At 73.6% G+C, this 57,365-nt stretch carries 45 protein-coding genes and 1 pseudogene (2 of these 46 only partly in view); 24 read left to right on the plus strand and 22 right to left on the minus strand.

Features of this window, described 5'->3' with window-relative positions; genetic code table 11:
* On the minus strand, positions 1-2,719 hold the 5' portion of the coding sequence (locus AMK29_RS22335) for an AfsR/SARP family transcriptional regulator (RefSeq protein WP_241845626.1). Its footprint begins 749 nt before the window's first position; the window shows 2,719 of its 3,468 coding nt (coding positions 1-2,719); its start codon is at positions 2,717-2,719; its stop codon lies beyond the left edge, outside the window.
* Between the two features lie 254 nt (positions 2,720-2,973).
* On the opposite strand from AMK29_RS22335, the gene AMK29_RS22340 reads away from it, so the two are divergent.
* A complete protein-coding gene (locus AMK29_RS22340) occupies positions 2,974-5,058 on the plus strand; it encodes a SpoIIE family protein phosphatase (RefSeq protein ID WP_079197045.1) in 2,085 nt (694 codons plus the stop codon).
* Positions 5,059-5,069: 11 nt separating this feature from the next.
* Positions 5,070-6,095: a PHP domain-containing protein gene (locus AMK29_RS22345; RefSeq protein WP_073815659.1), complete on the plus strand. Its 1,026-nt coding sequence runs from the start codon at positions 5,070-5,072 to the stop codon at positions 6,093-6,095.
* Between the two features lie 75 nt (positions 6,096-6,170).
* Here AMK29_RS22345 and AMK29_RS22350 read toward each other — a convergent pair whose 3' ends face one another.
* Both AMK29_RS22350 and AMK29_RS22355 read right to left on the minus strand, forming a co-directional pair.
* Positions 6,171-7,568, minus strand: coding sequence for an NADP-dependent succinic semialdehyde dehydrogenase (locus tag AMK29_RS22350; protein WP_073815661.1), 1,398 nt, complete (start codon positions 7,566-7,568; stop codon positions 6,171-6,173).
* 110 nt (positions 7,569-7,678) lie between these two features.
* Positions 7,679-8,344, minus strand: coding sequence for a ThuA domain-containing protein (locus tag AMK29_RS22355; RefSeq protein WP_073815663.1), 666 nt, complete (start codon positions 8,342-8,344; stop codon positions 7,679-7,681).
* Positions 8,345-8,484: 140 nt separating this feature from the next.
* Between AMK29_RS22355 and AMK29_RS22360 the strand changes: the two genes are divergently transcribed.
* Entirely contained in the window at positions 8,485-9,312 is an 828-nt protein-coding gene (locus tag AMK29_RS22360) for a DUF3626 domain-containing protein (RefSeq protein ID WP_073815665.1), read from the plus strand.
* Between the two features lie 135 nt (positions 9,313-9,447).
* The gene (locus tag AMK29_RS22365; RefSeq protein WP_073815668.1) at positions 9,448-10,254 is read left to right on the plus strand and encodes a class II aldolase/adducin family protein; all 807 of its coding nucleotides are present in this window, start codon (positions 9,448-9,450) and stop codon (positions 10,252-10,254) included.
* On the opposite strand, the gene AMK29_RS22370 is transcribed toward AMK29_RS22365, so the two are convergent.
* Positions 10,218-10,874, minus strand: a complete 657-nt coding sequence (locus AMK29_RS22370; protein WP_073815670.1) for a TetR/AcrR family transcriptional regulator — start codon at positions 10,872-10,874, stop codon at positions 10,218-10,220. The genes AMK29_RS22365 and AMK29_RS22370 overlap by 37 nt on opposite strands.
* Positions 10,875-10,976: 102 nt before the next feature.
* On the opposite strand from AMK29_RS22370, the gene AMK29_RS22375 reads away from it, so the two are divergent.
* Genes AMK29_RS22375 through AMK29_RS22385 form a run of 3 tightly spaced genes read left to right on the plus strand, consistent with a single transcriptional unit; the run spans position 10,977 to position 15,493 of the window.
* On the plus strand, positions 10,977-13,793 hold the full coding sequence (locus AMK29_RS22375; RefSeq protein ID WP_073815672.1) for an ABC transporter ATP-binding protein/permease: 2,817 nt from the start codon (positions 10,977-10,979) through the stop codon (positions 13,791-13,793).
* A gap of 3 nt (positions 13,794-13,796) precedes the next feature.
* On the plus strand, positions 13,797-14,489 hold the full coding sequence (locus AMK29_RS22380; protein ID WP_073815675.1) for a hypothetical protein: 693 nt from the start codon (positions 13,797-13,799) through the stop codon (positions 14,487-14,489).
* On the plus strand, positions 14,486-15,493 hold the full coding sequence (locus AMK29_RS22385) for a serine/threonine-protein kinase (protein WP_073815678.1): 1,008 nt from the start codon (positions 14,486-14,488) through the stop codon (positions 15,491-15,493). The genes AMK29_RS22380 and AMK29_RS22385 overlap by 4 nt, the downstream gene beginning before the upstream one ends.
* Before the next feature lie 60 nt (positions 15,494-15,553).
* On the opposite strand, the gene AMK29_RS22390 is transcribed toward AMK29_RS22385, so the two are convergent.
* Positions 15,554-16,903, minus strand: coding sequence for a streptophobe family protein (locus AMK29_RS22390; protein WP_073815680.1), 1,350 nt, complete (start codon positions 16,901-16,903; stop codon positions 15,554-15,556).
* A gap of 121 nt (positions 16,904-17,024) precedes the next feature.
* Here AMK29_RS22390 and AMK29_RS22395 point away from each other — a divergent pair, with 121 nt between their 5' ends.
* A complete protein-coding gene (locus AMK29_RS22395; RefSeq protein ID WP_443334078.1) occupies positions 17,025-18,404 on the plus strand; it encodes a DUF6777 domain-containing protein in 1,380 nt (459 codons plus the stop codon).
* 102 nt (positions 18,405-18,506) lie between these two features.
* A complete protein-coding gene (locus AMK29_RS22400) occupies positions 18,507-19,010 on the plus strand; it encodes an FBP domain-containing protein (protein ID WP_073815684.1) in 504 nt (167 codons plus the stop codon).
* Between the two features lie 79 nt (positions 19,011-19,089).
* On the opposite strand, the gene AMK29_RS22405 is transcribed toward AMK29_RS22400, so the two are convergent.
* Complete coding sequence (locus AMK29_RS22405; RefSeq protein WP_073815687.1) at positions 19,090-20,280, minus strand: acyl-CoA dehydrogenase family protein; 1,191 nt, start codon at positions 20,278-20,280, stop codon at positions 19,090-19,092.
* 136 nt (positions 20,281-20,416) lie between these two features.
* Between AMK29_RS22405 and AMK29_RS22410 the strand changes: the two genes are divergently transcribed.
* From AMK29_RS22410 to AMK29_RS22420, 3 genes are all read left to right on the plus strand, one after another.
* A complete protein-coding gene (locus tag AMK29_RS22410) occupies positions 20,417-21,640 on the plus strand; it encodes a CaiB/BaiF CoA transferase family protein (protein ID WP_073815689.1) in 1,224 nt (407 codons plus the stop codon).
* Positions 21,641-21,707: 67 nt separating this feature from the next.
* Positions 21,708-22,403 carry a GntR family transcriptional regulator gene (locus tag AMK29_RS22415; RefSeq protein WP_073815691.1) on the plus strand — a complete coding sequence of 232 codons (696 nt, stop codon included), beginning with the start codon at positions 21,708-21,710 and terminating at the stop codon, positions 22,401-22,403.
* 81 nt (positions 22,404-22,484) lie between these two features.
* Positions 22,485-23,060: a 3'-5' exonuclease gene (locus AMK29_RS22420; RefSeq protein WP_073815693.1), complete on the plus strand. Its 576-nt coding sequence runs from the start codon at positions 22,485-22,487 to the stop codon at positions 23,058-23,060.
* A gap of 154 nt (positions 23,061-23,214) precedes the next feature.
* On the opposite strand, the gene AMK29_RS22425 is transcribed toward AMK29_RS22420, so the two are convergent.
* On the minus strand, positions 23,215-24,669 hold the full coding sequence (locus tag AMK29_RS22425; protein WP_073815695.1) for a DMT family transporter: 1,455 nt from the start codon (positions 24,667-24,669) through the stop codon (positions 23,215-23,217).
* A gap of 192 nt (positions 24,670-24,861) precedes the next feature.
* On the opposite strand from AMK29_RS22425, the gene AMK29_RS22430 reads away from it, so the two are divergent.
* Both AMK29_RS22430 and AMK29_RS22435 read left to right on the plus strand, forming a co-directional pair.
* Positions 24,862-25,455 carry a TetR/AcrR family transcriptional regulator gene (locus tag AMK29_RS22430; protein ID WP_073815697.1) on the plus strand — a complete coding sequence of 198 codons (594 nt, stop codon included), beginning with the start codon at positions 24,862-24,864 and terminating at the stop codon, positions 25,453-25,455.
* A 146-nt stretch (positions 25,456-25,601) separates the two neighbouring features.
* Positions 25,602-27,668 carry a galactose-binding domain-containing protein gene (locus AMK29_RS22435; protein WP_073815700.1) on the plus strand — a complete coding sequence of 689 codons (2,067 nt, stop codon included), beginning with the start codon at positions 25,602-25,604 and terminating at the stop codon, positions 27,666-27,668.
* 62 nt (positions 27,669-27,730) lie between these two features.
* Here the strand turns inward: AMK29_RS22435 and AMK29_RS22440 are convergent, their stop codons facing one another.
* Complete coding sequence (locus tag AMK29_RS22440; RefSeq protein WP_073815702.1) at positions 27,731-29,044, minus strand: YncE family protein; 1,314 nt, start codon at positions 29,042-29,044, stop codon at positions 27,731-27,733.
* A gap of 212 nt (positions 29,045-29,256) precedes the next feature.
* Between AMK29_RS22440 and AMK29_RS22445 the strand changes: the two are divergent.
* Positions 29,257-29,862 (plus strand): annotated as a pseudogene (locus AMK29_RS22445) (CBS domain-containing protein); the annotation flags it as partial.
* Positions 29,863-30,312: 450 nt separating this feature from the next.
* Here AMK29_RS22445 and AMK29_RS22450 read toward each other — a convergent pair.
* Both AMK29_RS22450 and AMK29_RS22455 read right to left on the minus strand, forming a co-directional pair.
* Positions 30,313-30,612 carry a DUF1876 domain-containing protein gene (locus tag AMK29_RS22450; protein WP_073815705.1) on the minus strand — a complete coding sequence of 100 codons (300 nt, stop codon included), beginning with the start codon at positions 30,610-30,612 and terminating at the stop codon, positions 30,313-30,315.
* 143 nt (positions 30,613-30,755) lie between these two features.
* A complete protein-coding gene (locus tag AMK29_RS22455) occupies positions 30,756-31,523 on the minus strand; it encodes an SDR family NAD(P)-dependent oxidoreductase (protein ID WP_073815707.1) in 768 nt (255 codons plus the stop codon).
* A 138-nt stretch (positions 31,524-31,661) separates the two neighbouring features.
* Between AMK29_RS22455 and AMK29_RS22460 the strand changes: the two genes are divergently transcribed.
* Together AMK29_RS22460 and AMK29_RS22465 are read left to right on the plus strand one after the other, a co-directional pair.
* Positions 31,662-33,449 carry an NlpC/P60 family protein gene (locus AMK29_RS22460; protein WP_073815709.1) on the plus strand — a complete coding sequence of 596 codons (1,788 nt, stop codon included), beginning with the start codon at positions 31,662-31,664 and terminating at the stop codon, positions 33,447-33,449.
* Positions 33,450-33,711: 262 nt separating this feature from the next.
* The gene (locus AMK29_RS22465) at positions 33,712-34,410 is read left to right on the plus strand and encodes a type 1 glutamine amidotransferase domain-containing protein (RefSeq protein ID WP_073815712.1); all 699 of its coding nucleotides are present in this window, start codon (positions 33,712-33,714) and stop codon (positions 34,408-34,410) included.
* A gap of 83 nt (positions 34,411-34,493) precedes the next feature.
* On the opposite strand, the gene AMK29_RS22470 is transcribed toward AMK29_RS22465, so the two are convergent.
* Positions 34,494-36,569 carry a heavy metal translocating P-type ATPase gene (locus AMK29_RS22470; protein WP_073815714.1) on the minus strand — a complete coding sequence of 692 codons (2,076 nt, stop codon included), beginning with the start codon at positions 36,567-36,569 and terminating at the stop codon, positions 34,494-34,496.
* Between the two features lie 96 nt (positions 36,570-36,665).
* Here AMK29_RS22470 and AMK29_RS22475 point away from each other — a divergent pair, with 96 nt between their 5' ends.
* Both AMK29_RS22475 and AMK29_RS22480 read left to right on the plus strand, forming a co-directional pair.
* Positions 36,666-37,037, plus strand: a complete 372-nt coding sequence (locus tag AMK29_RS22475; RefSeq protein ID WP_073815716.1) for an ArsR/SmtB family transcription factor — start codon at positions 36,666-36,668, stop codon at positions 37,035-37,037.
* A gap of 221 nt (positions 37,038-37,258) precedes the next feature.
* Entirely contained in the window at positions 37,259-38,638 is a 1,380-nt protein-coding gene (locus tag AMK29_RS22480; protein ID WP_073815718.1) for a cytochrome P450, read from the plus strand.
* 27 nt (positions 38,639-38,665) lie between these two features.
* On the opposite strand, the gene AMK29_RS22485 is transcribed toward AMK29_RS22480, so the two are convergent.
* Positions 38,666-39,937 (minus strand): preprotein translocase subunit SecY, encoded by a 1,272-nt coding sequence (locus AMK29_RS22485; RefSeq protein ID WP_073815723.1) that lies wholly within the window; start codon positions 39,935-39,937, stop codon positions 38,666-38,668.
* A gap of 244 nt (positions 39,938-40,181) precedes the next feature.
* Entirely contained in the window at positions 40,182-41,075 is an 894-nt protein-coding gene (locus tag AMK29_RS22490) for a DUF2382 domain-containing protein (protein WP_073815725.1), read from the minus strand.
* A gap of 198 nt (positions 41,076-41,273) precedes the next feature.
* Between AMK29_RS22490 and AMK29_RS22495 the strand changes: the two genes are divergently transcribed.
* The 4 genes from AMK29_RS22495 to AMK29_RS22510 all read left to right on the plus strand — a co-directional run bounded on the left by AMK29_RS22495 (position 41,274) and on the right by AMK29_RS22510 (position 43,807).
* Positions 41,274-41,924: a carbonic anhydrase gene (locus tag AMK29_RS22495; RefSeq protein ID WP_073815727.1), complete on the plus strand. Its 651-nt coding sequence runs from the start codon at positions 41,274-41,276 to the stop codon at positions 41,922-41,924.
* A gap of 221 nt (positions 41,925-42,145) precedes the next feature.
* On the plus strand, positions 42,146-42,367 hold the full coding sequence (locus AMK29_RS22500) for a DUF5133 domain-containing protein (protein WP_073815729.1): 222 nt from the start codon (positions 42,146-42,148) through the stop codon (positions 42,365-42,367).
* Between the two features lie 19 nt (positions 42,368-42,386).
* Positions 42,387-42,836, plus strand: a complete 450-nt coding sequence (locus tag AMK29_RS22505) for a DUF6098 family protein (RefSeq protein ID WP_073815732.1) — start codon at positions 42,387-42,389, stop codon at positions 42,834-42,836.
* Positions 42,837-42,997: 161 nt separating this feature from the next.
* Positions 42,998-43,807 carry a DeoR/GlpR family DNA-binding transcription regulator gene (locus AMK29_RS22510; protein ID WP_073815735.1) on the plus strand — a complete coding sequence of 270 codons (810 nt, stop codon included), beginning with the start codon at positions 42,998-43,000 and terminating at the stop codon, positions 43,805-43,807.
* Positions 43,808-44,101: 294 nt separating this feature from the next.
* On the opposite strand, the gene AMK29_RS22515 is transcribed toward AMK29_RS22510, so the two are convergent.
* The 9 genes from AMK29_RS22515 to AMK29_RS22555 all read right to left on the minus strand — a co-directional run bounded on the left by AMK29_RS22515 (position 44,102) and on the right by AMK29_RS22555 (position 56,908).
* Positions 44,102-45,772, minus strand: coding sequence for an alpha/beta fold hydrolase (locus tag AMK29_RS22515; RefSeq protein WP_073815737.1), 1,671 nt, complete (start codon positions 45,770-45,772; stop codon positions 44,102-44,104).
* A gap of 15 nt (positions 45,773-45,787) precedes the next feature.
* Entirely contained in the window at positions 45,788-47,425 is a 1,638-nt protein-coding gene (locus tag AMK29_RS22520; protein WP_241845628.1) for an alpha/beta hydrolase, read from the minus strand.
* Positions 47,426-47,722: 297 nt separating this feature from the next.
* Complete coding sequence (locus AMK29_RS22525) at positions 47,723-49,066, minus strand: patatin-like phospholipase family protein (RefSeq protein ID WP_073815740.1); 1,344 nt, start codon at positions 49,064-49,066, stop codon at positions 47,723-47,725.
* Positions 49,063-49,497, minus strand: coding sequence for a hypothetical protein (locus AMK29_RS22530; protein ID WP_079197047.1), 435 nt, complete (start codon positions 49,495-49,497; stop codon positions 49,063-49,065). The genes AMK29_RS22525 and AMK29_RS22530 overlap by 4 nt, the downstream gene beginning before the upstream one ends.
* Before the next feature lie 112 nt (positions 49,498-49,609).
* The gene (locus tag AMK29_RS22535; RefSeq protein ID WP_073815743.1) at positions 49,610-50,539 is read right to left on the minus strand and encodes an acetoacetate decarboxylase family protein; all 930 of its coding nucleotides are present in this window, start codon (positions 50,537-50,539) and stop codon (positions 49,610-49,612) included.
* Positions 50,536-51,606, minus strand: a complete 1,071-nt coding sequence (locus AMK29_RS22540; protein WP_198942306.1) for an esterase/lipase family protein — start codon at positions 51,604-51,606, stop codon at positions 50,536-50,538. Before AMK29_RS22540 ends, AMK29_RS22535 begins: the two co-directional genes overlap by 4 nt.
* Before the next feature lie 5 nt (positions 51,607-51,611).
* Positions 51,612-53,567 carry a metallophosphoesterase family protein gene (locus AMK29_RS22545; RefSeq protein ID WP_073815746.1) on the minus strand — a complete coding sequence of 652 codons (1,956 nt, stop codon included), beginning with the start codon at positions 53,565-53,567 and terminating at the stop codon, positions 51,612-51,614.
* The gene (locus AMK29_RS22550) at positions 53,564-55,990 is read right to left on the minus strand and encodes a GMC oxidoreductase (protein WP_079197048.1); all 2,427 of its coding nucleotides are present in this window, start codon (positions 55,988-55,990) and stop codon (positions 53,564-53,566) included. Before AMK29_RS22550 ends, AMK29_RS22545 begins: the two co-directional genes overlap by 4 nt.
* Before the next feature lie 141 nt (positions 55,991-56,131).
* Positions 56,132-56,908, minus strand: coding sequence for a hypothetical protein (locus AMK29_RS22555; RefSeq protein WP_073815748.1), 777 nt, complete (start codon positions 56,906-56,908; stop codon positions 56,132-56,134).
* Positions 56,909-57,233: 325 nt separating this feature from the next.
* Between AMK29_RS22555 and AMK29_RS22560 the strand changes: the two genes are divergently transcribed.
* A protein-coding gene (locus AMK29_RS22560) for a hypothetical protein (RefSeq protein WP_073815751.1) crosses the window boundary here: on the plus strand, positions 57,234-57,365 show its start. It continues 351 nt past the right edge of the window; the window shows 132 of its 483 coding nt (coding positions 1-132); the start codon lies at positions 57,234-57,236; its stop codon lies off the right edge, out of view.

Genomic DNA, 57,365 nt, shown 5'->3' on the forward strand with positions numbered 1-57,365 from the left:
CGGCGGCCTCGGTGAGCCGGCCCGTCCGCTCGTACGCCTCGCCCCGGGCCGCGAGGGATTCGGCGACGCCCCAGGAGTCCCCGGCGGACTCGAAGAGGCTGAGGGCCTCGGCGGCGTCGGCGGGACCGTGGCCGACGAGCTTGGACCGGATGAGGAGCGCGAAGCCCAGGTCCCAGCCGGGAGCGTGGTCGCGGCAGGCGTCGACGATCGACGTGAGGGCCGCGTCGAGGCTCGGGAGTTCCCCGGTCATGAGGCGGGCGAAGCACCACATCGTCCCCGGCTGCCGGCAGGTCTGCGGAAGGCCGGGACGGTACGCGGAGACCAGGGCGCCGATCCGGGCACGGGTCCCGGGGTCTTCGAGCGCGGCGGCGCCCTGGCCGCCCTGTGTCGCGAAGGCGTAGAGCCGGCCGCCTCGCCGGGCCTCCCACAGCCGTTCGCCGGACCACGGCGGCGGCACGTCCGTGCACCGGCCGTCGAACGGCTCGGCGGGCCGGACGGGCTCCTGGAACGGGTCGGGGCCGAGGCGGCCGGCCTCGGCCGCCCAGGTCCGGGCGTCGACCTGGTGGTTGCGCAGCTGCCAGAACCAGCTGAGGGAGTGGACGAGGCAGAGCACCTCCTGCTCGTCTCCGCGCGCCACGGCCGTCCGCAGGGCCCCGCGCAGGTTGTCGTGCTCGCGCTCCAGGCGGGCGAGAGCGGTGACCTGCCCGGGACCCCGCAGTTCGGGCTCGGTGCGGCGGGCCAGTTCCCGGTAGTACGTGAGGTGGCGCCGCTCGGTCGCCTCCCGCTCCCCGGCCTCGTCGAGCCGCTCCCCCGCGTACTCCGCGACCGTCTCGAGGAGCCGGTACCGCATCCCCTCGCCGCCCGGGCCGGGCAGCGACCCCGGGCCCGGTGCCGCCGCCACGACCAGCGACTTGTCGACGAGAGCGCCCAGGACATGGAGCACGTCGGGCGCGTCCAGGGCGTCTCCCGCGTCCTTCGGAGGGGCCAGGGCGTCTTTCGCGTCCTTCGGAGGGGCCAGGGCGTCTCCCGCGTCGTCCGGTGCGGCCCCCGTCTCTCCCTCGTCCCGCCCCGGGCCGTCGGCGCACACCTGCTCCGCCGCCGCCGGATCGCAGCCGCCCGTGAACACCGCCAGCCGCCGCAGCACCGCCCGCTCCGCGCCGTCCAGCAGCTCCCAGGACCAGTCGACCACCGCCCGCAGGGTCTGCTGGCGCGGCAGCACCGTCCGCGCGCCCGAGGTCAGCAGCCGGAACCGGTCGTCGAGACGGTCCGCGATCTGCCGCAGCGACAGCAACCGCAACCGCGCCGCGGCCAGCTCGATGGCCAGGGGCAGCCCGTCGAGTCGCCGGCACACCTCCTCCGCGGCCCCCGGGTCCTCCCCGACCACGAAGCCCGGACGCGCCGCCGCACCGCGCTCCCCGAGGAGGCGCAGCGCCATCGCCGTCGGCAGCGGGCCCAGCGGGCGCACCACCTCGCCCGGCACGCCCAGCGGCTCACGGCTCGTGGCGAGCACGGTCACTCCGGGACAGCGCGTGAGCAGGGCCTGCGCGAGGGCGGCCGCCTCGGCGATCACGTGCTCGCAGTTGTCGAGGACCAGCAGCATCCGCCGCCCCGCGCAGTGCTCGACGAGCTCGGCGAAGGGGTCGTCGGGGCCGGTGCCCGGGACGGCGGGGCGGTGCCAGAGGTGGGTCTCGCGCGCCCCGAGCGCGCTGAGGACGGCGGCGGCGACGGTGGCTCCCTCGCGTACGGCGGCGAGTTCCGCGAGACAGACCGGGCCCTCGTACGTCTCGGCCGCCTCCAGGGCCAGTCGTGTCTTGCCCACGCCCCCGGGGCCGGTGAGCGTGATCAGCCGCCGGTCGTCCCACCCGGCGGCCAGCGCGCCCAGTTCCCCGTCCCGGCCGATGAACGAGGTCAGCCGGGCGGGCAGGACGGGCGTGGGGTACGGGGCTCGGGCCTCCGGGGGCGGGGGCGTCGCCTCCGCCAGGAGTTCGGCGTGCAGGGAGCGCAGTTCGGGTCCCGGGTCCGTACCCAGGCGGTCCGCGAGGCCCGCGCGTACCTCCTCGTACGCGGCGAGGGCCTCCGCGGGGCGCCCCGCGGCGCGCAGGGCGCGGATGCGCAGGGCCTGGAGGGGCTCGTCGAGCGGCTGTCCCGCGGCGAGGGCGGCGAGCGGCGCGAGGATCTCGCCGGCCCGCCCGAGGGCCAGGTCGGCGGCGAGCCGGTCGCGCCGCGCGCGCGTGTGCAGCTGCTCGACGCGTACGACCAGGGGGTCGGTGTCCCGGCCGGGCAGATCCGCGAGGGCGGGCCCGCGCCAGAGCCGCAGGGCCTCGTCGAGGAGGTCCGCGGCGTGTGCCGCGTGCCCGTCGGCGAGGGCGGCGGCTCCCTCCGCGGCGAGGCGTTCGAAGCGGTACAGGTCCACGTCGTCGGGTTCGGCCCCCAGCCGGTAGCCGCCGGGTACCGACTCCACCGCGTCCCGGCCCAGGGCCCGGCGCAGACGGCCGACGAGCGCCTGGAGCGCCGCCGTACGGTCCTGGTCGCCGGTCCGGGCAGGGTCGGCATCGGCCCACACCTGGTCGACGAGCACGCGCGAACCGACCGGGCGCCCGCCGGCCGCGGCCAGGGCGGTCAGGAGAGCGCGGAGCCTGGTGCCGCCCGGTGAGGCCTCCGTTCCGTCGTCGGTACGGAGGGCCTGACACGGACCGAGAACACGGTAGGGCGGCTGCACCGGCCCATTCTGCCCCGCCGTGCTCCCGGGTCTCACGCGCTCAAAGGCCGGCCGGCCTCCAGGCCGTGTCCGGAAAGTTCCGCCCGCCGGGCGGTCGGCACCTCCGTCCCGCACCACCTCGTCCCACCGCGACACCACGCCCCCCGCCCCATTCGCCCCTCCCTCACCACAGCTCCACCGCGTGCGCGGCGAACTCGCGCCACGCCGTGTCATCGCCATGGCGTCGGCGGGGTGCGGGTTCGACAATGGGGGGGATGACCGAGGAAGACCGGCATACGCGCAACGGCGAGATCGGGCCCGCCGAGTGGCTCGCCATGAACCGGACCGGCAGCTTCGACTGGGACCTCGACACGGACACCATCGATGTCGACTCTTCCGGGCTGCTGGTCTTCGGGCTGTCGCCGGACGCCTTCGACGGGCGGCCGACGACACTCGTCACGCGCCTCGCCGCCGGGGAGCGGGACCGGCTCAACGAGGTCGTACGGCAGGCGGTCACCGGTGGGGAGGTCTCGTACACCGCGCACTTCCCCATTCCGCAGGACGACGGGCCACCCCATTGGACCCATGTGCAGGCCCGGATCCTCCGCTCTCCCGACGGCTGGGCGCGCCGGATCGTCGGCGTCGTGCGGGACACCACCGCCGAGGTCACCCGCTTCGCCTTCGTCCAGGAGCTGGAGAAGCGGCGCGAGGTCCAGACGAACATCGTCGAGCGGACGACGAACGCCCTGTCGCGCGCGGTGACGGTCGACGACGTGACGGCCGCGCTGACCGGTCCGGGCGGGCTCGCCCGGCTCGGCGCGGACGGGCTCGCGCTCGGGCTCGTGGAGAACGGCTCTCTCAACATCATCGCGCTCAGCGGCGAGTCCCTCGACGTGCTCGACGACCTCCGGGTCCGCCGGCTCGACCGGGGGTTTCCGCTGGCCGAGGCGGTGCTGAGCGGTCGCCCCCGGTTCGTCTCCTCGTTCCCGTCGCTCGGGAAGGACTTCCCCCAGCTCGCGCCCTACCTGGCGCGCCTGCAGTTCCGGGCCGCGTGCTACCTGCCGCTGGTGGCGCAGGCGCGCTCGCTCGGCGGCATGGTGCTGTTCTACCGGGGCCGTACCTCGTTCAACGCGGACGAGCGCAACCTGGCGCTCGGTCTCGCGGCGATCGTCGCCCAGTCGCTCCAGCGGGCGATCCTGTTCGACGAGGAGCGGGAGCTGGCGACCGGACTCCAGGCGACGATGCTGCCGCGCCGCATCCCCGCCATCTCCGGCGGAGAGATCGCCGTGCGCTACCACGCGGCGTGGAGCGGGCGGCAGGTCGGCGGCGACTGGTACGACGTGATCCCGCTGCCCCGGGGCCGGGTCGGGGTCGTCGTCGGCGACGTGCAGGGGCACGACACCCACGCCGCCGCCATCATGGGGCAGCTGCGGATCGCCCTGCGCGCGTACGCGGGCGAGGGACACGCCCCTTCGACGGTCCTGGCACGGGCCTCCCGGTTTCTGGCCGAACTGGACACCAACCGCTTCGCCACCTGTACGTACGCGCAGGTGGACCTGGGGAGCGGCACGCTGCGCGCGGTGCGGGCCGGGCATCTGGGGCCTCTCATCCGGCACAACGACGGCCGGGTCGGGCAGCCCAATCTGCGGGGCGGGCTGCCGCTGGGGCTCGCGACGGTGTTCGGGGACGAGGAGTTCCCGGAGACTCGGCTGGACCTCGTGCCCGGGGAGACCCTCGTGCTGTGCACGGACGGTCTCGTCGAGCAGCCCGGGTCGGACATCGAGGCAGGTCTCGCCGCGCTGTCGGACGCGATCGCGAGCGGCCCGCCGCAGGCGGAGGCGCTCGCCGACCACCTCTCCGAGCGGCTGTGGGAGCGCTGGGGCTCGGGCGACGACGTGGCGCTGCTCGTGCTGCGGCGCAGCCCGGACCCCGGCACGCCGAAGGCGCCGCGCATCCACCAGTACATCCACCAGGCCGATCCGCAGGGTCTCTCGGACGCGCGCACCGCGGTCGGGCAGGCCCTGCGGGACTGGGGCATGCCGGAACTCGCCGACGACGCCGAGCTGATGACGGGCGAGCTGCTCGTCAACGTGCTGCTGCACACCGAGGGCGGCGCCGTGCTCACCCTCGAAGTGCTGCCCGAGCCGGTGCGGCGGGTGCGGCTCTCGGTGCAGGACCGGTCGAGCGCCTGGCCCCGGCGGCGTACCCCCGGCGAGGCCGCCACCTCGGGGCGTGGGCTGATGCTGCTCGACGCGCTGGCCACCCGGTGGGGGGTCGAACCGCGCGGCGAGGGCAAGGCCGTGTGGTGCGAGATCGGTCCGGCGACGGTGCCGGCCGACACGACGGCGAGCGGTGCCTGAGGAGGACCGTCATGGACCCTGTGGCCGCCCTGAACCGGATCGCCTTCCTGCTGGAGCGGGCGCAGGCGCCGGGGTACCGGGCCAAGGCCTTCCGGACGGCCGCCACCGCGGTCGCCGCGCTGCCGGAGGGCGAGGCGGCGCGGCGCGCGGACGCGGGGACCCTGGAGGCCGTGAAGGGGCTCGGGCCGAAGACGGGGGCGGTGGTGCGGGAGGCGCTGGCGGGGCAGGTCCCGGAGTACCTGGCGCATCTGGAGGAGGAACTCCAGGAGTCCCTTCGGTCCGGCGGGCCGGGGAGCGGCGGGGAGGCGCTGCGGGCGGCGCTGCGGGGCGACTGCCATCTCCACTCGGACTGGTCCGACGGCGGCGCCACGATCGAGGACATGGGCCGGGCGGCGGCCGGGCTGGGCCACGAGTGGGCGGTCCTGACGGACCACTCGCCCCGGCTCACGGTCGCCCGTGGGCTCTCGCCGGACCGGCTGCGGGAGCAACTGGACGTGGTGGCGCGGCTGAACGAGGAGTGGGCGCCGTTCCGGCTGCTGACCGGGATCGAGTGCGACATCCTGGACGACGGCTCGCTGGACCAGGAGCCCGAGCTGCTCGACCGCCTGGACCTGGTGGTCGGCTCGGTCCACTCGAAGCTCCGGATGGACGCGAGGTCGATGACGCGGCGCCTGGAACGGGCGGTGCGGAACCCGCTGATGGACGTGCTCGGGCACTGCACGGGGCGGCTCGTGGCGGGCGGGCGGCTGCGACCGGAGTCCGAGTTCGACGCGGAGCGGGTGTTCGTCGCGTGTGCGGAGGCGGGGACGGCCGTCGAGATCAACAGCCGCCCGGAGCGGCTCGATCCGCCGCGGCGACTGCTGCGGCTGGTGGTGGCGGCGGGCGCGTACGTCGCGGTGGACACGGACGCGCACGCGCCGGGCCAGCTGGAGTGGCAGATCCTCGGCTGCGCGCGGGCCGAGGAGTGCGGCGTGCCGGAGGAGCGGGTGATCAACACCTGGACCGCGGAACGGCTGCTGGAGTGGACGCGGGCCTGAGGCGGGGGCGGATCGGGGACAGGCGGGGGGGGGGGACGGGGGCGAGCGGGCAGGGGCGCGGGCATGGAGGCTCGGTCAGGCGCGCTGCCAGACCGTGGTCGCGTTGCAGAACTCGCGGATGCCGTGACCGGCGAGCTCGCGCCCGTACCCGGAGCGCTTGACCCCGCCGAAGGGCAGTGCCGGGTGCGAGGCCGTCATGCCGTTGACGAAGACACCGCCGGCCTCCAGGTCCCGCACGAAGAAGGCGACGTCCTCCGAGGAGCGGGTCCAGACGTTGGAGCTGAGTCCGAACGGGGAGTCGTTGGCGACGGCGACGGCCTCCTCGATGTCGCCGACCGGGTAGACCGTCGCGACGGGCCCGAAGGCCTCCTCCTGGTGGATCCGCATCTCGGGGGTGATGCCGGTGAGCACCGTGGGCCGGTAGTACCAGCCGTTCCGGAGCTGCGGGGTCTCGGGGCGGTGGCCGCCGCACAGGGCGGTGGCGCCGTGGCGTACGGCGTCGTCGACGAGCTCCTCCAGGTCGGTCCTGCCCTGTTCGGTGGCGAGGGGGCCGACGTCGGTGGACTCGTCGAGGGGGTCGCCCACGGTGAGGGCGTTCATGGCGGCCGTGAAGCGTTCGGAGAAGTCCTCGTAGACGTCCCGGTGGACGATGAACCGCTTGGCGGCGATGCAGGACTGTCCGTTGTTCTGTACGCGCGCGGTGACGGCTGTCTTCACCGCACCGACGATGTCGGCGGAGGGCATGACGATGTACGGGTCGCTGCCGCCGAGCTCCAGGACGGTCTTCTTCACCTCGTCGCCCGCGACGGCGGCGACGGCCCGGCCTGCCGGTTCGCTGCCGGTGAGGGTGGCGGCGACCACCCGGGGGTCCCGCAGCACCTTCTCGACGTCGCCGGAGCCGATGAGGAGGGTCTGGAAGCAGCCCTCGGGGTATCCGGCGCGGCGGAAGAGGTCACCGAGGTAGAGCGCGGTCTGGGGCACGTTGGAGGCGTGCTTGAGGAGGCCGGTGTTGCCCGCCATGAGAGCGGGGGCGGCGAAGCGGATCACCTGCCAGAGCGGGAAGTTCCACGGCATCACGGCGAGGATCGGGCCGAGGGGCCGGTAGTGGACGCGGGCCAGGTCCGCGCCGGAGTCCTGGACGTCGCTCTCGGCCGGATGCTCGTCGGCGAGCAGCTGCTCCGCGTTGCGGGCGTACCAGCGCATGGCCTTGGCGCATTTGGCGGCCTCCGCGCGGGCGGCGGAGATCGGCTTGCCCATCTCGACGGTCATCGTGCGGGCGATGTCCTCGGTGTCCTCGTCGAGGAGGGTCGCGGCGGCGCGCAGGAGGCGGGCGCGTTCGGCGAAGGAGGCGGTGCGGTACTGGCGGAACGCCTCGTGGGCGGCGGCGATCCGCCGCTCGACCTCGTCGGGCCCGTGGGCCTCGTAGGTGCGCAGCGTCTCGCCGGTCGCGGGATTCACGGTGGCGATGCCCATGCCCAGTCTCCTCCTGCCATCGGCCCCCGTCTGCAACCTTGCTCCAAGCACGGCGGATCGCAACAGGGGCGGGGCGCTGGGGTGACCGGGCGGGAGGGGGCGCGGGCGTGTCAGGCGGTGAGCCAGGCGAGGGCGCCGGAGAGGTGGGCGCGGAAGGCGGGGTCGCGGTACGCCTCCGGGGCGTGCCCGAGAGCGGTGAAGAGGACCCGTCCCCGGTCCACGTCCCGGCACCAGACGAGCGGGTGGTCGTCGCCGTGGGTGCCGCCCCGGTAGGTGGACTCGTCGGCTCGGGCGAGGATCCGTACGCCGTCCGCACCCCTCGGGTCGGAGGTGAAGTTGTACCACTCGTCGGTCCAGGCCCAGCGGTCCGGGAGCGGAGCGGTCGCCGGATGGTCGTGGCCGTCGACGAGGACGACGCCGGGCTGGACCTCGGGGTGGCCGTCGAAGCGGGTGCCCAGCAGCTCTCCGTAGAAGGGCCAGTCCGGCTCGGCGTTCGCGGCGGCGTGGACGGCGAGGAGGGCGCCGCCGCCGCGCAGGTACGCCTCGAAGGCGGTGCGTCCCTCGGGTGTGAGGACGTTCCCGGTCGTGGAGAGCAGCACGACGACGGCGCACCGCCCGAGCCGTCCGGGGGTGAAGACGCCCGGGTCCTCGGTGACCTCGACCGCCCGACCGAGCCCTTGGGCGAGCTCCGTGAGCGCGGCGGCACCGTCGGGGATGGACTCGTGGCGGTAGCCCGCGGTGCGGGTGTAGATCAGGACGTCGGCGGTCGGCGGCACGGGGTGTACTCCAGACGGGCGAAGAGGATGAGCCTGGGGGGCGGTGGGGGCGATGCGCCCGAAAGCGCTTTCTACCAGTCTGGACCGTAGCCACCGGAAACCCCGAGCCGCAACCCCCGCCGATCCGACACACTGCCCCGATGACGCCGATCGACACTCCCGCGGCCTCGCTCACCCGGAAGGCCATCGCCCACGTGGCCGACCGTTCCAGCGGGGACGCCCTCGACCCCTCCCTGCGGGTCACGCTCAACTTCCACCCGCACTTCCTCCACCGGCTCGCGGACGAGGGCGTCTATCGCTCGCAGTTCGTCACGGGCACCGGAAACGGCGGCCTCACCGCCCACCCCGGCGGGGACCGCTGGCGCTGGGAGAGCCGCATCTTCGGCGGGGCGTACGACGAGGCCCCCGCGGACGCACGTCCGGTGTACGGCGCCCTCGACCACCACCGCCGCCCCTTCGGAGCCGCTCCGCGCTTCGGCTCCGCCCATCTGCGGCTGACGGCCGCCACCCTGGAGCGGACGACCTTCTGCTACCCGGACAGCTTCCTGGAGCCCGGCGACTTCGGCGTGGCGTCGCGCATGGGCCTGATCGCCCTCGCCGAGGCGGACGACGCGGACCTGCTCGACGACTACATCGAGGCGCAGGTCCACGGGCCGGTCGCCGTGGCACGCGACGTGGAGGCGCTCGTCCTGGACCCGAGCCACCGGGGCACCGCGGTGGAGGCGGCCGCCCGGCGGCTGCCGTGCCCCGTCGAGTGGCACGGCGGCTTCCGCCTCCCCGTCGCCGAACTGCGTCGGCACCCCGGGTTCCGGGGACCGGAGTGCGTGGAACTGGGCGCCCGGATCGCCGTCGACGGGTGGCTCGATCCACGGATCGTGCAGGAGGCGGCGGGTTCGGGGCGGTACGACCCGCAGGGCGTGAAGAAGGTCTGGCACTGCCTGGCCCGGTTCGGGGCGCCGGTGGTCTGACCCTCTGCCCCGGCGCTCCCGTGCGTTCTGCCGGGGCGGGCCGGGGCCGGCGCGTGATCCATTGTCGTATCGGATACGCGGCTGTATCTTTTGGCGCGCCGCGCCCGCCCCGCCTCCGCTCATCGAGGAGTCGTCATGAGTACCGTGCCTCCTGCGCTCGCCGCCGCCGTCGGGCCGTTGCCCGACGGGGTCGTCCTGCCACTGCCGCCCACCTTCGACTCCGTCGAGGAGGAGCGCCGGTACCGCAAGGAGCAACTCGCCGCCGGGTTCCGGATCTTCGGCAGGTTCGGCTTCTCCGAGGGGGTCGCCGGGCACATCACCGTCCGTGACCCCGGCGACCCGAACGCCTTCTGGGTCAACCCGTTCGGGATGAGCTTCGGGCAGATCAAGGCCTCCGACCTGATCCTGGTCGACCACGAGGGGACCGTCATCGAAGGACGCCGGCCCGTCAACCGGGCCGCGTTCGTCATCCACTCGCGGGTCCACGCCGCCCGCCCCGACGCGGTCGCCGCCGCGCACTCGCACTCCCTCCACGGCAAGGCGTTCTCCAGCCTCGGCATCCCGCTCGACCCGATCACCCAGGACGCGTGCGCGTTCTTCGAGGACCACGGGATCTACGACGACTACCGGGGCGTGGTGAACGAGACGGAGGAGGGCGAGCGGGTCGCCAAGGCCCTCGGGGGGCACAAGGCGGTCATCCTCAAGAACCACGGGCTCCTCACCGTCGGCCACTCCGTCGCGGAGGCGGTCTGGTGGTTCGTCACCATGGAGCGCTCCTGTCAGGCGCAGCTCCTCGCCATGGCGGCGGGCACCCCCCACCTCATCGACCGGGAGACTGCCCTGCTCACCCGGAGCCAGGTCGGCGGTCACCTCGCCGGCTGGTTCCAGGCACGCCCGCTGTGGGATCAGATCACCGCGTCCGACCCCGACCTCTTCGACTGATCCGGCTGCCCGGGGATCTCCCGGGTCGACGCCTCCAGGAGCGGGGCGAGGAACTGCCGTTCCAGGCTGCCCGGCGGCAGGACCTCCGGTTCCACGTAGCTCTGCGCCAGGCCCCCCTCGCGCAGGGCGATGAGGAGTCGCGCGAACCGGTCGGCGTCCACCGTCAGTTCGCGCCCCGCCCGCCGCAGCACGAGCGTGAGGCCTCGGGCGATCTCGGCCCGCAGCCGCTCGTCGTGGCGGGCGAGCACCCAGGCGGCCTGCGGGTCACGGATGGCGTGCAGGGTGAACTCGGTCGTCACCAGGTACCAGTCCCGCTCGTCCGGCTCGACGCGGGCGGCGAGTTCCGCGAGCCGCGTGAGGGTGTACTCCTCCACCGACAGCGCGTCGATCGCCTCGGCCAGCCTCCGCACGGTCCGGTCGCTGTGCTCGTCGAAGAGAGCCAGGAAGAGTTCCTCCTTGCTCGCGAAGTTCGAGTAGTACGCGCCTCGGGTGTAGCCGGCCCGCTCGCAGATCTGCTCGATCGTCGTCGCGTGGAAGCCGTGCTCGGCGAAGGTCTCCAGGGCGGCCTTCAGGAGCGCCGCGCGAGTACGGGGCCGCCGCCTGGTGACACCTTTCGGCACGGGTTCTTCCTCCTTCGTCGGGGCCGCTCCTGCGGCGGACGCCCACCCTACCGGCGGCCCCATCCCGGGCACGGACGAGCACCGGAAGATAAAATTCCAGTCATGGGAGAGCATCCCGTCGCGCCCGCGGCGCCTGATCTGGTCATCGAGATCGACGGGGACGCGACACGTATGGAACCGGCCCGCGTCTATCGCGTCGGACGGGACCCCACCAGCGACTTCGTCCTCGCGGACGCCCGTGCGTCCTGGCACCACGCGGTGCTCAGCGCCACCGGCGGCCGCTGGACCCTGGCGGACGAGGGCAGCACGAACGGCACCTTCACGGACGGCCTCCGGGTGGACGGACCCCGGGAGGTGCGCCCCGGAACGGTCGTACGGTTCGCCCACCCGGAGGACGGACCGCGCGCGGTGTTCTCGGCGGCCGCCGCTCCGACGGGACCGGGACCGGCGGAGGCGCCTGCCGAGACCGGCCAGGGCCAGGCGGTGCCCCCGGTTCCGCCTCCGGCAGCGTGGGAGACGCCCGCCGTTCCGGAACCGCCGGCCGCACGGCCGGACACCCCCGCCGCGCCCCCTCCACCCGCCGCCTGGGACGCCCCCGCCGCACCGGAACCACCCGCCGCCTGGGACGCCCCCGCACCACCGGAACCACCGGCCGTACGGGACACCCCCGCCGCGCCCCCTCCACCGGCCGCCTGGGACGCCCCCGCCGCCGCACCGGGACCGTCCGCCCCCGCGGAGCCCCGCGCCGTACCGGAGCCGCCGCCACCGCCGCCCCGGCCCGAGCCCCCGCCGCCCGAGCCCTCCCCGCGACCGCATCTTCAGCCCGAGGCCGCCCCGGCGGCGGAAGCCGAGCCGACGCCGTCCGGAGCGCCCCCCCGGCCTCCCTCCGTCTCCCACCCCGCCGCCACGGGGACCTTCCGGCGGCCGACGTCCGTGCGGCCGCTGCCCGCGCACACCATCCGTATCGGCCGCGCCCCCGAGAACGACGTCATCGTCTCCGACCTCGTCGTCTCCCGGCAGCACGCCGAACTGCGGGCCCATCCCGACGGCACGTACTGGATCCACGACCTCGGCAGCCACAACGGCACCTTCCTCAACGGCGCTCCCGTCGTCGACGCCCGGGTGACACCGGAGGACATCGTCGGCATCGGCCACTGCGCGTTCTGCCTGATCGGCGGGCAGCTCGTCGAGTTCACCGACACCGGCGAGGTCTCCCTCGACGTGCAGCAGCTCGCCGTCACCCTCGACCACGGACGCCGGACACTCCTCGACGAGGTGTCCTTCCCCGTGGGCCAGAAGTGCCTGCTCGGGGTCGTCGGGCCGTCCGGCGCGGGCAAGTCGACCCTGCTCGGCGCGCTCACCGGCCAGCGCCCCGCCGACCGGGGCACGGTGCTCTACGACGGCCGTGACCTGTACCGGGACTACGCCGAACTCCGCCAGCGCATCGGGCTCGTCCCGCAGGACGACATCCTGCACCTCCAGCTCACGGTGCGCCGGGCCCTCGGTTACGCCGCCGAGCTGCGCTTCCCCGAGGACACCGTCCCGGCCGAGCGGCGGGCACGGGTGGACGAGGTGATCCGCGAGCTGGGGCTCGTGGAGCGCGCGGAGCAGCCGATCCACAGTCTGTCCGGCGGCCAGCGCAAGCGCGTGAGCGTCGCCCTGGAGCTCCTCACCAAGCCGTCGCTCCTCTTCCTCGACGAGCCGACGTCAGGCCTCGACCCGGGCATGGACCGGTCCGTGATGCACATGCTGCGCGGGCTCGCGGACGACGGGCGCACGGTCGTCGTGGTCACGCACAGCGTGCTCAGCCTCGACGTGTGCGACCGGCTGCTCGTGCTGGCGCCGGGCGGCCGGGTCGCGTACTACGGGCCGCCCGGCGACGCCCTCGGCTTCTTCGGTTTCGACCAGTGGCCGGAGGCGTTCGAGGCCTTCGAGAACGACCGGGACCGCGACTGGGCCGGCCAGTACCGCTCCTCGCGCTTCCACCGCCGCTACATCGAGGACTCCACGGCCCGCCCGGTGGTACCCGTGCCCGGGACCGGGACCGGTCCCGTGTCCGGGGCCGGTGCCGCCCCGCCGCCGGAGCCGGCCCCGCCCCCCAAGGCGCAGAGCTGGGGCTCCCAGCTGCGGACGCTCGTACGGCGGTACGCGGCGGCGCTCTCCGCCGACCGCACCTTCCTCGTCATCATGATCGCGCTGCCGTTCGTGATGGGGGCGATGGCCAGAGCTCTGTCCGAGGGCAGTCTCAACGCCGAGTCCTCGCTGAACGTCCTGCTCATCCTGTGTGTGGGCGGAGTGCTCACGGGCGCGGCGAACGCCGTGCGCGAACTCGTGAAGGAACGCACGATCTACCGGCGCGAGAGAGCCGTGGGCCTGTCCCGTTCCGCGTACCTCGCCTCGAAGGTGGTGGTCCTCGGCCTGATCACGGTGGTGCAGGCGATCGTCCTGACCCTGGTGGCGCTGATCGGCGTGCCGTTGAACGTGCCCGGCGGGAAGGGCGTGCTCCTCCCTCCGCTCGTGGAGATCACGCTGGCCGTCGCGCTCCTGTCGTTCACGGCGATGATGCTCGGTCTGCTCGTCTCGGCGCTGGTCCGCAAGGAGGAGGTGACGATGCCCCTGCTCGTCCTCCTCGCCATCGTGCAGGTGGTGTTCTGCGGGGCGCTCCTGACCGTGCGGGGCACGCCCGTCCTGGAGCAGCTGGCCTGGCTGGTCCCCTCGCGCTGGGCGTTCGCGGCGATGGGCGCGACGATCGACATCGGGAAGGTCGCGCCGACCGACAAGACGACGGATCCGCTGATGAACCACACGGCGGAGGCCTGGTTGTTCGACATGGGCATGATGGTGCTGCTCTGTCTCGTCCTCGGCCTGGTCGTGGCCCGGCTGCTGCGCCGCCACGAGCCGGTCGTCATGCGGAGGTAGGCCGTGAGCGTCCCCGTACCCGAGTACCTGCCGGACTTCCGGCCCACCCACGTCGTGCCGCGGGCCGGTCTCGACGCGTGGGAGGCGCCGGATCCCGCGCTGCCCACGGTGCCGCTGGACGCGTTCCTGCCCGTGCGGTTGGAGGAGCGGGCCGGTGACTGGGGACGGATCCAGTGCTCCAACGGCTGGACGGCGTGGGTCGACGCCCGCCTCCTCGTCGCCGTTCCCGACGACCCTCCGGCGGCGGGCCGGCCGCTCACCAGGACCGCCGATCCGCGCCCGCTGATCGCCCGCGCGGAGGACGCGCTCGGCCGCTACCGGCGCGCCGCCGACGAGCTGGGATCGGGCCGCCTGGACCGCGAGCACTTCCGGCTGCGGACCCGGGGCCTGCGGGTCGGCATGGTCGTCGACGGCGAGTCGGTGTGGTTGTACGACGCGGAGCACGAGCGCTGGGTGTACTGCGACGGCGTCGGACTCCACACGTACGCCGCTTCGGCCGCGCCCTCGGCCGTCTCCTCCCCCGCCGCGGGACCCTCGCCGTCCGAGAAGTCGAGGAACGAACGGCCCGACCCCGCCCCTCCCGCGCACGAGCCGACCCAGGTGGTGGTGCGGGGCGACCCGTCCGCCGCCGCGGGGCCGCCACCGACCCAGGTCGTGCAGCGCCCGACCGCCGGACCGGCCGGTGAGGACGGATGACGGGCGTGCCGCGGGACGACCCCGAGCTGCCCGCGGGCCGCCCTTCGGGGCTTCTCGGCAAGGAGGTCGCCGGCTACCGCGTGGAGGGCGAGATCGGGCGCGGCGGGATGGCGGTCGTCTACCGGGCGCGGGACCTGAAGCTCGGCCGCACGGTGGCGCTGAAGCTGCTGGCGCCCGAGCTGGCCCGCAACGACACCTTCCGCAAGCGCTTCGCGCACGAGTCGCGCGTGGCCGCGTCCATCGACCATCCGCACATCGTGCCGGTCTTCGAGGCGGGCGAGACGGAGGGCGTGCTGTACATCGCGATGCGGTACGTGGCGGGGCAGGACCTGGTGGCGCTGCTGGACCGCGAGGGGCCGCTGCCGCCCGCGACGGCGGGGCGGATCGCCGTGCAGGTGGCGTCGGCCCTGGACGCGGCGCACGCGCACGACCTGGTGCACCGGGACGTGAAGCCCGGCAACATCCTGGTCGCCGAGGGCACGGACCGCGACCACCCGGAGCACGTGTACCTCACGGACTTCGGGCTGACGAAGAAGTCGCTCTCGCTCACCGGCTTCACCACGGTGGGCGAGTTCGTCGGCACGCTCGACTACGTGGCGCCCGAGCAGATCTCCGGGAAACCGGTGGACGGCCGTTGCGATGTGTACAGCCTGGCGTGCGTGGTGTTCGAGACCTTGGTGGGAGCGCCGCCGTTCCGCCGTGACACCGACTGGGCGGTGCTGTGGGCGCAGCAGTACGATCCGCCGCCGCCGCTCTCCGAGGTGCGGCCGGGTCTGCCGGAGGCGGCGGACGCGGTGTTCGCGAGGGCACTGGCGAAGACGCCTGAGGAGCGGTACGGGACGTGCCTGGAGTTCGTCGCCGAGCTGCGCGGTGCGCTGACCTCCGGCAGGGACGGGGGCGGGCAGGGGTCCGTGGTGAAGAAGGGTCCGGAGCCTCTCGGCCCACCGCCGGACCCACCGCTGTGGGCCCGCCCGGTGTTCCGCGACCTGGATTCGGGGAGTTGACGTTCCGGGAGCTGCAGTCACCCGAACGACGAGGAAGACCGGGACGCATGCTCCCCGGGGTCACGTACGGGGCGGCGAGGGTGGTGGTGCGACCTCGCCCTTGCGGTGGACCCGGGTGGCGAGGAGCCCGCCGAGGAAGCCGAAGAAGAGGCCCCAGAGGAGGGCGAGTCCGGTGGTCTTCCAGATGTGGGGGCGCAGGACCACCTCGCCGCCGAGGGAGTCGAGGTCGCCGATGCCGAGGATCGAGAGGCCGAAGCGGGCTTCGACCAGGGTGAGCGGGGCGACGACCAGCAGGGTCAGGGCGAACGCGATGCCCAGGTGCAGGGCGTGCTGCCAGGGCCGGATCCGGGCCGGGGAGCGGACCGCCGCCGTGAAGGCGGCGGCGAGGACCAGGACGGCGGCGATGGGCAGCAGCCACCAGGCCCGGCCGTCCTGGGCGGCGAGCGAGTTCAGGTCGATGGTCGAGAGGTCCGCGGTGTCGCCCGAGCCACCGCCCTGGCGCAGTACGGCGTCCAGGATCTGCGGCATGGGAAGGCCGAAGGGGCCTTCGACCCGGCCCTCCCAGGAGCCGCCGATGCCCACGCCGAGGGCGAGCCAGGCGACGTTCGGCAGACCGAGCAGGAGGACCGCGAGGGTCTCGGTGGCGTGACCCTTGGTCGCCGCCACGACCAGGCCGATGAGGAGGCCGGCGGCCACGTACGCGAGCACCAGCAGGAGCATCGCGTGGGCCGCGGGCCTGACGGCTTCCTGATGGCGGACGAGCCGGGGCGGCAGCGGGGCCCTGCGGGAGACGAGGAGCGCGACGACCAGCACGCCGAGGATCCACAGGAGGCCGTAGAACAGGGTGGGCCCGAGGTCGGTGCGGAAGCCGACGGTGGGGTTCACGGCGTCGAGGAGCTCTCCGAAGAGGTCCGTGAGGTCTCCCGTCGGCTCCCCGCCCCCGATGGTGATGCGGAAGTCGTGCCGGGCGAGCGCGGAGAGCCCCGCGAGGGCGAGCAGCCAGAGGACGACGGTGCTCGCGGCGCGCAGCAGGAGTTCCCGGGGTTGCGTCACGGCGTGGTGGCGCAGCGGACGCAGGAAGCAGAAACCGGTGACCAGTGCGCCCACCAGGGTGACGGTCAGGGGCATGGCGGTCAGTTCGCCCTGGGTTCCGGCGAGGGCCCCGGCGTCGCCGGCGAGTTCGACCTTGCCGCCCACGGCCATGACGACGACCGCTGCGAGGACGGCGGTGAAGCCGCCGGGCAGGTCGCCCGCGCCCGCGGCCCAGAGGCCGAGGCCGGCCGTCACACCCATCGCCAGGTACCCGGCGACCACAGCCGCCAGGGCCTGCAGGGCGATGCGGGCCAGGGGCCCGGTGGAGGTCGCGGCGGGCCGCGTGGAGGAGGGGGGCGGGCTGCTCACGCTGACCACGCTAGTACCGGTGCCGGTGGGGCGCTTGCGGACGGTGGAGCGGCCGCGCGGGCCCCCTGCCGGGCGGAGCACTCCGGCCCGAGCCCCTCCGCTTGCGGGCGGGCACCGTTCGGCGCACACAATGGGCCCGGAACGGAAGAAAGGGAAAAACGTGACTTCCCACCCGCCGTCCGGCCCCCCGTCGGTTCCTCCCTCAGGTCCCCCCTCCGGCCCCCTCTCGGGCCGGAGCACCCGCCCGGGGACCGCCGGCCCGCCGCCGCCCCCCGGACCTCCCCATGACGGTTCGGGGGGAGGCCGTGGCGGCGGCGGTTCCTCCGGTGGCTCAGGCGACGGAGGCGCCGGACGCTCGGGCTCGTCCCGCAGCGACGGCCCCGGCAAGGGCCCCTGGTGGCGCTCCGTCCCGAAGGTCGCCTCGGTCACCGCCGTCGTCGTGGCGGCAGCCGCCCTGGCCGTCGTTCTCACCAACCGCCCCGACGGCGGAGGCGGGACCGGGGCCTCCGGCGGTGGCGAGGTCTTCCTCCAGAGCGCCGCCGCCGCGGGACCCGACCCGTTCACCCAGTCGACGGCACGCACCGGCGGCGCCTCCGCCTCGCCGGCCTCGCTGCCGCCCCCCGCCTCGTCGGCCACCACCAGGGAGATGTCGGGTTCGACGCCCGGCCTCTACGGCGGGACGCGGTCGGTGGCCAGCTGCGACGTGGAACGGCAGGTGCGCTACCTCTCCGCCGAGCCCGCGAAGAACACGGCCTTCGCCTCGGTCGCCGGCGTGGCCCCGAACGAGGTGCCGGCCTACCTCCGCTCCCTGACCCCGCTTCAGCTCCGCGCCGACACCCGCGTGACGAACCACGGGTTCCGGGACGGCGCCGTCACCACCTACCAGGCGGTGCTCCAGACCGGGACGGCGGTCCTGGTCGACAACAGAGGGCTGCCCAGGGTGCGCTGCGCCTGCGGGAACCCGCTGACCGATCCGGTGCCGCAGAAGGAACCGCGGACGAGGGGGACGCCGTGGCAGGGGTTCAGCACCTCCCGGATCGTCGTCGTGGAACCCTCGGTGAAGGTCGTGAACGTCTTCGTCGTGCACGACCCCGAGAGTGACAAGTGGTTCGCGCGGAAGCACGGCGACACGGGCCGGCAGGACAAGCCGACCCCGCCGCCTCCGCCGCCCACCGCACGGCCCTCGACCTCGGCGTCGACGTCCCCCTCCACCTCGGCCTCGTCGTCGCCCTCCGCCTCCCCGTCGACGTCCACGTCCTCGCCGCCGACGTCCCCTTCGGACACGTCTCCCTCGACGAAGACGTCCCCGCCCGACTCGTCGCCCACGACCGAGACGTCGGAGCCGGAGTCGTCGCCCGCGACGGAGAGCCCGGCGGATCTGACCACCACCGGTGGGGCGACCGACCGGTCGGCCTCGGTCGGCTCTCCGGCGACCGTCTCGCCGCTGTCACCGCCGGCCGGCCCGGTGACGACCTCGGGCTCGAGCCCCGCCACCCTGCCGGCGTCCTGACGACGGACGGCCGGACCGGAGTCCCCTCCGGTCCGGCGTCGGGTGGGTTCCCGCGCATTAATCGGGATGCCCGCGCGCGAGGGTCCGTGTACGGTCCACCGAGTGGAACCTCTGACCGACAAACAGATCCGTTCGTCCTTCGTGAACTGCACGAAGGGTGAGGCGGCACGTCTGAAGCTGCCCCTCGACTTCGCCGAAATCCCCTGGGGGGACCTGGACTTCCTGGGCTGGGTCGACCCGGGCGCGCCGCTGCGCGCGCACCTGGTCGTCCCCCGCGCGGACGGGCCGGTCGGGGTGACCCTGCGCGTGCCGGCCGCCGGCCGGACCAGTGCCGTGAAGTCGAGCATGTGCCAGGTCTGCCTGACCGGTCACGCCTCCTCGGGCGTCACGCTTCTCGTGGCGCCCCTCGCGGGCAGCCGTGGTCGCGAGGGGAACACGGTCGGCATCTACCTCTGCGCCGACCTGGCCTGCTCCCTGTACGTCCGGGGGAAGCGGCTGCCGAAGCTGCGCGGCCGGCGCCATGAGGAGTCGCTGACGCTCGACGAGCAGGTCGCCCGTCTGACGGGCAACCTGGACGCGTTCGTCGACCGGGTGACGGCGGGCTGAGCGCGCGGGGCGGGTCGGCTGGGCCACTTCGGCGGACCGGCCGGCTCAGCTGGCCGGCCCCTTCAGCGGACCGGCCTGCTCAGCGGAAGGCCTGCTCGCCGGTAAGCGCCTTGCCGATGACCAGGGAGTGGACCTCGCTGGTGCCCTCGTAGGTGAGCACCGACTCCAGGTTGTTGGCGTGGCGCAGCACCGGGTACTCCAGGGTGACGCCGTTGGCGCCGAGGATGGTGCGGCACTCCCGGGCGATGGCGATGGCCTCGCGGACGTTGTTCAGCTTGCCGACGCTGACCTGCTCGGGGGTGAGCGCGCCCGCGTCCTTGAGCCGCCCCAGGTGGAGGGCGAGCAGCATGCCCTTGCCGAGTTCGACGGACATGTCGGCGAGCTTCTGCTGCGTCAGCTGGTACGAGGCGAGGGAACGGTCGAAGACGATCCGCTCACGGGCGTACGAGATGGCCGTCTCCAGGCAGTCCCGGGCCGCCCCGAGGGCGCCGAAGACGATGCCGAAGCGGGCTTCGTTGAGGCAGCCGAGGGGACCGGAGAGGCCACGGGCGTCCGGCAGCATCGCGTCGGCCGGGAGGCGTACGTCCTCCAGGACCAGTTCGCTGGTGACGCTCGCCCGCAGGGAGAGCTTGCGCTTGATCTCCGGGGCGCTGAAGCCGGGGGTGCCGGCCGGGACGAGGAATCCGCGCACGCCGTCCTCGGTGCGGGCCCACACGACCGCGACATCGGCCACGGATCCGTTGGTGATCCACATCTTGGTGCCGTTGAGGATCCAGTCGGAGCCGTCGCGCTTGGCATTCGTCCGCATGGCGCCCGGGTCAGAACCGGCGTCGGGCTCGGTGAGGCCGAAGCAGCCGATGTACTCGCCGGCCGCCATCTTCGGCAGCCACCGCTGCTTCTGCTCCTCGGAGCCGTACTTCCAGATCGCGTACATGGCGAGGGAGCCCTGCACGGAGACGAGGGAGCGCAGGCCCGAGTCGACGGCCTCCAGTTCCAGACACGCGAGGCCGTACGCGACGGAGTCGGTGCCCGCGCAGCCGTAACCCTCCAGGTGCATGCCGAGCACTCCGAGGGAGCCGAGGGTGCGGGCGAGCTCGCGGGCGGGGATCTCGCCCTTCTCGAACCACTCGGCGATCTGTGGGCGCAGTTCGCGGTCGGCGACGGCGCGCACGGTGCTGCGGATCTCACGCTCCTCGTCGGTCAGCAGTCCGTCGACGGCGAGCAGGTCGAAGGGGTGGACGGGAGCGGAGCTGGACTGCGGCGACTTCACGGACGGCCTCCTGGCGGCTGTGGCGACTCGGCGTGCCGAAGCGTAGCGTCAGATCGGATATTGGATCCAGTATTGAAAATCCCATATCTGGCCCGTACGGTCCGACTGGATCCGATCGCCAGCGAGGGAGAGCGGAATGCGCGCAGATCAGCCGGGGCCTCCTGGATCGCCCGAGGCGCCGGGGACGCCGGACGGCGGCGCCCTCTCCGGGATCGTCGTCGCCGACTTCGGCCGGGTGCTCGCCGGGCCGTACATGACGATGCTCCTCGCCGACCTGGGCGCCGACGTCATCAAGATCGAGCGTCCGGGCTCGGGCGACGACACGCGCGCGTGGGGACCCCCGTTCGCCGACGGGGAGGCCACGTACTTCCTCGGGGTGAACCGGAACAAGCGCTCCGTCGCCCTCGACCTCACGGACCCCGAGGACCTGGCGGCGGCGCGCGCGATCGTGGACCGCGCGGACGTCCTGGTGGAGAACTTCCGCCCCGGCACCATGGAGAAGCTCGGCCTCGCCTACGAGGACGTACGGGCGACCAACCCCGGGCTCGTCTACTGCTCCGTGACCGGGTTCGGCACCGCCGAGGGCGCCCGGCTGCCCGGCTACGACCTGCTCGTCCAGGCCATGGGCGGCCTCATGAGCGTGACGGGCGAACCGGGCGGCCAGGGGACGAAGGCCGGGGTCGCGCTGGTCGACGTCATCACCGGGCTCCACGCGGGGCTCGGCGTCCTCGCCGCCCTCCGCCACCGGGAGCGCACCGGCGAGGGCCAGCGGGTCGAGGTCTCCCTCCTCTCCTCGCTCCTCTCGGCGCTCACCAACCAGGCGGCCGCCCACCTCGGGGCCGGGGTCGTACCGCGCGCGATGGGCAACAGGCACCCGAGCATCGCCCCGTACGAGGTGTTCGAGGCCCAGGACCGGCCGCTGGTCCTCGCCGTGGGCAACGACCGGCAGTTCGGAGCGCTCTGCGAGCGGCTGGGACTGCCGGAACTCGGCGCGGACCCCCGGTTCGCCACCAACACGGCCCGGGTCGCGCACCGGGAGGAGCTGGTCGAGGCACTCGCCGGGCCGCTCGGCTCCCGTACCGCCGACAGCTGGTTCGAGGAACTCACCGCGGCGGGCGTGCCGTGCGGGCCCATCAACGACCTCGCCGCCGCCTTCGACCTCGCCGACCGGCTGGGGCTCGCGCCAAAGGTCCCGGAGTCCGCGGCGGGCCCCGGTCAGGTGGCCCACCCGATCCGGCTCGGCGCGACCCCGCCCGCCTACCGCTCCGCTCCCCCGCGCCTGGGCGAACACACGGACGGTCTGCTGGCGGAGCTGGGACGGCCCGTCCACAGGGGCTCAGCGGCGCACCGACGCGCATAGGAAGATGGTCGGCACCGGCGCAGGAATGCGCGGGTGGGCGACGCGAGGGAACGGAAGGTCACAGGCGATGAGCAGCGCGGTGCGGAAGAGGCGGCCGCAGACCGCCCAGCAGTTCGTCCTCGAGGAGCTGCGGCGCGCGATCACCACCGGGGAGCTCAGGCCCGGTGGCCAGATCCGCCAGGACGCCCTCGCGGCCCGGTTCGAGGTGAGCCGGGTGCCGCTGCGCGAGGCCCTGAAGGCCCTGGAGGCCGAGGGCCTGGTCGTCCATCACATACACCGGGGGTACTTCGTCGCGGAGCTGTCGCTCGACGACCTGGAGGAGATCTACCGGATCCGGGAGCTCCTGGAGACCGAGGCCGTGCGCATGGCCGTCCGGCGGATGCCGGAGGGTACGGTCGGCACCCTCGAACGCATCCAACGGGAGGTGGAGCGGGCCGCCGACGAGGGTGACGTGCCGGGGATGGCGGCGGCGAACCGGCTCTTCCACTTCACCCTGATCGAGGCCTCGGGCATGCCGCGCCTGGTCCGCCTCATCGCCACCCTGTGGGACTCCACCGACGCGTACCGCTCGCTCTACTACACCGAGGGACCGCACCGGAAGCAGGCGGTGCGCGAGCACCGCGCGGTGATCTCCGCGCTCCGTCACGGCGACGAGGAGGCCACGGTCCGCTGGCTCGACGAACACCGTGCGCACGCGGTGGCGGCACTGCGCGAGGTCCTGGACCTGGACCGGGGCATCGAGGACCGAGCCGGCCGAGACTGAGGCGGCGGAGAGACTGAGTCGACGGGCCCCACCGGCAAAATCGGATGCCGGGGTCACGGCTCGGCGCCTAGGCTCCCGGGCATGGGACACGGGGGTCTGATCAACATCGTCGACGTCGAGGCGACCTGCTGGGAGGGCGAGCGGCCGCCGGGCGCCGTCAGCGAGATCATCGAGATCGGACTGACGGTGGTCGACCTCGACGCGGGCGAGCGGGTGTCCCGGCACGGGATCCTGGTCCGCCCGGCCCGCTCGCGCGTCAGCGCGTTCTGCACCGAGCTGACCGGGCTCACCCAGGCGCAGGTCGACACCGGCCTGGACTTCGCCGCCGCCTGCCGGCTGCTCGCCACCACGTACGCGGCGGGTGCGCGGCCCTGGGCCAGCTGGGGCGACTACGACCGGCACCAGTTCACCCGGCAGTGCCGGGCGACCGGCACCGCGTACCCCTTCGGGCGACACCACACCAACGCCAAGGCCGTCTTCACCGACGCGTACGGCCTTCCGAAGCGGCCGGGCATGGCGCGCGCCCTGGAATGCGCGGGGCTGCCGCTCGAAGGACGTCACCACCGGGGCGAGGACGACGCCTGGAACATCGCGGCGCTCGTCCTGCGGCTCGCGGGACGCGGCGCGTGGCCGGAAGCGACGCGGCCGTACGCGTAAGGGGGCGGCGGCGCACCGCACGCGTAAGGGGCGGTCGGACGCGCACGGGGCCGCGGGGCGGTCGGACGCCGCCTGGTCGGACGGCGCAGTTCCGCCGGCGTCCCCCTGAGCACCCGGCGCGGCCCCGGAATCCGCCGGACGATCAGTCGGACGATCAGTCGGACGCGGAATCGTTCCTTCCCCGGCTCGAACGCAGGCCCACGCCGGCCAGGACGAGCAGCACCGCCACCACGGCCAGGGCCCAGGGAGCGCCGCCGTCCCGTTCCGCGCCGTCGGTGAACATGCTCGCGGCGACGAGCCCCAGGAACACGCCCGAGACCAGCCACCCGGTGCCCGCCGGCATCGGCCTCGCGGTGCGCCACCTCCGGCGCGGGATCCACAGCCACAGCAGGCCGGCAACCACGGCGAGGGCCACCAGCCGGGCCGAGACCGCGAACCACAGCGGGCTGTCGTCCGTCTCTCCCGCGCCGAAGACGGTCGTCATGCCGAAGAAGGCGACGGGCACCAGCCAACCGAGCCCCGCCCGCACACCGGCACCCTCCGGAACGCCGGACGCGGCGGGAGCGGCCTGAGCAGCGCCGGAGGTGCCAGGAGCGGCGCCGGAATCCCCCGGCTCGGCGTGAGCGCCCGTTCCTTCCGGTGTGTGGCGCCGTGAGCGCTGAGCCGGGATCGCCGGGAGGGCGGCCGGTACGGGGCGGAGGGCGCGCGAGCGCGCTCGGCGTTCGCGGAGCCCCAGGTCACCATGGAGCTCGACGTGGGCGGCCAACTCGGCCCGCAGCGTGAGCAGCCGGTCCGCCGTCTCGTCGAACTCGGCCCTCCGCAGCGACGCCTCCTCCAGCGCGTCCCGCTCGCGCGCGGCCAGCGTCGCCAGGTGTTCCGCGTGGAGCTGCTCCACCTCGGCGCGCGCGGCCTCGGCGTCCTTCGGCACCTCGGCCAGCTCGTCCCGGAGGCGGATCCGCTCGTTCTCGATGATCTCCTCGACGCGGTGCCGCTCGTCGGCGGGAAGCTCCTGGGGCGCGCGTGCCTCCGCCCGCGCGACGGCGGCCCGCCGCCACTCCATCAGCGGCCGGCCGCGATGCTCCCCGATGCCGTTGATGTGGACCTTGCGTCCCTGCGTGCGGTGGATGTACAGCACCTCGCCCCCACGACCGCTGGGGGCCTTGCCCCAGCTGACCCGCCGGAAGTCGGCGGCCGTGGTGATCCCCTGGGCGGCGAGGTCGCGGACGAGCCCGCCGCCGATGCCGTTCACCTGGCTCGTGGTCAGGCGCGTACCGCGCAGCGACCGTTCGATCGACTCGCGGCGCAGTACGGCGAGCGCCTGGCGCTCCTTGGCGGCGCGCTTGCCGTCCAGGCCGTTCAGCTTGGCGGTGAGTGACCGTTCCCGCGTGGTCTGCTTCTCGTGGATGCGCTGGAGGGCCTTGCCGCGCCGCGCCTCGGCGCGGGCCCGCCGGCCGGCTTCGCGGTTCAGCCGCCGCAGGTCGGCGAGTTCGAAGGACCGCCGTCCCGCCGAGAGGCGCCGGTGCGCCCCGACCGACTCGACGAGACGGCGGCGCTCGGCGCGCGTCGCGGCCCGGGTGGACGGGGGCGAGATGGTGGTGCTGTCGGTCACGGGCGCTCTTCGGAAGGCAGGAGGGAACGGGTGTCTCATTATCGCCGGTCGTCACCGCTGGCCCTGGGGCGCCCCGGGACCCGCCCGTCGTCACAGCTGGTCCGGGGGCGCCCCGGACCTGCCCCGTGCGGCGCCCGCCGTTACACCGGCCGTGCCTCTCGCCTACCCTGGCGCCGGACGCGAGGAGGAACCATGGGGCGGATGCCGTCGGCCGAACGACGCAGGCAGCTGGTCGAGGCGGCGATCAGGGCGATGACACGGGACGGTGTCGCACGGACCACGACCCGGTCGATCTGTGCAGAGGCCGGGGTGTCGCTGAGCGTCTTCCACTACTGCTTCGAGTCCAAGCAGGCGCTCCTGGAGGCCGCGATCGAGGCGATCACCGGAAACTACGTGACGCGGGTGATGTCGGCGGTCGAGCCGGGCGCCACGCTGAGGGCGACCGTCCGGGGGGCGCTCCAGACGTACTGGGACCATGTCACGGCCCATCCCGGTGAGCACATGCTGACGTACGACCTCACCCAGTACGCCCTGCGGGAGCCCGGGTTCGAGCATCTGGCGCGTGCCCAGTACGAGCAGTACGTCGTCGTGTCCGCTTCTCTGATCGAGCAGGTCCACGCGATGCGGGGTCTGGAGCCGAGGATGCCGGTCGAGACGATCGCCCGGTACCTGGCGGCGGTGATCGACGGCCTCACCCTGCAGTTCCTCGTCCTCGGCGACGACAAGTCCGCGGCGGAGCAGCTCGACCTGACGGCTGATCAGCTGCTCGTCATGATCGAGGGGTGACGGCCCGGGCGGGCCCCGGCTCCCGGCGGGTCGACCGTCCTCCGTCCTTCACCAGGTCATCCGTCCCGGACTCTTGACTCGGTCCGTCGACACCGCGATCCTCGGGGCGCCCGGTACACCCCCACCGACCGGAGGCATCGCTGACCATGACTCGACCCCACTCGCGCGGGACGGGCGGCCGATCCGCTCTCCTGGCGCTGTTCCTCGCCCTGGCCGCCGTCCTCTTCGGCTCCGGTCCCGTGCCCGCGGCGGACGCCGCCGGCTCGTGGTGGGAGCCCACCGCCCGGCCCGCGACCGACTCGCGGATCAACGTCACGGGCGCGCCGTTCACGGGAACGGACGCGCAGGGGAAGGTGCGCGGCTTCGTCGACGCGCACAACCACCTCATGTCCGACGAGGGCTTCGGCGGCCGTCTGATCTGTGGCCGGACCTTCGCGGCGGGCGGCGCCGCCGAAGCGCTCAAGGACTGTCCCGAGCACTATCCCGACGGTTCGGGCGCGCTGTTCGAGAACATCACCGGCGGCTCCGACGGCCATCACGACCCGGTCGGCTGGCCGACGTTCAGGGACTGGCCCGCCCACGACTCGCTGACGCACCAGCAGAACTACTACGCGTGGGTGGAGCGCGCCTGGCGCGGCGGGCAACGCGTCCTCGTCAACGACCTGGTGACGAACGGCCTGATCTGCTCGATCCTGCCCCGGGACCGGAGCTGCGACGAGATGACGTCGATCCGCCTCCAGGCCCGTAAGACGTACGAGCTCCAGGACTACGTCGACGGGATGTACGGCGGCCCCGGCAAGGGCTGGTTCCGGATCGTCACCTCCGCCGCGCAGGCCCGCTCGGTGGTCGAGCAGGGCAAGCTCGCGGTCGTCCTGGGCGTGGAGACCTCGGAGCCGTTCGGCTGCAAGCAGATCCTCGACGTGGCCCAGTGCGACAAGGAGGACATCGACCGCGGCCTGGACGAGCTGTACGGGCTCGGGGTCCGCAGCATGTTCCTCTGCCACAAGTTCGACAACGCGCTGTGCGGCGTCCGCTTCGACTCCGGGGCCATCGGCACCGCTGTCAACATCGGCCAGTTCTTGTCCACGGGCACGTTCTGGGCCACGGAGAAGTGCGCGGGCCCTCAGCACGACAACCCGATCGGTCTCGCGGCCGCCCCGGTGATGGCCTCCAAGCTGCCGCCCGGCGTCAGCGTCCCCTCGTACGCCTCCGACGCCCGGTGCAACACCCGCGGGCTGAGCAGGCTCGGCGAGTACGCGCTGCGGGGCATGATGGACCGCGGGATGATGCTGGAGCTCGACCACATGAGCGTGAAGGCGGCCGGGCGGGCGCTCGACATCCTGGAGTCCGAGGAGTACCCGGGTGTCCTGTCCAGCCACAGCTGGATGGACCTGGACTGGACGGAGCGGCTCTACCGCCTGGGCGGGTTCGTCGCCCAGTACATGCACGGCGCCGAGGGCTTCATCGGGGAGGCGGGCCAGAAGGCCGCGCTGCGCGAGAAGTACGGGGTCGGTCTGGGGTACGGCACCGACATGAACGGCGTCGGCGGCTGGCCGGGTCCGGTCGGCACGGGCGCGCCGAACGCGGTCAGGTACCCGTTCCGCAGCGTCGACGGAGGGTCCGTGCTCGATCGTCAGGTGACGGGCGAGCGCACCTGGGACCTGAACACCGACGGTGCCGCGCACCAGGGCCTGGTGCCGGACTGGATCGAGCAGATCCGGCTCACGGCCGGCGGCCCGGGGATCGTGGACGAGCTGGCCGGTGGCGCGGAGTCGTATCTGGGCACCTGGAAGGCGACCGAGGACCACGAGCCGGGCGTGAATCTGGCGGCGGGCGCGCCGGCTTCGGCCAGTTCCTCGGAGTGGAACCCGTTCACGAGCTACGTACCGGGCCGCGCCGTCGACGGCGATGTCGGCACGCGCTGGGCGAGCAACTGGTCGGACGACCAGTGGTTGGGCGTGGACCTCGGGGCCGTCCGCCGGGTCGGCCGGGTCACGCTCGACTGGGAGCGGGCGTACGCGCGTCAGTACCGGATCGAGGTGTCCGAGAACGGCACGGACTGGCGGACGGTGTGGTCCACGACCGCAGGGGACGGCGGGTACGACACGGCGGAGTTCCCGTCGACGTCGGCGCGCTACGTCCGGATCCACGGCGAACGGCGGGCGACGCAGTGGGGCTACTCGCTCCACGAGGTCGCCGTCCACAGGGGCTGAGGGCGGACGCGGGCGGGGCCGTCCGGATCGCGAGCCGGTCCGGGCGGCCCCGCCGTCGTCGCTCAACCGCCGTCCACGCCGGTCCAGTCGGCGGGGATACGGGCCAGCCGGACCCGCTGGGGATGGTCGCCGACGTCCACGGAGGCGACGCGCCGACCGGTGGCGAAGTCGATCGCGGTCACCCGGTCGGCCCCGCTCTCGGAGACGACACAGGACCGCCCGTCGCCGCTGACGGTCGCCCAGTACGGCTTGGACGCCTCGACGAGCGGGCCCTCCTGGAGCGTGGCGCGGTCGACCACCGTGGCGTAGTCGTCCATCGTCCCGGCGACGCAGATCTTGCTGCCGTCGGGACTCATCGAGAGGCCGTGATGGCGCGAGTCGTTGACCCAGGTGGTGCGGTCGGGATCGGTCGCCGGGTTGCCGGGGAGGGCTTTGAGACGGGTGATGCGGTCCGTGGCGATGTCGTACTCCAGGAAGCCGTTGAGGAAGGAGACCTGGAAGTAGAGCTTCGTCTCGTCCGGCGTGAACACGAGCGGGCGGACGGCGTCGGAGAGGTCGCCGCGCCCGAAGGCGTCGAGTCGCCCGCGCATGTCGATGACGCGGACGGTCCGGAAGGTGTGGGCGTCGACCACGGTGATGCGGCGGTCGCCCTTGGTCCAGTCGAGCCAGGGCGCGTCGAGGGCGGTGGTGACCTCGCCGATGGACATGTTCCACAGGAGGCCGTCGGAGGTGAAGACGTTCTCGTGCGGCTTGTCGCCCGTCGCGAAGGAGCCGAGTTCGCGGCCGGTCGTGATGTCGAGGACGTGGACCGTGTTCGCCGTGGAGGCGGAGACCGCGACGCGGGTGCCGTCCGGCGAGACGGCCATGTGGTCGGCGCGGTATCCGGCCACGGGGAAGCGCCAGTTGATGCGTCCGGTGCGCAGGTCGAGGGAGACGACGTCGGCGAAGCTGGGCCGGGAGACGACCATGGCAGAGCCGTCGGGGGTCGCGTACATGTCGTCGACGAACTGGTCGTGACCCTCCCCCGGTCCGTTGCGGACGCCGAGGAAGAAGGCGAGTTTGACGGGGTTGAGGTAGATCTCCCGGAGGCGCTGCTCCTTGTCGGGGATCACGTTCAGGCGGCCGATGCGGCGGAAGTCGCCCTGGGCGGCGATGACGTCGGCCGTTCCGTCCCAGTTGTTGCCGACGAACATCGCCTCGCGGAGCCCGGCGGGCGCCGGCCCCTCGGGCGCGGCCGCACCCGTGCCGCCGACGCCGGCGACGAGGGCGAGGGCGACCGCCACGGCCGCGGTGAGGCGTCGGCCGGGGCGGTGGGGGCGGGTGCGGCGCGGCCGGGTGTCCGGCGCGCGGTGGCTCGACGTACGGGGAGAGGGCATTCGGGGTCCTTCTTCCGGCTCGAAGGAGTGACGTGAGGCGTGACTTACCCGAAGTAACCATGTACATGACAAGACCCGCAAGTCCTTCTCCCACCCCGTTTTCACACCCGGCCCGACCCGGAATCCGCCCGTCCCCACCTCTCCCCCGTGCCCCGTCACGGCCTCGGGTGGGAGATCATGGAATCCGGAACCCAGAAGGGACGGAACGGACGATGAGGCACCGCAGTGTCGCCGACCTGATGACGCCGACCGCGGTGGCGGTGCAGCCCGGGACGTCGTTCAAGGAGATCGCGCGGCTCCTCGACGAGTACGGCATCACCGCGGTCCCCGTGGTCGACGAGGAGAACCGGCCCGTCGGCGTGGTCTCCGAGGCGGACCTCCTGCGGCGGCACACGGCGAAGGACGGCCCGAGCACGGCCGACGCGATGATGTCGAGCCCCGTGGTGACGGCCCGGCCCTCATGGACGGCGGTCGAGGCCGCCCGCCTCATGGAGCGGCACCGGGTCAAGCGGCTGCCGGTGGTCGACGCGGACGGGCGGCTCATCGGGGTGCTGAGCCGGAGCGATCTGCTCCAGCTTTTCCTGCGCAGGGACCGCTCGATCCAGGAGGAGATCCGCGAGGACGTCGTCGTCCGCATCCTGCGCCTCTCCCCCTCCGCCGTGCACATCGACGTCGACGAGGGCCGGGTGACGCTCAGCGGCACGCTGGACCGGCCCGGGCTCGGCCCGATCATCGTCCGGCTGTGCGAGACGGTGGACGGGGTGGTGGAGGTCGAGGACCGCCTGACGTACGAGGCGGCCGAGACGGCTCCGGTGGCGCCGGAGGGGGTGGAGGCGGTTCCGTCGCCCCCGGAGGGAGTGGAGGGGGCGCGGTCGTCGGCGGACGGAGCGGAGGCGGTCACGGCGGTTCCGCCGTCGCCGGACACGGCGGAAGCGGCCGGGGCCGCGGACCCGGGACGGTTCGACGGACCGGGGCTGGACGGGCCGAGGTCCTGACACGCGCCGCGTGGGCGGGGCGAGGCCTGACGGCCGCCCTCGTGCGGACCGAGACTCTGAACCCGCGCTCGCGTGGGCGTGACGTGGCGACGACGGTCGCCCGCGTACGAGCCGAAGCCCCGAACCCACGCTCGCGTGGGCGTGGCGGCCCCCGCGCCGGCCACCCCGGCGGGAGCAGGGCCCGGCGGGTCGTCGACGCCTCGCCGGGCCCTCGCCGCGGGCGGCGGTCCCGTCAGGAAACCGCCTCCCAGCCTCGCCGCGGACGGCGGTCCCTCAGGAGACCGCCTCCGGCCAGCCGTATCCGGGGCCGGTGTGCTGGGGTACGGTTCCCGCGCCCACCGCCTCCATCTCGCGGTTGGCCTCCCGCATCAGCTTGCCGGCCAGGTCCTTCATCGCCCGGCTCGCGGCGAGCTCGTCGCCGATCGCCGGCACGTCCACGTCCGCCGGGTTGCACCGGGCGGAGCCGTGGCCCGTGAGGGTCGAGTTCCCGGTGGTCAGCCGGGCCTCGGCCTTGGTCCTGCCGCCCTCCTCGACCAGTTCCACGCCGACCGTCCACTCCAGGTTGCGGGTCATGGCCTGCCTCCTCGCACGCCGGGCCGCGCGGAACCTCGGCACGGCCCCGTTCCTCTCCCTCCAGGATCCATCCCCGGAGGCCGGGACGCACGCGCACCGGCCTCCGACCTGCGCCCGTGACGCCACCACGCCGTCGGACCATGTCAACTCCGCAGGTGTGAGGCCCCGTTGAGGTCGAGGATCGCACCGGACGACCACTCGGCGGCGGGAGAGGCCAGCCACAGCACCGCGGCCGCGATCTCGGCGGGCTCGGCCACCCGGCCGAAGGGGCTCTGGCCGAGGATCGCGGCGCCCTCGGGCCCCTCCAGTCGGGGCGCGACGCGCTCCGTGGCGAAGAAGCCGGGCGCCACCGAGGCGACGGCGATCCCGTACGGGGCGAGGGAGACCGCGAGCGACTGCCCCAGCGCGTGGACGGCGGCTTTGGTCGCCCCGTAGGCCGGGTGGTCGGGCTCGCCGCGGAAGGCACCCCGGGAGCCGATGTTGACGATCCGGCCACCCGAACCCTGGTCGATCATCCGCCGGGCCGCGAGATGGCTGAGGTTCGCCGTGGCGAGCAGGTTCACGGACACGTGCCGCTGCCAGACCTCCACCCACTCCTCGTACGGTGTCTCGGCGAGGGGGTGGCGGAGGTTCACCGCCGCGTTGTTGACCAGTACGTCGATCCCCCCGAGCGCCTCGGCCGCCGCGCCGACCACGGCCACGGCTCCCGCCGGGTCCGCGAGGTCGCCGCCGACCAGGGTGTGGCCCGTGCCGTCGAGAGAGTCCAGGGTGGCGCGGGCCTCGTCGGCGCGCGAGCCGAAGTGGACGGCGACCCGGTCGCCGTTGGCCGCGAACGCCCGGGCGACGGCCCGCCCGAGACCGCGCGATGCACCACTGACGAGGACGCGACGGCCCGATGCGGGCAGGTTCATGGGATGCCTTCCGGTCGGGTACGTACCGCCGGGCATTCTGCCCGCCACCAGCCGGAACGCCGGACCCGGGGGCTGGGTCCGTGAAGTGACGGGCACCCTGGTGACCGGCGCCGCCGGGGCGTCCGGATGATGTCTGTCATGATCGATACACCCCGCGTCGCCGGCACCTCCCGGCGCAGCCTGCTCACCGCCCTCACCGCCACCGCGGCGGCGGTTCCCCTCGCGTCCCTGACCGCCACCCCCGCGCGCGCCGCGCAGGCGGGTGCTCCGGCCGCCGCGCCGGCCGTGGCGCCCCCCACCGCCCCCGTGACCGGGCTCGGCGGTCCCAGATCCGCCGTGACCGTCGCGCGTCTCGGCGCCGACTGGTTCGGTCCCGTGACGCTCGGCGCCCTCACCACCGGCGTACTGCCCGGCACCCCGGCCCGTACCGAGGTGACCTCCGGCGGCAAGCGCGTCGCGCTCCTGACGCACGGCGCCCGCACCGTGGTCCTCCCCGGCCCCGAGCGCACCTTCACCGAGGACAAGCGGCTCTTCGCCGACGACTTCCAGCGCACCCTGCCGGACCCGGCGCTCCCCGAGGCCGACCGGGTGTACTGGGGCACCGCCCCCGGCGGCGGCGGGTGGACCACGCTCGGCGGCTCCGCCACCGACTTCTCGGTGACCCCCGGCGCCGGCGTCATCAGCCTCACCACCGACTACGCGAGCCGCCACGCCAGCATCCGCGACGGTGAGATCACCGATGTCGACGTGCGCGCGGTCGCCGGGTTCGACAAGGTGCCCACCGGTCAGGCGTGCTCGTACGCCCTGTCCTTCGGCTACCAGGACTCGCACAACAACTACCGGGCCCGGCTGTCCTTCACCACCACCGGGGCCGTCGAGCTCCGCGTCGAGAAGGAGGTCGCCGACGCCGTCACGCAGCTGGCTCCCGCCGTCTCCCTGGCCACGGGCGTCCCCGCGGGCACGAACTGGACCATAAGGGTCCGCCGCGAGGGCACCAGGATCCAGGTCAAGGCCTGGCGCACGGCCACCGCCGAGCCCGCCGCCTGGACCACCGAGACCGACGACGCCACCTTCACCAAGGGCCGGGTGGGCCTGCGCGCCCTCGCCAACGACGGCTGCACCAACCTGCCGGTCAAGCTGACCGTCAGCCGTTTCGAGGTCACCGACGCGACCTGGGAGGCCCCGCCGACGGTCACCCACAGCGACTGGGTGCGCGTCCTGGACCAGCCGTTCGACGGCACCTGGACCCCCGCCGTCGAGGCCCAGATCCGTGCCTGGGCCGGTTCGACCGCCCCCGACGTGCTCGCCTACGCGGCCATGTTCCTGCCGGGCGCGCCGGCGGTGAACGCGGGCGCGGGCACCGCCGCGGGCAAGCAGGTCCTGGGCCAGGCCGGCTACGGCTACCTCGACCCGCAGGGCAACCGCTACGAGGGCGCCGACTTCCACGAGTACATGAACCTCGGCTGGACCTTCCCGGACGGCACGTACACCGGCCCGTCCAGCAAGCAGGTCGGCAACCTGGACTGCTCCGGCTACACGCGCATGGTGTTCGGCTACCACCACAAGGTGCCGCTGGCCGCCGGCTCCGACACCTCCGGGACACGGCTGCCGCGCAAGTCCCGCGACATGGTGGACCACGCGCCGGGTGTCCGCGTCGACCGGACGGCCGGCGGCACCCCGCCGGCCGCGGCACAGCTGCAGCCGGGCGACCTCGTCCTCTTCAACGCCGACTCGGGTGACGACAGCACGACGGTCACGGTCGACCACGTCGGCATCTACCTCGGCAAGGACACGAACGGCAGGCGCCGCTTCCTCTCCAGCCGCAAGACCGGCAACGGGCCCACCATGTCGGACCTGGCGGGCTCCTCCACCCTGGACGGCACGGGCACGTACGCCACGAAGCTGCACACCGTCCACCGGATCTGACGCACGGCCCGGCACCCCGCCGGGCCCACGCGCTCCCCGCGGCGCGGACACGGGACGGTCGGGCCCGGGACGGTCGGGCCCGGCCCGGCGTCCGTGTCCGCGCCGCGGGGAACGCCCCCGCACGGGATGGCGCGTTGGAAAGCTCTCCGGGACGGGACTACGTTCGGGGACATCGCCACACCGGCGGTCCCGGCCGGGGCCCCGGCCGTGCGATCACGCCCTCGGGCCGGACCCTGGCCCCGTACCTCCCGGGAGAACCGACATGCCCAAGATCCTTTTCGTGATGACCGGCGCCGACCACTGGACCCTCGCGGACGGTACGAAGCACCCGACCGGCTTCTGGGCCGAGGAGGCCGCCGCTCCGTACGAGGCGTTCACCGGCGCCGGGTACGAGGTCGTCGTCGCCACGCCCGGCGGTGTCGTCCCCACCGTCGACAGGGGCAGCCTCGCCCCCGAGGTCAACGGCGGGCAGGAGGGCGCCGACAAGGTGGCCGCCACGCTCGACTCGATGACCGCGCTCCGGCACCCGCTCCGGCTCGAGGACGTCGACCCGGCCGAGTACGCCGCCGTGTTCTACCCGGGCGGCCACGGCCCCATGGAGGACCTCGCCACCGACGCGACCTCCGGCAGGCTGCTGGTCGCCGCCTTGCGCTCCGGCAGGCCGCTGGCCGTCGTCTGCCACGGTCCGGCGGCGCTCCTGGCCGCCACGGACGACGGCGGCGCGAACGCCTTCGCCGGCTATCGGGTCGCCGCCTTCACCAACGACGAGGAGACGCAGGCGGGATTCGCCGACAAGGCGAAGTGGCTCCTGGAGAACCGCCTCGGCGAGGCCGGTGTGGACGTCCAGGTGGGCGAGCCGTGGGTGCCGAACGTGGTCGTCGACCGCAACCTCATCACCGGCCAGAACCCCGCGTCCTCGGCTCCGCTCGCCGCCGAGGTCCTCAAGACCCTGGGCGGCTGACGGGCGCGACCTCGCGGGTCGCGTGACGGCGGCGGTCCCTGCGCCTGGGCCGGCGGCCGACCGGCGTCGTCCGCCCGCGAGGCTCACCCCGCGCGTACGGCGGGCCGGTCGACGGCGCCGGCGGCGGCGCGGCGCCAGGCGGATTCGCGGAGCAGGCGCAGCCCGTTGAGCCCCACGAGGACGGTGGAGCCCTCGTGGCCGAGGACGCCGAGGGGCAGCGGCAGGCTGCCCAGGAGGTCCCAGAGCACCAGGACCGTGATGAAGGCGCCCGCGATGACGAGGTTCTGCACGACCAGGGCGCGGGCGCGGCGGGAGAGCGCGACGACGGTGGGGACGGTGGCGAGTTCGTCCCGGACGATCACCGCGTCGGCGGTCTCCAGGGCGAGGTCGGAGCCCGCGCGGCCCATGGCGATGCCGATGTGGGCGGCGGCCAGGGCGGGCGCGTCGTTGACGCCGTCGCCGATCACCATGACCCTGCGTCCCGCCCGCTCCTGGTCCTGGACGGCGGCGACCTTGTCCTGTGGCAGGAGACCGGCGCGGACGTCGGAGATGCCGACGGCGGCGGCCAGGCGGGCGGCGGCACGGGGGTTGTCGCCGGTGAGCAGCGTCGGTGCGGTGCCGGTCAGGTCGGTCAGGGCCGCGACGGTGGCGGTGGCGTCCGGGCGGAGCCGGTCCTCGATGCCAAGGACGCCGGCCGGCGCTCCGTCCACCGTGACGAGTACGGCCGTGTGTCCGTCGGCCTCGAGGCCGGCCGCCACGTCGGCGGCTCGGGTGGAGAGCGCGTCCTCGGCGCCGTGCAGGAGCCGGGCGGGGGCGCCGACCCGGACGGTTCGGCCGCCGACGGTGGCGGTGACACCGACGCCGGGCGTGGAGACGAAGTCCTCGGCCGGCGCGAGCCGGTGACCGCGGGCGTGGGCGGCGAGGACGACCGCGCGGGCCAGCGGGTGCTCGCTGGGGTGTTCGGCGGCGGCCGCGAGTGCAAGGAGCCCGTCCGCGTCCAGGCCGGACGTGGCGGTCCCGCCCTTCCCGTCGGCTCCGACCGCCTCCTCCCGCCCGCTCGTCGCCGACTCGGACCCGTCCTCGCCGGACAGGAGACGGACGGCGGTGACGCGTGGTGTGCCCTCGGTCAGCGTGCCCGTCTTGTCGAGGGCCACCGCGTCGATCTGTCCCAGGCGCTCCATCACCACGGCGGACTTCACCAGTACCCCGTGCCGGCCGGCGTTCGCGAGGGCCGAGAGCAGTGGGGGCATGGTGGCCAGGACCACGGCGCACGGCGAGGCGACGATCATGAAGGTCATGGCCCGGAGCAGGGAGTCGTTCAGTCCGGCGTCGAACGCCAGGGGGACCAGGAAGACGGCCAGGGTGGCCGCGACCATGCCGAGGGAGTACCGCTGCTCGATCTTCTCGATGAACAGCTGCGTGGGCGCCTTGGTCGCGGAGGCTTCCTCGACCATCCGTACGATCCGGGCGATCACCGAGTCCGAGGCGTCCCGCCCGACCCCGACCCGCAGCACGCCCGTGCCGTTGAGGGTGCCCGCGAAGACCTCGTCACCGGGCTCCTTGACCACGGGCAGGGGCTCGCCGGTGATGGTGGCCTGGTCGACCTCGCTCGCCCCCGCCAGGACGCGGCCGTCGGCGCCGACGCGCTCACCGGGGCGGATCACGATGACGTCCCCGACCACCAGGTCCGCGGTCGGCACGCTCTCCTCGGCGTCGTCGGCCAGGAGCCGGGTGGCGGTGGCCGGGGCGAGGTCGAGCAGGCCGCGTACCGAGTCCTCGGTCCGGGCGGTCGCCACCGCTTCCAGGGCCCCGGAGGTCGCGAAGATCACGATCAGCAGCGCCCCGTCGAGGACCTGCCCGATGGCGGCCGCGCCGAGGGCGGCGACCACCATCAGCAGGTCCACGTCCAGGGTCTTGTCCCGCAGCGCCTTCAGGCCCTCCCACGCGGGCTCCCAGCCGCCGGTGAGATAGGTGGCGGCGAAGAGCGGACCCCACGTCCACGCCGGGGCGCCGAGAAGGGCCAGGGGGAGGCCGGCCAGGAACAGCAGCAGGGCGGCCAGGGCCCAGCGGGCCTCCGGCAGCGCCAGGACGCGGGTGCGCCGCCGTACGTCCACCGTGTCGGCGGACGGGGGTGCGGGCTGGGTCAGCGTGGAGGCCATGACAAAGGGAGTCCCTTCACGGGAGGAGCGGTACAGCCTCACCGTACAGGAACACTTGAACATCCATTCATGTGTTCATTTCCGTAGGATGCTGCCATGGGCCATGGAGTGAACGCACCGGACAGCAGCGCGGGACCGCGCACCCGCCTGACCCCCGAGAACGCGCAGCAGGTCGCCACCACGCTCCAGGCGCTGTCCACCCCGTCGAGGCTCCTGATCCTGGCGCGCCTGCGCGAGGGACCCTGTGCGGCGACGGAGCTCGCGGACGCCGTCGGCATGGAGCAGTCGGCGTGCTCCCATCAGCTGCGCCTGTTGCGCAACCTCGGCCTCGTCACCGGCACCCGCGAGGGCCGTTCCGTCGTCTACGCCCTCCACGACGACCACGTCGCCGGCCTCCTCGACCAGGCCCTCTACCACGTGGAACACCTGCGCCTCGGCATGACCGACACGGCGGCCGGGACGCGTTGACACGACGGTCGGCCCAGCCCGGCCGGCGAGCACCCGGGGGCCCAAGCGACGAGGCCACGGGTCGTCAACCTGACAGCGATCCGGGTGACGGCCGCTGACCTGCCCCTTTCCGGGCCGTACGCGGGTGAGGCCGTGAGGCTGCGCTAGACACGACGCGTGGCGGGTGGACTCTCAGGCAGGAGCGTCGACCGACGGACCGTCAAGAGGAGCCGGAGCAGGCCATGAAGGACTTCGCGTCGATCCCCACCGCTCCCCGCGCGCTCCCCCTGGTCGGGCACGTCGTGCCGCTGCTGCGGGACCCGCTGGCGTTCCTGAACTCGCTGCCCGCCCACGGCGAACTCGTCCGCATCCGGCTCGGCCCCCTCAGCGTCGTCGTGATCTGCGATCCGGAACTGACCCGGCGCGCCCTGCTGGACGACCGCGTCTTCGACAAGGGCGGCCCGCTCTACGACCGCCTGCGGGAAGTGATCGGCGTCGGCGTGGTCTCCTGCCCGCACCAGGCGCATCGCCGGCTGCGGCGGCTGTCCCAGCCCGCCTTCCACCAGGCCCGGCTCCCGGACTACGCACGGGCCATGACCGCGTGCGTACGGGAGACGACCGACTCCTGGAGTCCCGGCCAGATCATCGATGTGCCCGCCGAGATGATGGCGACCAGCTCCAGGATCATCACCGCCACCCTGTTCTCCGACACCCTGCCCTCGACCGCGCACGGCCGGCTCGTCGACGACGTCACCACCGTGGTCAAGAGCCTGTATCAGCGCATGTTCCTGATCCCGCCGCTCGACCGTCTGCCCACCCCCGGCAATCGCGCCCACCTCGCCGCCCGCGCCCGCCTCCACGACACCGTCGAGCGCGTCATCGCGCGGCGCCGCGCCGACGGCGCCGACTACGGTGACCTGCTCTCGGCCCTGGTGGCGGCCCACGACCCCGAGGACGAGGGCCCCGGTATGACCGGCGCCGAGATCAGCGACACGATCGTCTCCTTCATCCTGGCCGGCATCGAGAGCACCGCCGCCACGCTGTCCTCGGCGCTCGACCTGCTGGCCCGTCACCCCGGCGTCGAGCAGGGGGTGCACGCCGAGGTCGACGCCGTCCTGGACGGCGCGCCGGCCACCTACGCCGACCTGCCGCGTCTGGCGCTGACCGAGCGCGTCATCACCGAAACCCTCCGGCTGCGCCCGCCGGGCTGGTTCTTCACCCGGGTGGTGACCGTCGACACGCACCTCGGCGGATACCTGCTGCCGGCCGGGACCAGCGTCGCGTACAGCCCTTACCTCATCCACCACCGGCCCGACCTCCACCACGATCCCGAGACCTTCGCCCCGGACCGCTGGGCCACCACGCTCGCCCAGCCGCCGCGTCACGCCTTCCTGCCCTTCGCCGCGGGCGCCCGCAAATGCATCGGGGACTCGTTCAGCATGATCGAGGCCACCCTCGCCCTCGCGACCATCGCCTCCCGATGGCGCCTGGAGCACATGTCGGAGCACCGAGGGCGTCTCGCCGCGGCGGTGACGCTCGAACTCCGCGACCTGCACATGCGGGTACGGCCACGCGCCGCGACGCCCGGAGCGGCCGCCCGCTCCACCGAGGGGCGACCCTGACCGGCGCTGCCCGAACGGGCAGGGCCGTCAGCGGGGGGACTGCTCGTACCGATGGAGCACCGCCAGGGACTCCATCTGCTTCGCCGCCGGCAGTACGGTGCCCAGGGCGGCGCTCGCGGTGATCAGCAGAGTCGTCACGCCGAGGGCGTACCGCCCGGCCGGCCCGTCGAACACCATGAGCGTGACGACGGGGACGAGGGCCACGGCCGTCATGCAGAGCGCGGCGGCCAGTCCGATCCGCAGCCGGACGTAGCCGATGTACTCGGCGGTCTGCCGGCCCGGGCGGATGCCGGGGACGAAGAGGCCCGACTGCTTCAAGCGGTCCGCGAGTTCGGCGGCGCCCGGCTCGATGCCCGCCCGGAGCCACGCGTGCGCGAAGACGACCAGGAGGTACGCGGGCAGCGGCCACGGTCCCAGTGGGGCGGGCACCAGGAGCAGCAGCGACGCGGTCACCATCACGCCGAGGCCGCCCTGTCCGCCCCTGACCGGCACGTACGTCGGCGTCGGGCCGAACAGGCGGCGGCCGGCCATCCGCCGGGCCTGCTGCACCGGAATCCGCCGCTCCCCCTGCTGCACCATGACGACGACCGCCACCATGACCACGAGGGCGAGGGCGACGAGAAGGACGAGGACGACGCCCCGCGTGCCTCCGGTCTCCCGCGCGGCGTTCAGCACCTGGTCCGGGACGACCGCGGCGATCTGGGCGAGAAAGAGGACGGAGAACCCCTCACCGACGCCCCGGGCCGTGATCAGCCCGCCCAACAGCACGACCACCGCCGTCCCCGCCGTCATGCAGGCCGCCAGCACGACCGGCACGAGCGGGCCGTGCGCTTCGGCGTGGAGCAGGGACGAGTCGTCCGGGGCGCAGACGCCGGTGAGCGGGACGCATCCGCCGTCGGTCACCGCGACCGCCACCACCACGGCGAACGCGGCGGCCAGGAGGACGGCCGTCCACCGGGTGCCGCGCGCGATCACGGCGGCGCCCTCCTCGCCGGCCGCCCGCAGCGCCCCCATGCGCGGGACCAGCGGAGCGACGACCTCCATGACGAGGCGGGCGGCGACGACGGGGACGATCCCGAAGGCGAACACCGAGAGCTGCCCCAGCCCACCGCCGGTCAGCAACTCGACGAGGCCGTGGAGCGGGCCCCCTCCCCCGTCGCCCGCGGCTGTCTCGTCCGCCGCCCCGCCGCGTACGCCCGGCAGGGGCAGGGTCTGCCCCAGCCGGAAGAGCACGACGGCGAGCACCGTCCACAGCAGTCGCCTCCGCAGCGCGGGCACGCGCAGCGCTCGTACGAGCATGACCGACCCCCCGTCCGTCCCACCGTCACCGGGGCCGGATGGTCACCCCACCGAACGCTCCCTCTTGTTGGACACGCAGTCAACTCCCTTATGGGGCAAGCGCCTCGCGACTCGCGCCGTCGCGAGAAGGGATTCCGACGCGACCGGCCCCGGACGGCGCGACGGCCCGGAGGGGCAGCGGCCTGGTGGCCGTCGCCCCTCCGGGCTCACGCGTTCCTCGGGACGGTCTCGTCCGGTCGGAGGGTCAGGTGCGGCCCTCGTCGGTCCGGCCGCGCCGCTCGGAGCGGTCGCCGGTCACGTCGGCGTCGTCGACCGTGTCGGCCTCGACGTCGATCCGCTCCTTACGGACCTGGCCGGTGACGGTCTCCTCGTCCACGACCTCGTCCGTCCGCAGGCTCACCCGCTCGACGGGGACGGCCCTGGTCTCGACGACGGCGCGCTCCTCGTGGAGGGTGACCTCGTGCTCGGCCTCGGAGATCTCGGGTCCGGTCATGGCCTGGTCCCGGTTAGCCTCGGTGATGGGCTCGCGCTCGACGCGGACTTCCTCGTGGCGCACCGGGATGGTCTGCTGGACCTCCTCGGTGACGACGTACTTGCGCAGCCTGATGCGGCCCGTCTCCACCTGTTCGGTGCCGACGTGCAGCTCCTCCTCGGAGCGGGTCATCGCGTCGTCGCCCGTGCGCGCCGTGCCGCGGTCGGCGAGGCCGCTCGTGTCGCTCAGGCCGCGGGCGCGATCGCCGCCGCCTCGCTGGGCGGTGCCCGCCGCGCCGTGCGCCCAACCGCCGTCACCGGGCTGGTTCGCCCGCTGCCAGGCGTCGTCCCATGCGATGCCGTAGTGCTCGTACAGGCGCCGTTCCTCCGTGACGGACAGATGACCGCCGCCGTCCACGTCGACGTGGGGGGCGTCCTTGATCCGTTCCTTGGGGTACGGGACCTCCAGGTGGTCGTCGACCATGGACGCGTCCTTGATCGGTACGAACGACTCGCTGGTGCCGAACAGCCCGGTCTTGACGGTGACCCATTCGGGGCGACCGGTGACGTCGTCGACGTAGATGTGCTTGGCATCGCCGATCTTCTTGCCCTGGGCGTCGTGGACCGGGTGGTCCACCACCGCGGGGATCTGTTCCTGGGCGATCATGATGGCCCTCCTGATTCTGTCGCGGTCACCGCGCGACTTACCACCCCAATGGGATGAAAACACGCATATCCAAAAGCATTTCGTTGATTCATAACCGGTTGAGCAGGCAACACCCGCCCCGGGGTCCGGATTGAGGTCCACGCGCGTCAACAGCCCCCCGGCAGGGCACGGAGCGAGGCCGGATCATAGGCTGCGACCATGCCCAGAACTGCACCTCACACCGCCTTCGACGCCCTCCTCTCCGGCAACAAGCGCTTCGTAGCGGGCGCGGTCGAGCATCCGAACCAGGACGCCGCCCGCCGCACCGAGCTGGCCCCCGGTCAGGACCCGTTCGCCGTCGTCCTCGGATGCTCCGACTCGCGACTGGCCGCCGAGATCATCTTCGACCAGGGCCTCGGGGACCTCTTCGTCGTACGTACCGCCGGCCACGTGGTCGGGTCCGAGGTCCTGGGGAGCGTCGAGTACGCCACCAGCGTGCTCGGCGCCCGGCTCGTCGTCGTCCTCGGACACGACTCCTGCGGGGCCGTCGCGGCCGCCCGCGCGGCGGTGGAGGACGGCTTCTCCGCCGGCGGCTTCGTCCGTGACGTCGTCGAGCGCGTCACCCCGAGCATCCTCGCCGCCCGGGCGGCCGGTCTGACCGGCGACAGCGACATCATCGACGAGCACATCCGGCACACGGTGGACCTGCTCCTCGACCGCTCCCGTCTGCTGTCGCAGCAGGTCGAGGCCGGGGAGGTCGCCGTGGTCGGTCTCGGCTACCAGCTCGCCGAGGGCAGCGCCCGCCTCGTGACCTCCCGTGGCGACATCACCGGAGCGGACGAGGAGAGCGACGCGCCCTCGCCCCGGTGACACCGGCGGCCACCGGAGCGACCCTCCCGACAGCAGGACATCCGCCGCGGCTCACCCGGGTGAGCCGCGGCGGGCTCACCCGCGCCTCCCGTCGGGCTGAACGGTGGAATCCGACGGGGAGATCCGGGGGCGACATCCGGGGCGCGTGCATATCACCGGGCTCCCTGGGGCACACGGCACCCCGGGACGCGTGTCCCCAGTTGGGAGCAAGGAGAACGCTGATGCTGATGGCCCACCCCACGGTGCTGCGGGACCTCGTCGAACGGTACGAGACGCTGCTGCGCGCCGAGGACGGTTCCGACCGCGCACGCCGGCGACTGGAAGACGTCACGTACACCCTGTGCGTGACCACCGGCACCCGCGACATCGACGCCGCGCTGGCCGCCGCCCGCCGTCAGCTGTCCCGCACGAGCGCCGAGAGCCGTTTCGTGCTGACCGGCTGATCGAAGCGCCCGCCGGACCATGAGCAGCACCCCTCTTCCCGTCCTCACCAGCCTGGACGATCTCACCCGGACGGTGGCCGATCGTCAGGACCTCTATGTGCGCTGGTCGCGTGGCCCCGATCCGGACCTCGAGAGCGCCTTCAGCGCCGACGACCTGACCGGCGTCCGCCTGCCGGGCCTGTCGGCGAGCGCGCTGGGGGTCGAGGACTGGTGGGGGCAGCGCCCGCCCGGCCTGTGGATCGCCCGACGCCTCTACGACTACTGCCACCTCCCCCGGCTGAAGGACCCGCGCACCCGGCCCTGGGTGCTGCGAGGCAGCGAGGTGGGCCGGGGCCCGGACAACGAGCCGCTCGTCGTGGACGTGGAGCCGCTCGCCTGGGTCGGTGACGACGTCATCACCGAAGCCGTCGACCTCGTGGAACGCCAACCCGGCCACTGGGGCCCGCTGGACCGCAGCGGCAGGCGCTGACGCCTCCGGGGCCCTCGCGGCCACACGCGCGGGCGGTGCTCGCCCGGCCCCCTCCGACGCCGGTCCCTTCCTGGCAGGACGGAGGGGGCTGTAAGCGCTTGCGGCCCTGGAGGTACGGTGGTCCCGCCCGGGGCGTAGGACAGAGCATCGACGGAGGACACGTGGCGGAGCAGGGTTTGTTCGCCCAGCAGCGGCGGACGCTGATCCTCGAGCACGTCCGCCGGAACGGTGCCGTGCGCGTCGCCGACCTGGTCGAGCGGCTCGGGGTGTCGGACATGACCATCCGCCGCGATCTCGAGGCACTCGCCCGTGAGGGCTCGATCGAGAAGGTCCACGGGGGTGCCGTCGCCGCGCCCACGACCTCGGAAGAGCCCGGGTTCGAGGCCAAGACCGAGCGGGAGTCGTCGGCGAAGGCGGCCATCGCCGAGGCCGCCGCCGCCATGGTCCGGCCGGGCGACGTGGTGGGGCTGTCGGCGGGCACGACCACGTACGCCGTCGCGCAGCGTCTGCTGGCCGTTCCCCGGCTGACCGTCGTCACCAACTCCCTCCCGATCGCGGGACTGCTCTCCAACACGTCCCGCGAGGGCGGCTCCGACGCCCCCGGGCTGTTGCTGGTCGGCGGCGCCCCGACCCGTTCGGCGGCGCTGGTCGGCCCGATCGCAGACGAGGCGATCAAGTCGCTCCACGTGGACCTGCTCTTCCTGGGCGCCCACGGCGTCTCGGCGGGCGCGGGACTGACCACGCCGAACCTCGCGGAGGGCCACACCAACCGGGCCCTGCTGGCGTCGTCCCGGCGCGCCGTCGTCGTCGCCGACCACAGCAAGTGGGGCGTCGTGGGGTTCAGCGGCTTCGCCGCCCTGGAGGAGGTCGACGGCTTCGTGACCGACGACCTCCTCCCGGACGAGGCCCGCACGGTCATCAAGGAGCGGGCGGGCCGGCTCGTCATCGCGGGCGGGCCGAAGAACGGGTGACCGTGACGGACCCCGGACGGCGAGCGGACGATCGCGGGAGCGACCGGCTCAGTCCGGGGCGGGCAGCCGGATCGGGGCGAGTTCGGCCGGGTCGACGACGCTACGGATGCCGGTGATCCGGCCTTCGGCGACGGTGAGGAACCGTCCGTCCGGCGCCGGGAAGTCGAGCTGCTTCTCCGGGCCGGGTCCCTCGGTGTGGAACGCCGGCGCCCGGTCCGCCCGGCCACCCGCTCCGTCGCGAGCGGGGGGGTGGCCGGGCGGTCCGGGTGTCTTCGGTGCGGGTGCCGAGCCTGGCTAGGGCGCGATCTCGAACTGCGGCGGCTGGAGGCCCGCGAGGCACCGGGTGTCCGGCGCGGCCGGGTCGGCGAAGAACGAGGTGGTGATCGTCTGCGCGCACCGTGAGTCGGCGAAGACGACGTGGGCCACGTAGGGGACCGTGACGGCGTGGGACCGGCTCAGCGTACGGGCCGCGTAGGCGCCGTTGCTGGGCGCGGTCTGGGCGTCGAAGCCGCCGGACAGGGCGAGGGTCGGGATGTCGCTGCGGGTCACGTCCCGGATCCAGGGCGGGGCCGGGGGGACGTCCCAGGCGCGGCAGTCGTCGTGGAGCCAGGCGAGCTGGGGCGCGTTGGCCAGCATCGAGCGGGGGAACGACGGGAAGGCCTCGCGTCCGCCTCGGATGATGTCGGCCCGGCTCTCGTAGGGGGTCCACTGGCTGCAGAAGATGCCGTAGACCAACCCGTGCGCGACCCGTCCGACGGCCTGCGGGCTGTACTTGCCGCCGGCGAGCTGCTCGGCGATCCGCCGCGGGTCGCCGTGGGCGAGTTCATCGATGGAGCGGGGTACTCCGGCCGCCACGTGGGTGGCCGAGGTCAGCCAGGTGACCAGGTTGCCCCCGTCCAGCACGACCTTCACCGGCTCCGGGTGGACCGGGACCGTGACGGTGGTGGTGATCGGGTGGGCCTCCAGCTCACTGACGAGGCGGAGGAAGGTCGCCTTCAGGTTCGGGTAGCGGGTGCCGCAGGCGGGCTGCTCCTCGCAGGCCTTGAACAGGCCGTCGAAACCCTCTCGTGCGGCCTTCCAGGTCACGGCCCCGCCGGCGATGGAGGGCGGCAGGACGCCGTCGATGCCGACGGAGCGGATGCCCTTCGGGTGCAGGCGCATGTAGTTGAGTGCCAGATGGGTGCCGTAGGAGATCCCGAAGACGTTCCACTTCCTGACGCCCAGCGTCCTGCGCAGGGCGTCGTAGTCGGCCGAGCTCTCGATGTCGTTGTAGGCGCTGCGGTCGGCGCCCTGGGCGTCCACGCGGTCGCGGCAGGCGCGGGTCGCCTCGACGTGCAGGCGCCCGGTGGACGGTGCGTTGGAGACCAGGCCGAGGGCGCGGGCGTTGAACCGGTCGATGTTCGGGCAGGTGAGTTCCGGGTCGGCCGAGTAGGTGCCGCGCTGGGACATGAAGATCACGTCGCGGTCGCGGTTCAGGTCGCCGGCGAGCGCCATCGGGATCTCGGAGACCGCGTCGTCGCCGGGACCGCCGGCGAGCCACACGATCGGGTCGGGCGCGGGGCGGGTGCTCTCCGCGGGCATGATCGCGACAGAGAGGGTGATCGTGCGGCCGCCGTGGCCCCAAGGTCCCGTGGAGGCCTTGGGGTTGGCGGTCTCCTTGGGTCCCTTGGGTCCCGTGGAGTTCTTGGGCCCGGTGTGCCGGGAGCGCTTCTCGGGCACGGTGAGGGTGCCGCAGCGGGCGCGCGCGAGCTCGGGGATCGGGTCCGCCGTCCTCGGGCAGGGCCCCGGTACGAAGCGGGCGTCGCCCACCGTACGGGCGACCGTGCCGATGGGGCCGTCGGTGCCGGACCCGGCGTGGGCGGGCATCGAGGCGAGGCCGACGACGAGGGCGCCTGCCGTGGCTGCGGCGAGCGTGGCCGGGAGCCGTCTCGCGGGGCACGGACGGGGGGTCGGGCGAGGGGACATCGTGCGTCCTCCGGGTCAGGGGATGAGGGTGAAGGGCTTGGGCACGACACCCGCCACGCAGCCGGTGTCGGGCGCGGTCGGCCGGGCCAGGAAGGAGAGCAGGACCGAGGCGGCGCAGGGCTCCTGGGGCACCACCCAGTGGGTGATCCCGGGGACCACCACGGCGGTCGAACGGGGCAGCGTGCGGCCTGCGTACGGTCCCCAGCTCGCGCCGGTCTTCGCGTCGAAGGTCCCGGAGACGATGAGCGCGGGCACGTCGCTGTGGGTCGCGATCCGCTGCACCGCGGTGCGGTCCGGGACGTTCCAGGCGCGGCACAGGTCGTGTTCGAAGGGCAGCTGCGGCGCGTGGGCGAGCACGGAGTCCGGCCAGCCCGGGAAGGCGCGCCGACCCGCCGTCAGCACGTCGCGCTTCGAGTGGCCCGGCACCCATTCGGCGCAGGCCACCGAGTGCGTCAGCCCGTGGGCGAACTCGCCGACGGCGGGCGTCGCGCCGGCGGCCTGGGCCCGCGCGAGGCGTTCCGGGTTGCCTGCGGCGAGTTCGTAGAGGGCGGCGGGGACGTCGGCGGACGGGACCGGTCGGCCGTCGGCGACCAGGAGGTTCACCAGCGTGCCCCCGTCGAGGACGACCTTGACCGGGGTTCCGCCACCGGGCGGCGGCACGGTCAGCGTCAGGGGGTTCGCCTCCAGCCGCCGGACCTGCTCCGTGAGCGTGCGGGAGAGGTCCGGGTAGCGGGCGTGGCACGCGGGCTGGGCCTCGCATGCCGCGAAGATGGCGTTGATCCCTTCCTGGGCGCTGTCCCAGGCCCACGGCAGGCTGACGATCTGGGGCGGCACGACCGAGTCGATCGCCAGGGAGCGGATGCCCTGGGGGTGCCGGCGCAGGTAGGTGAGGCCCAGGTCGGTGCCGTAGGAGTAGCCGTAGACGTTCCACCTCTTGATGCCGAGGGCGTTGCGCAGGGCGGCGAAGTCCGCGGCGTTCTCGGTGGTGTTGTAGGCGGTGAGGTCGATTCCCTCGGCCGTCAGACGGTCCCGGCACTCCTTCGCCGCGCGCACCAGTCCTCGTCCGGTGGACGGCGCGTCGTAGGGCAGGCCCACGGCGGTCGCGTTGAAGCGGTCGATCTCCGGGCAGGCGAGGTTCGGCCGCGAGTGGAGGGCGCCGCGCTGGGTCATGACGATCAGGTCGCGGTCCCGGTTCACGTGGGAGGCGATCAGGAAGGGGATGGCCCCGATCGCGTCGCCGCCGGGGCCGCCTTCCATGAACACGACCGGGTCCGCGGCGGCCTTCGCCGAGGTGGCCGGAATGATCACGACGGTCGTCCGGATGGTCCGGGTCTTCTTGCGGGTGCGGTTCTCGGGTACTTCCAGGTACCCGCACCGCCCGGGGATCGGCTCCGGCGTCTGCGGGCACGGGCCGGGCACGAACCGGGCCGGGTGTCCCGGCCCGGGCCCCTCGGGCGGGGGTGACAGGGCGCTGCTCGGGGTGGAGCCGAGTGCGCCGAGCACGGCCAGGCCGGCCGCGACGAGTGCCGTCCCGGTGCGCGCGCGGCGGGGGCGCCCCCGGCGGGGCAGGTGTCGCGCCGTCCGGCGTCGAAGGGTCCCGCCGGTCCGGCGGACGGGCGGTCTGCCGTCCGGACCGGTGATCTGTTCTGCCATGTGATTCCGTCTCTCGGATGTCCCCGGCCGCTCGGGCCGGGGCGCATGGGGGCGTGGCCACCCGCCGTGTGGTCAGGCGAGGTCGGCGTACGCCAGCCTGCGTCCGGGACGGGAGGCGCACCACTCAAGGACTCCACTCGGAGCACGGACGTGGACCCGGTCCCTGGCACGGGCCGCGACCGATCCGCGGTGCCGTCGCCCTCCCCGCGAGCCCTCGCGGCCACCGACCCGGACGCGCGCGGACGACGGCCAGGAAACTCTCGCCCCCACGGCCCTCCTGGTCGCCGGGCGCGGGCGTCAGTGCCCCGTCAGTGCTCGGCGCAGGCCCAGCCGGGCCAGTTCCGCCAGGGCCTCGGCGCGGTCGCGCACGCCGTGGGCTCCGTACGGCTCCACCGACGCCAGCGCACGGGCCGCGTCACGCAGGCTCAGTTCCAGGTCCGCCGAGAAGCAGTCGCCGACGCGGAAGGCGACCTCGCGGGCGTCGGGCCACAGGTCCGGCCCGGGATCGTCGGCCAGTGCGCGCCAGGCGCGTACCTCCTGCCATCCGCCGTCCCTCCGCACTCGGGCCACGTACGCGAACCCGGCGCCGTCGGCCTCCACCCTTCCGTCGGCCAGCAGCGTCCGGCCGCCCCACGGCTCGTGGTCGATGTGTCCCACCAGGCGGGCGCCGGGCGAGGGACGGCCCGCGCCGGGCAGGGGCAGTTCGACGGTGACGTCCAGGACCAGTGCGGCGCCGTCGGCCTCCCCGCGCAGCCGTTCCCGGAACCGGATGCCGCGCGGCGGGTCCTGCATCGCCGTGCACGCGGAGTCCTTCGGTACGCCGGAAGGGGCGGCCGTGTCGAGATAGTCCCGCGCGTCCCGGTAACCCATCGCCACCAGCGTGTCGGCGGAGATCCGGCCGGCCAGGAACTCCGGGTCGATCGGCAGCGGGAAGCGCGGTTTGATGACGTGCAGGACGAACGGCCGGTCCGCCGCGGCGGCCGCGTCCAGTTCGGCGAACAGCGCCCCGTTGGCGCTCATCTCGATCATGTGCACGTACTGTTCGAGCGGACCGTCGCCCCAGTACGGCGCGTTTCCGATGCACCACACGAGCCACACCTCGTCGGCGCCGCGGCGCAGCGCCTCCGTGACGTTCGCGTCCTTGATCCACACCGCGTCGGTCCAGACGCGTGGTCCGCGGCGCAGGGGCGGGACGAACAGCGGCAGCGACATGCCCGCCGCCATCAGCTCCAGGTCGATGCCCGTGTGCGGTACGGCCACGCACGTCTTGGTGACGAAGTCGGCGACGTTGAACGTGCCGGCCACCGGTGAGGAGCGGATCGCCCCCACGTCGATGCCGAGGGCGGGCAGGACCTCGCGGACCATCCCTTCGGCGTCGCCGAGAGCGGGCAGCGCCCAGGGGCCCGTGAGGTAGTCGGTGAGCGGCAGGAGCGAGCTGAAGTCCCGTACCCGCAGGGCGGACCAGCGACGGCCCATCTCCGCCGGATCCTGGCCCGAGAGCAGCATCCCCGCGGTCATGATCCCGCCCGAGGTGCCGTCGACGTGGTCGAAGGCGACGCCGTGCTCCCTCAGGGCGCGCACCACGCCGGTCTGCCAGGCGACGCGCATCCCCCCGCCCGCGAGCACCAGGGACCGTCTCATCCTCCGGCCCCCGCGGTCCGTGCCGCTCCGGCGCGGGACACGAGGCGTCGTCCCATCAGCCGGCAGAGCAGGGCCTTGGCGAGGTCGAAGAACGCGACGAGGGGGGCGAGCGGGCCGAAGAGGTCCCGGAGGACACCGACGCCCACCAGCGCGAAGGCGCCGAACTTCTGCGGCCCCGCCCAGAGCAGCAGGTACGGGGGCGGGGCGGGGGGCAGCAGCCCCTGGACCAGCAGTCCTCCCACGACGACCATGAACATGCCGACGGTGGCGAACAGATGCCTGCTGATCCCCGTCGAGTCCGCCGACAGCAGGTCGAGCACGGGCCCCGGTGCGAACAGCTGGCACACACCGGTCAGCACCGTCACCGCGCCGATGAGCACGGGCACGAGGCGCAGGGGGTCGTGCGTGACCCGGGCTGGCAGCACGCTCACCCGAGCGCCCCCAGCAGATCGCCCTTGGTGGCGACGTACCGGACGATCGCCGCCCAGGTGATCGTCGCGCCGAACAGGAAGTACAGCGCGTCGGCCAGCAGCAGCGTCTCCTTCACGACTCCACCTCGACGTCCAGGCGCGGCGGTTCCGGCCAGTCCTGCGACAGCCCGAGCCGCACGACGCTGTCCAGCGGATCGCCGTACGTCCGCCCCGGTTCCTCGCTCGTGAGGAACCAGCACTCGAAGTGGTCGTCGAGCACCCCCTGGGCCGACGCCAGGTAGACGGTGAACAGCGGATCATCGGCGATGTCCAGACCGTGCAGCCCGGCGACCCGGGGTGCGTCGCCCACGACGAGGCGCCCGCGGGCCCGCTTGCCGACGGCGATGTCGGCCGCGCCGTCGAGATAGACGCAGGACTTCATCAGCATCCCGCGGAACGCGCAGTAGTTGACCGCCCCCGCCCGGAGCGGCAGCGCGGTCGCCGGCGGGCGTTCGATCTCGAGGTACATCCCGAGCCTGCCGCCGACCTCGTACTGGCTCGACACCGCGGAGTCCGAGACCTTGAAGTCGAGGTTGGCCTGGTGTTTCGGCATCCCCCAGATGCCCTTGCCGCCCTTGACCGAGATCTCGCTGCTCACCGGCAGGTCGACGACGTACTGCCCGGTGCCGAAGGTGCCGCGCAGCAGTCCCGGCAGCAGGGGCGGAGCCGGCCGCGGCCCGTGCGTGCACGCGATCGCGATGGAGTACTCGATGTACCTGCCGATGTCCGTACGCAGGTAGTTGACGACCGTGACGACCAGCAGCCCCTTGCCGCCGGGCAGCGCCACGGGGTGCAGCTCGCCACCGGGCAGCATCCGGGCGGCGGCCTCGCGGTCGATGGTGAACCCGGCCATCAGGGCGGGCGTGTCGATCGAGTCGACGGGCAGCTCGAACGGGATGCCGTCGACCAGGGCGTGTCGTCCGGCGAGCCGACGCTGCCGGCGCGGCACGGGGGACGGCACGGCCGACAGTCCCAGCCGGGCAAGGTGCAGGATCCGGTTCATCGGGCGAGCTCCTCAAGGATCAGGGGGAACGTGTCGGTCGCCGCGCGGCGACCCAGGAACACGTCGAGGTGCCCGTAGCCGGGCAGCATGTGGAGGCTGTCGCGGCCGGGCCGGTGGGCGTTCAGGAAGTCGTACGTGCGCTGCTGGCTCTCGGCCAGGAAGCACCGGTTGTCCTCCCCGGCGAGGAGCACGATCCGCGCGTCGGTCCTCGGCGCCCGGTCGGCGTAGGACGGGGGCAGCCCCTCGATGCCCTCCGTCGACACCAGGTGTCCGGCCCGGACGCAGCGGTTCATCTGCCCGAAGAACGTCATCGGTACGTCGGCGAACTCACCGCGGATCCAGTCGTGCGTCGCCTCGTCGAGATTGGCGTGGGACCACAGGGCCGGCCACCCGCTGCCGTACGTGAAACTCACCATGCGGCACACGGTGTTCCGGCACTCCGGGTGCGTCGCGCGCACGAACCCCACCATCAGCCGGGAGAGCGGCCCGGCCGGCCGGTCTCCCCAGGCCGGCGAGATGGACGGCATCAGACGGCCGATGACCGGCGCGAGGCGGGCGAGCTTGAACACCGAGAGGCGCGGGACGACGGGGTGCAGCGACACCGCGTTGCTGACCACCGTCTCCACCTCGGGGAGCAGCCCGGCCGACAGGGCCATCATGAAGGACGTCGATCCCTGGCAGTGCACCACGGCTCTGAGCCGGTCCGTGCCCGTCGCCGCGAGGACGTGCGCCACCGCAGCCGGATGGTCGTACGCCGCCGCCTGGTCCAGCGTCCAGGGCACCGGATCGAGGTCGATCGACGCCCGCCAGTTCAGCAGCCACACGTCCCAGCCGTCGTCGATCAGGGCGTCGACGAGGGTGCGCCGCAGCGGCGGCCGGAAGAGTTCGGCCCGCACTCCGGCGCCGTGCACGACGAGGACCGGACCACGAGTGGGCGGGCGTCGGCCGCGCACCCGCACCAGCGTCAGCGGACGTCCGTCGAGTGCGGTCAGCGGCCGCACCTCGGTGACGTGGTCACGGCGGGTCGTCGGACGCGACGGCGCGCTCGGATCGGGTGTGCCGGCCATGGCGTTCACACTCCCCGGGAGATCACGACGGGCTCTTCGATCAGGCGCACGTGCGGCTTCCCCACGGGCACGGTCCGTTTCCCGCCGGACGGATCGTCACGGAGGTCCCAGTCGCGGCAGATCGTGGCGAGGACCAGGGGGAAGAGGGTGAGGTCACCGCCCGGCGCGATGTGCAGGCGGAGGAAACCCTTGTGGTCCTCGATGGACTGGCCGGACATCTGCCATTCCGCGACCTGGCCGCCCCTCGCGGACAGCACCCACAGCGCGAAGACGCCCGAGCCCACGGACGCGCCCAGGACGGCGGCGATGGCCAGGCACACGACGAGGACGACCCAGCCGTCCCAGGACACCGGGAAGGGAACCGCCACGGTGACCGCCAGCGCGGCCAGCGCGACCGCGCCCTGCGACAGCACGGCGACCGCCGGGCCCGACGGCGGTGCCACCTCGCGTCGCCGGAGCAGCCTGCCGAGGAACCCGAGCACGAGCAGCGCCCCGGCCGCGCCCAGGCACACGGCGCAGTAGCCCCAGACGTCGCCGGCACCGGCCCGGCGCACGGCGTCGACGGGCCGGGTCACTCCCTCCGCGAGGGCGAACAGGAAGCTCATGAGGAGGAAGAGGCCTGCGTGCAGAACGGCGGCCAGTTTGGCGAAGCCGACATTGCGCCACGGCAGCCAGCGCCCCGACCAGGGCACCGCGATGCCCCGGGCCAGGCGGCGGGACTGTCGGGCGTCGGGGTACGCCGTCTCCATCCGGGCGAAGTCCACGGGCGGCTCGTCCCGGTCGCGGAGCCGCGCCCCGCGCGGCGGCAACGACAGCACCGGAGGCAGCCGGTGGGTGGCCGCCAGATACGCGCCGCCGAGCCCGCAGGTCACCATCTGGCGCCGCCGCGGGTCCGGGGCGGGAGCGCGGGTGCCGGGCGGGTCGCCGGGCAGCCGCTCGGCGTACCGCGCGTAGTGGTGGCGGTCGCCGGTCAGCCACAGCCGGACCGCCGCGTCCGTCCGTACGCGTCTGCCCGTGACCGGGTCGAGCCGGGTGCGGATGAGGTTGCGGTCGAACCAGTGAAGGGCGTTGAAGGCGTCGGCGTGGCCACCCGCGCTCTTCAGCCACGTGGGCTCGGCCGAGCAGACGATCACCCCGTCACCGGCTTGCAGGTTCGCCGAGAGGTGCTTCTCGAAGTAGCGCAGCTGGGGATCGTCGAAGTACGAACCGAGCTGGCTGTCCAGGCCCACGAGCCACCAGCGTTCGGGCAGGCGCACACAGAAGTAGCTGCGGGTCTGCCGGGTCTGCCAGGCGCCGATCGGCCGCTGTTGCGTGAACATGCGCAGGAAGGCGGTGAGGCCGTCGTACCAGTCGTGGTTCCCCGGCAGCGCGACCATCAGCGGCGGGTCGGCCGCCTCGGGCAGGGCGGCGCGGTAGGGCCCCTTCATGCGGTCCTCGTAGCCCGTCGCCGAAGCCGTCGGATACACCTCGTCGCCGCCGAGGACCAGCAGGGAGCCACGGCTCAGCCGGAGCGGCGCGTCGCCGGCTCGTACGGCAGCGGCCCGTACGGCGCCGGGCCCCGCGTCACCGGCCCCCGCGTCGCCGGGGTCCAGGGAGTCGCCGGTGTCCAGGGAGTCGCCGTCGCCCGGGGAGTCGCCGTTGCCCGGGGAAGCGAGCGGAACCGAGAGTTCCTCCTCCGCGAGCGTGCACGCCACCGAGCTCGTCGCGTCGAAGCCGTCGCCGAGGTCGGCTACGTAGTCGATCCAGATCTCTCGCGCGTCCGGCTTCCCGAGCGGCGCCTCCAGAAGATCGGCGGGAAGCACCTCCTGGATCTCCCGCTTGTCCGAGTAGCCGGCGAAGACGGCCGCCAGCAGGGCCTTGACCGCTGTACGGGCCAGTTCACCGGGGGCCAGCCACCGCACCTGCTCCTGCGGGGTGAACCCGAGCTCCTCGGCGTGGCCGCGCAGTTCGCGTACCTTCACGGCCCCTCCCCGGCCGGGGCGAGGCGGGAGCCGTACACACTCCACAACTCGCCCAGGAAGAGACGGCCGAAGCCCTCCAGCGCCCGGGCGGGGTGGGGCCCCGAGGCACGGAACGTCGTCAGTTGCCGGACGAAGTCCCCGGCGAGGATCACGATGATGCCCGCGCCCAGGACCGCGCCGTCGGCGTCCCCGCCGGCCGGCACGTGTCCGGCGAGCATGCGGACGTACAGGGTCGACGTGTCGCTCCAGACGTCGACTCCGGGGTCGTCGTGCACCTCCTTGTGCCCGACGAGCGTCAGCGGATTCCCACCCGTGTCGCGCAGGTGCAGCCGGTACAGCATGCGGCGCCGGTCGGGGTCGCCGTCCCGGGTGAACAGGTTGAACCAGCCGTTCTCGACGGTCAGTCGCCCGCCGAGCACGTCGCACTCGACGTATCCCGTCGCTCGGGCCTGGTGGCCGGGGTCCGCGACGAACCGGTCGACGTCGTCCGCGGTGATCGTGAGACGGAACATCAGCCGCTGGTCCCGTGCCCGGCCGAGGTCCCGCCCCTCCTCGGGGTCGGTGACATCGAGCGCGACGTACCCCTTCATCTCCTCCGTGAACGAGAGGCTGGTGGGCCGTTCGCCGTCCGGCCCCGCGGCCCGGATGTCCGCGCCGGACGCGGCGGCCCGGGGCGCGAGACGCCCTTCGAGGATGCGGTGGCACGCGCGGTCGGCGAATGCCGCGATGGTGAGCGAGGGGTTCGCGCCGACGGGGCCCGGCAGGACGGCGCCGTCGAGCACGTACAGTCCCGGGTGCCCGAAGACCTCGCCGTGGGAGTCGCAGACGCCTTCGGCGGCGTGACGGCCCATCGGCGCGCCGCCGAGCGGGTGCACGGTGATCACGCGGCGCGTCCACCAGAGGGGGTTGTCGTGGTACGCGCCGCCCAGCGCGTGGGCCACATCCCCCATCGTCCGCCGCACCCGCTCGAAGTAGCGGCGCGAGGTCAGGGTGGTCCAGTCGATGTCGAGGTATCCCCGGCGCAGGCTCATTCGACCGTCGGGGAGGTCACGGCCCATGCCGAGCAGCGGCAGCGACGAGTCGGAGAAGACGCCCGGACCGAGCAGCAGCGCGAGCCGGGCGCTGATGTTGCTCCGCGGGTCGAACCCGAGCCGGGACCGCAGCCGATGGAGACCGAAGACCACGGCGCGGCGTACGCTTCCCGGCATCTGCGAGGTCTCGGCGAGCCAGTCCACGAAGGCCGGGTAGCCGGCGTCCTCGACGTAGTACCCGCGTCCGGTCGAGCCGTCCTCGTCGAGTTCGTCGCCGACGCGGATTGCGCTGGTGATCACCGGACCCGTGCTGCTCGCCAGCTTCCGCGGCCCGTCTCCCGCCGAGCCGCCGGTCGCCCCGACGATCAGGCCGAGCAGGTCGCCGTTGCCGCAGAAGCGGGTGCCGAGGGCCGGGCTGATGCCGCGCAGCGCGGAGCGGTTGCGCAGGAGCAGGTACGTCGATCCGAACGCCCCGGCCGCCAGGACCAGCCGCTTGCAGTGGATCGTGCGCAGCGGCAGGCGGCCGGTGGGGGTGCGGTGGCCTTCCCTGGCCGGGTCGTGGACGACGTAGCGGACCTCGTATCCGCCCCCGGGGCGGGGCGCGAAACCACGTACCTCGCAACGGGTGCGGATGTCGGCGCCGCGGTGGCGCGCGGCCGACAGGTAGGTGTGGTCGAGGGTGTTCTTGGCACCGAGGTTGCAGCCGACGTCGCATTCGCCGGTCAGCCGACAGGTCTCCCGGGGCAGTCCGTGGATGTTGCCGTACTCCGGCTCGGGCAGGGGCGCTCCGGGCACCGGCGCCTCGTCGGGGCCGGCGGCGAACGACACGGCGAGCGGCGGCCGGGACACGTGCAGGCCGAGCACGTCGGCGGCCTCCCGCAGCGCTTCCGTCTTGGGCGTGTCCTGGTAGGGGTACGGCGTGGCGCCGAGCATCTTCTCGACCTCGTCGTAGTGCGGATCGAGGTCGCGGCGGCTGATCGGCCAGTTCTCGTATCCGCCGCCGGGCAGCGGCGATTCATGGACGAACCACTTCTCGTCCTTGCGCAGCAGCACGTTGGCGTAGATCAGCGAGCCGCCGCCGAGGCCGCTGGAGACGACGCCCTCCAGTCCGCGGAACGACCAGAGGTCGAAGAGCCCGTGCAGGCCCTCGCTGGGGTCCCAGAAGTTCCGGGCCATTCCCGCGGGAGTCCGGGGAAAGCTCCCGGGAGGGTACGGTTTGCCGCGCTCCAGGACCACGACCGACAGACCACCGTCGGCGAGCCGGTACGCGGCGACCGAGCCGCCGAAGCCCGAACCGACCACGACGACGTCGACTTCGCCGTCCGATCCGGAATCGGTCACGCCGCCGGTGCCGCTCTCCGGTCCGGCGGGGAAGGGGGCTGCGTTCGTCATCGGCGATCCCTTACGGGTTGCTGTGAGCGTCCCGCCCTGGAACGACGCTAATGTCCCGCGCTCCGACGCACCACGTGGACGGCGCGTCCGAGGGAGGCCGCGGACGCACCGGGCCGTCCTGGGATCACGGCGGAGCACCCACTAGAGAAGTTGAACGAGCAGATAGGTGAGGGCGGCCAGGGCGCCGAGGCAGCCCAGGACGAACAAGGGGTTCGAGAGCGGGCGCTGCCGCCCGCGGACGCTGCCGCCCGCGGGGGCCTCCGGGGGATACGGCTCCAGCGACTCCTGGGGATACGGCTCCGAGGACCAGGGGTCCGGCGGTGGAGGGCCGAGTGGCCCGGACGGCGGACCCTCCGGGATCGGGCCGGCACCGGTGGCGCTGCCCCCGCCCCGCGTCGGGCCGCCCTGGAAGGGTTCGACGAGCGGGGTGACGGCCGGACCCCACCGGGGCGGGTCGCCCTCCCCCGACATCCGTTCGCGCAGCCCCTCGGCGGTGCGCCGCCAGGTGCGGAGCGCGACATCGGTGAACTCGACGGCCAGCAGCTCCTCATCGAGCCCGCCGGCCGCTCCGTCCGGCGGGACCTCGAACGTCGTGGCCGTTCCGGGCACGAGCGTCCGGCCGCCGACGGGACCGAGGGGAGCCTCGCCGATCAGCACGCGGAGGCGGCTGACGGGCTGACTGCTGCCGTTGTACACGACGACGTGACGGCCATCGGCGGCGACGTGACTCGAGATCCAGCTCGCCTGCCGGATCCGCTCCCTCTGCTCCGCCTGCTCCTCCTGCCGCCTGCGTGCCTGCGCGTCCCGCTCGTCGCGCGACCGCTGATCGCTCTCGGCCCGTCGCCCGTGGCGATAGCTGACGATCGCGGTCGTCACGGACACGAGCAGGCCGAGGATCGCGATCACACTCCCCATCATGGTTCCACCCTGCTGCCGACCGTCCCTCCTGTCGATCAGGGAGTAGGCCGAACGCCCTCACAGACGACAACAGCGGATAGCCCATTTGCGCTAATTTGCGGCCATATGGGGGCTGTTCTAGACTCGCAGACGGTGGAGCACCAGCGACTCGGCCGGTCGGGTGAAGTCGGGTGAAACGACCCTCGCGCCTCCCGAGATCCGGAGAGTCCCGGCTCCGCCGGGACGTCACCCGAAGTACGGAGCCCCGCCGGGCGTCTCATGCGACACCCCTCAAGGCCCGTCGGCGTGACGCCGACCCCCTCCCCCCACACCACGAGGAGCAGCCATGCGCATCCTCGCACGCCCGCTTTCGCACCGTCCGCCGCGCATCACCGCGCTCGCCGCGTCCGCCATCGCCGTGGTCGCTCTCAGCGCCCCCTCAGCGACATCCGCCTCAGCGGCACCCCCCGCACGCGAA

This window comes from Streptomyces sp. CB02261, assembly GCF_001905665.1.
Classification (GTDB): Bacteria; Actinomycetota; Actinomycetes; order Streptomycetales; family Streptomycetaceae; genus Streptomyces.

What these genes read in the sequence shown, in the direction of transcription:
- AMK29_RS22340 (WP_079197045.1), top strand. Translation starts at nt 2,974, where the DNA reads ATGACCGAGGAAGACCGGCATACGCGCAACGGCGAGATCGGGCCCGCC.
- AMK29_RS22345 (WP_073815659.1), top strand. Translation starts at nt 5,070, where the DNA reads ATGGACCCTGTGGCCGCCCTGAACCGGATCGCCTTCCTGCTGGAGCGG.
- AMK29_RS22350 (WP_073815661.1), bottom strand. Translation starts at nt 7,568, where the DNA reads ATGGGCATCGCCACCGTGAATCCCGCGACCGGCGAGACGCTGCGCACC.
- AMK29_RS22360 (WP_073815665.1), top strand. Translation starts at nt 8,485, where the DNA reads ATGACGCCGATCGACACTCCCGCGGCCTCGCTCACCCGGAAGGCCATC.
- AMK29_RS22365 (WP_073815668.1), top strand. Translation starts at nt 9,448, where the DNA reads ATGAGTACCGTGCCTCCTGCGCTCGCCGCCGCCGTCGGGCCGTTGCCC.
- AMK29_RS22375 (WP_073815672.1), top strand. Translation starts at nt 10,977, where the DNA reads ATGGGAGAGCATCCCGTCGCGCCCGCGGCGCCTGATCTGGTCATCGAG.
- AMK29_RS22385 (WP_073815678.1), top strand. Translation starts at nt 14,486, where the DNA reads ATGACGGGCGTGCCGCGGGACGACCCCGAGCTGCCCGCGGGCCGCCCT.
- AMK29_RS22395 (WP_443334078.1), top strand. Translation starts at nt 17,025, where the DNA reads ATGGGCCCGGAACGGAAGAAAGGGAAAAACGTGACTTCCCACCCGCCG.
- AMK29_RS22410 (WP_073815689.1), top strand. Translation starts at nt 20,417, where the DNA reads ATGCGCGCAGATCAGCCGGGGCCTCCTGGATCGCCCGAGGCGCCGGGG.
- AMK29_RS22415 (WP_073815691.1), top strand. Translation starts at nt 21,708, where the DNA reads ATGAGCAGCGCGGTGCGGAAGAGGCGGCCGCAGACCGCCCAGCAGTTC.
- AMK29_RS22420 (WP_073815693.1), top strand. Translation starts at nt 22,485, where the DNA reads ATGGGACACGGGGGTCTGATCAACATCGTCGACGTCGAGGCGACCTGC.
- AMK29_RS22430 (WP_073815697.1), top strand. Translation starts at nt 24,862, where the DNA reads ATGGGGCGGATGCCGTCGGCCGAACGACGCAGGCAGCTGGTCGAGGCG.
- AMK29_RS22435 (WP_073815700.1), top strand. Translation starts at nt 25,602, where the DNA reads ATGACTCGACCCCACTCGCGCGGGACGGGCGGCCGATCCGCTCTCCTG.
- AMK29_RS22440 (WP_073815702.1), bottom strand. Translation starts at nt 29,044, where the DNA reads ATGCCCTCTCCCCGTACGTCGAGCCACCGCGCGCCGGACACCCGGCCG.
- AMK29_RS22450 (WP_073815705.1), bottom strand. Translation starts at nt 30,612, where the DNA reads ATGACCCGCAACCTGGAGTGGACGGTCGGCGTGGAACTGGTCGAGGAG.
- AMK29_RS22455 (WP_073815707.1), bottom strand. Translation starts at nt 31,523, where the DNA reads ATGAACCTGCCCGCATCGGGCCGTCGCGTCCTCGTCAGTGGTGCATCG.
- AMK29_RS22460 (WP_073815709.1), top strand. Translation starts at nt 31,662, where the DNA reads ATGATCGATACACCCCGCGTCGCCGGCACCTCCCGGCGCAGCCTGCTC.
- AMK29_RS22465 (WP_073815712.1), top strand. Translation starts at nt 33,712, where the DNA reads ATGCCCAAGATCCTTTTCGTGATGACCGGCGCCGACCACTGGACCCTC.
- AMK29_RS22470 (WP_073815714.1), bottom strand. Translation starts at nt 36,569, where the DNA reads ATGGCCTCCACGCTGACCCAGCCCGCACCCCCGTCCGCCGACACGGTG.
- AMK29_RS22475 (WP_073815716.1), top strand. Translation starts at nt 36,666, where the DNA reads ATGGGCCATGGAGTGAACGCACCGGACAGCAGCGCGGGACCGCGCACC.
- AMK29_RS22480 (WP_073815718.1), top strand. Translation starts at nt 37,259, where the DNA reads ATGAAGGACTTCGCGTCGATCCCCACCGCTCCCCGCGCGCTCCCCCTG.
- AMK29_RS22485 (WP_073815723.1), bottom strand. Translation starts at nt 39,937, where the DNA reads ATGCTCGTACGAGCGCTGCGCGTGCCCGCGCTGCGGAGGCGACTGCTG.
- AMK29_RS22490 (WP_073815725.1), bottom strand. Translation starts at nt 41,075, where the DNA reads ATGATCGCCCAGGAACAGATCCCCGCGGTGGTGGACCACCCGGTCCAC.
- AMK29_RS22495 (WP_073815727.1), top strand. Translation starts at nt 41,274, where the DNA reads ATGCCCAGAACTGCACCTCACACCGCCTTCGACGCCCTCCTCTCCGGC.
- AMK29_RS22500 (WP_073815729.1), top strand. Translation starts at nt 42,146, where the DNA reads ATGCTGATGGCCCACCCCACGGTGCTGCGGGACCTCGTCGAACGGTAC.
- AMK29_RS22505 (WP_073815732.1), top strand. Translation starts at nt 42,387, where the DNA reads ATGAGCAGCACCCCTCTTCCCGTCCTCACCAGCCTGGACGATCTCACC.
- AMK29_RS22515 (WP_073815737.1), bottom strand. Translation starts at nt 45,772, where the DNA reads ATGTCCCCTCGCCCGACCCCCCGTCCGTGCCCCGCGAGACGGCTCCCG.
- AMK29_RS22520 (WP_241845628.1), bottom strand. Translation starts at nt 47,425, where the DNA reads ATGGCAGAACAGATCACCGGTCCGGACGGCAGACCGCCCGTCCGCCGG.
- AMK29_RS22525 (WP_073815740.1), bottom strand. Translation starts at nt 49,066, where the DNA reads ATGAGACGGTCCCTGGTGCTCGCGGGCGGGGGGATGCGCGTCGCCTGG.
- AMK29_RS22535 (WP_073815743.1), bottom strand. Translation starts at nt 50,539, where the DNA reads ATGAACCGGATCCTGCACCTTGCCCGGCTGGGACTGTCGGCCGTGCCG.
- AMK29_RS22540 (WP_198942306.1), bottom strand. Translation starts at nt 51,606, where the DNA reads ATGGCCGGCACACCCGATCCGAGCGCGCCGTCGCGTCCGACGACCCGC.
- AMK29_RS22550 (WP_079197048.1), bottom strand. Translation starts at nt 55,990, where the DNA reads ATGACGAACGCAGCCCCCTTCCCCGCCGGACCGGAGAGCGGCACCGGC.
- AMK29_RS22555 (WP_073815748.1), bottom strand. Translation starts at nt 56,908, where the DNA reads ATGATGGGGAGTGTGATCGCGATCCTCGGCCTGCTCGTGTCCGTGACG.